Origin of the sequence: Flavobacterium aquiphilum (genome assembly GCF_027111335.1) — a bacterium.
Taxonomy (GTDB): domain Bacteria; phylum Bacteroidota; class Bacteroidia; order Flavobacteriales; family Flavobacteriaceae; genus Flavobacterium; species Flavobacterium aquiphilum.
In genome coordinates this window covers 3575219-3632889 of record NZ_CP114288.1, presented here as the reverse complement: position 1 = coordinate 3632889, position 57671 = coordinate 3575219, and the positions used below count along the sequence as shown (strand labels likewise).

Here is a 57671-nt window from a genome sequence, read left to right as displayed (position 1 = left end):
ACAGCTGGAATCTGCGCAGGTCTTTTTGGATTAATCAACCTTTTTGCAAGACCATTTGGCGGTATTGTTGCTGACAAAATTGGTAAGAGATATGGTTTTTCTGGGAAAAATTTATTGCTTGCGTTACTGCTTCTTATTGAAGGTGTAGGTGTTATTTTCTTTGGAATGACAAATCAATTGGGAGTTGCTATCTTTTTAATGTTCTTGTTTGGAATGAGTTTAAAAATGGCAAATGGTGCAACATACAGCTTGGTACCATTTGTAAATCCAAAAGCAGTAGGTAGTGTTGCCGGAATTGTAGGAGCAGGTGGAAATATCGGAGCGATGTTAATTGCTTTCTTGTTCAAAGCTAAAGCAGTTAAATTTACTAAAGACGTGATTGACGAAAGTGGAGTATCACAAACAAAGGATTTAATTGATTACACAAACGCTTTTTATGTATTGGGAATCATTATTCTATTTACAGGAGTAGTTGTTTTGGCTATAAAACTTTTAGTTAAAGATAAAGAAGAAGAGAAATTACCTGCAGGCGTGAATTTAGCGTATCAAAAAGTAAAATCTTAAATCTACAAAACAAAAAAAGTAAATGTTTTTGTTTAAAAAGAAAGGCTATCCGGATAAGGGTAGTCTTTCTTTTTTTGCATGTTCAACAGTTGTTTTTTGTGCCAAAAATAGCTTTATAGCTTGTCTTTGTGGGTACGGATAGCAAATCAGCGCGATCGGGATTTTTTATTTTGAAATATTAGTAGACTGTTTTGTAATACTTTCCGTAACAACTTTAAAATTCATTTCTTCATTGCTAACAAGCATATTTATTGTTGAATTTAATTCATACAATAAATAAAAAGTATTTTCAATGTCATAAATGATTTGTCCTTTTCCTTCACCACTTGCTTTTAATGATAAGTCAGTATTTTTTGAATTTATGGCGTACACTTGAGTTATGTCAAAATATGCTTTTTTATTTTTAATTTTTTTTAAAGTATAAGTTATTGTGTTTGTTAGGTTGAAGTTAAATTTTCCAATAGGAATGTTTGTGGGTATTTCTCTCACAAAACTTTCTCCTGATTTTATTTTTTGTTCTGGTAACGAAATTTGACTGATTACTTTTTGCATTGTAGATAAGAAATCTATTCTATAAAGAGAATCTAACTTTGGTGCATTGATTGAATCTAGTACAGGAGTTTTGTCTGTAATTACATGTCCATATATTGTTGTACCTCCAGGTATTATTGATTTATCGTCACCTTCAAATTTTATTGTTAATGGAAATTGTCCATTTTTAAAATTACCAGTTGAATTAGTACTTTCAATGTAATTTTTGCTCAACGTATATTTAGGATTTTCTAATTTTTTCTCTTCAAGTCTTTTTAATAATTCATTTGGGCCTAAATAAGTTACTGTGTTTTTGGAAGTTGATTCCATTGATTGTTTGTAAATTAAATTAGGTTTATAAGCAACTTTAAAGAGAATTTCTTGTGCGTGAATTTCATAACTAACCAAAAAAAATATTAAAATTAACAGGAGTTTTTTCATTTTGTATTTTATCTTTTTAGTCCGGATCGCGCGGATTTTTAATCCGTGTACGCTCCAATTATCAATTATCCATTTAATTTAGGATTTGAATAATTTATATTTAACGTCATTTTTTGTAATGAAAAATTAGCTTTATGGCTTGTCTTTGTGGGTACGTATTGCACCAGAGCGATAGCGAACTTACGAAGTAAATCCGCGCGATTGGGGTTTTCAGCTAATTTCATAACCATCTTTTTTTACTTTCTGTAGCATCCAGAATATCAATTTTAAAAATAGATTTGAACTTCTCCGCTACATTAAAAGCGTCTGTTTTATCTTGAGTTTTGTAAAAAGTAATATGTTTATTGCCTTTGTAAAATAGATTCAATACAATAACATCACTTTGTAATGTAGTTTCAGCCGTTACCACTCTAATGGTTTGATTTTCTTTGGTTTTAAACACAGAAACATATTCAAACTCCGGGCAAGGTTTCCATTTTCCAAAGTGTGAGCCAAATAATGATTTTATATTTCTATAGGTTTTATTATCTAAATTGATTTCAGAGCCTTCGGTCATTAATAAGTTTATGCCTAATGCAAGGAAAATAGCGCCAAATATTATATTCAGAGATAAAAATGCAAAAAGACCAAATAGAGATAAAGCAAAACCCAATATTTTTTTGAACATTGGTACATCTTTTAAGTAAGTGATTTTATTCATGAAAGTTTATTTGATTTTTATAATAGAATGCGTGATCGGGTTAATTGGCGTCATTCAATAACGTGTCATTTCTTTTTGAAAGATAATAAAATATTCTTACAAAATCTAAAAGACAAATCTTTTGGTATTCCCTAAGTTTAAGACAACTTGTTCAACTACTTGAACAGTCCGCTGCAGGTCGCAGGAGCTTGTTCAACCACTTGAATTGTCTCCCGCAGCTCGAAAGCGCTTGTTCAACCACTTGAATTGTCTCCTGCAGCTCGAATGAGCTTGTTCAATCACTTTGACAGACCACCTTTTTTTGAAAAAAAGGCATTTTTGAATATTTTGCGATAAAAATTCCGTGTTACTTTTTTATATGCTTTGTCGATCTCTCTGCGGGTACAGAGAAAATTTCTGCGCTAACTTGGGTTACATATCAAGAATGTTCGGGTAAAAAGTCGGGAGAGTTTTAAGAGATTTAGAATTTATAAGAGCATAAAAAAAATGCGCAAAGTCAGAGACATTTGCGCAGCAGTGTAGTTTTTTAAGGGAACACTTTGGAGAGCGGGTGAGCGTGGGTAGCAAGTGTTAGGTACAGACCATTTTCATTCGGATGGTCAATTTTGTAAATCTATGCCAACCAATGTTCAGTAAAAATTGTAAGTTTGTATTTTAACTATAATGTTTCAATTCTATGAAAGTAGTGTCATTTTTTGCAGGAGCTGGAGGGCTTGATTTAGGCTTTGAAAAGGCTGGTTTTGACGTCATATGGGCAAATGAATATGACAAAGAGATTTGGGCTACGTATGAAAAAAATCATAAAAAAACGATTTTAGATAGGAGAAGCATTGTTGATATTCCTTCAAGTGAAGTTCCTGATTGTGATGGTATAATTGGTGGTCCACCTTGTCAAAGCTGGTCGGAAGCAGGTTCAAAACGAGGAATTGCCGATAAACGAGGTCAGCTATTTTATGAATTTATGAGAATTTTGGCGGATAAAAAACCAAAGTTTTTCTTAGCTGAAAATGTATCAGGAATGTTATTGCCTGCGCATAAAGAGGCTTTAGCAAATATAAAGCAGATGTTTACCGATATTGGTTATGATTTGACCTTTCAATTATTGAATGTTTCTGATTATGGCGTTCCGCAAGATAGAAAACGTGTTTTTTTTATCGGATATAGAAAGGATTTAGGAATGAAATTTACTTTTCCAAGACCAACGACGCTTGAAAATAAAATCACACTTGAAAAAGCAATTGGAGATTTAAAAGATAGTGTATTACCTGCAAAAGAAGGAAACTATACTAATGGAAGTGATTGCAAAGTATTGAATCACGAATATATGATTGGTGGTTTCTCTTCAATGTTTATGTCAAGAAATAGAGTTCGTTCTTGGGACGAAGTCTCTTTTACAATTCAAGCTGGTGGTCGTCACGCTCCGATACACCCGCAAGCACCAAAGATGAATTTTATTGAACAAAATATTAGAGAATTTGTAAAAGGGAAGGAGTATTTGTACCGAAGGTTAAGCGTTCGTGAATGTGCAAGAATCCAAACTTTTCCTGATACTTTTTCTTTTGAATATAATAGTGTTGTAGCTGGTTATAAAATGATTGGAAATGCTGTTCCTGTGAGAATGGGGAAGGTTTTAGCTCAAAAAATATATTCTGATTTAGAACAGATAAAACTTATGAAAAATGCTACATCGAAAAGCATTATAACCGAAGTAAATGGAAATATTGTACTTGAGAAAATGAACGAAATAATTAAAAGTATATCTGCATAATGGCAAAAATACCAACTCAAACAATCAATGGCAAAGTATTTGAATATGCTCTGTTAAATGAATTTTTAGAACGTTTGAAAGTTTTAACTTCTGTTACAGTTATCGAAAATGAACCATTTAAAACAGCTCTTAAATGTTTTATGAGTTTTGATGAAAAAGAACAAAGTCATTATAGATTAAATGCAAGTTTTGCTGTTAATTTCCTTCTTGATATAGAGCCTCGTTTGGCAAATGGAATTAATGAAAATGATATTTTGCAACTTGAAATAGTTGCAGATAAAGCTGGTCAAACAGGAGATGTTCGTGATGTATTAGCAATTAGGGCATTGCAAAAATGGGAGATTGGAATTTCAGCAAAAAATAATCATAGAGCAGTTAAACATTCACGTTTGTCAAATGATATTGATTTTGGTCAAAAATGGTTAGGATTTCCTTGCTCTGTCGATTATTTTGAAGAAATAAAACCTGTTTTTAGTAATTTGGCTAAGTTAAGGACAGCAAGTAAAGCGACACAAAAATGGGATACTTTGGGAGATTATCATACTTCTGTTTATGTTCCTGTTTTAGATGCTTTTAAAACAGAATTATTGAGATTGGACAGAGAAAACCCCAAAACTGTTGCAGAAAGACTTGTTGAGTATTTAATTGGTAATCAAGATTTTTATAAAGTTATAAAAGGAAAAAATAAAGTAGAAATACAAGCCTACAATTTACACGGTACACTGAATTTACCTTTTGAAAATATTAAGCCAAAAGCAAAAGTTCAAAGATTAAAATTACCTAATAGATTGATTGAAGTTGTTTATCAAGATAATTCTCAAACAACACTTTTAGTAACTTTAAATGAAGGTTGGCAAATTTCTTTTCGTATTCATAATGCAAGTTCTCGAATTGAGCCATCATTAAAATTCGATATTAATTTAGTTTCTGCACCACATTCTCTTTTTTCAAATCAATTATTTATTGGTTAGATTTCGTGATGTCGTTCGGCTCGGTAGCTTGTACCTAAACTTGTCTATACTCGCTACAAACTTTTGCATATAAATCTAAATTGGTTAAATTAACGAAAGTTTATTATGTGTTTTTCTTTCCAAATATATACTTTTTCTTGCAAAATTTTAAAATTTCCTATCGAATTATTATTCCATTTAAATTGTGGGAAAGGATAGCTTAAAATAATGTTTCTGAAAAAAAAACTAATGCAGTCGTAGCCCTGATGGTAGCGGCATCCTGTGTGCCCGGGGTTCGGGCACACAGATACAGCGGACAGCAGGAATAGCTCAAAAAAAAAAACGACTGCAATAAATGGCAGTCGTTTTGTATATGATGATATAATTATGGGTTATCCCAAGAAAGCTTTCAACTCCTCGTAAGTTTTAATTTTCACACTTACTTTTTCTTTGTTCATTACGCTTTCAATTTGTTTTGGAAGCGGTAAAGTTACGTCCAAAGCAGGTTCTACTACGTCTAAGAACTTGATAGGATGTGCTGTTTCCAAGAAAACACCAATGGCGTTTGGTTTGTTTGCCAATTCTTTTTTCAATCCTAAATAGCCAACAGCTCCGTGTGGTTCTGCGATATATTTTCTATCGTCATTATAAATATGCTTCATCGCTGTTAAAGTTTCAGCATCGGTGAAAGTATAGGAAGTGAAATCTTTTTCGAATCGCGCCAAATCATTGTTGTACATTTCTTGGATACGGACAAAGTTGCTTGGATTTCCTACGTCCATAGCGTTTGAAATCGTCGCGATAGATGGTTTTGGATCGTAAATTCCGTTTACAAGGAATCTAGGAACGGTATCATTTACATTGGTAGAAGCCACAAAATGATCGATAGGTAAACCTAGTTTTTTGGCAATGATACCGGCGCAAATATTTCCGAAGTTGCCGCTTGGGCAAGAGAAAACCAATGGTTTGTTTTGACTCTTCAATGCTTTGTAAGCAAAGAAAAAGTAAAACATTTGTGGTAACCAACGCGCAATATTGATAGAATTCGCCGAAGTCAGGTTTTTATGCGCTAAAGTTTCATCAAGAAACGCTTTTTTCACCATATCCTGACAATCGTCAAAAACACCATCTACTTCAAGTGCCTTAATATTTTGTCCCAAAGTGGTCAACTGTCTTTCCTGAATGTCGCTCACTTTTCCGGAAGGGTAAAGGATTACCACATCAACGCCGTTTACGCCAAGAAAACCGCTCGCAACAGCTCCTCCTGTATCTCCGGAAGTTGCCACAAGAACCGTGTTTTTAGCATCTTTTTTGTCTTTGTTGAAATAACCCAAACAACGGGACATAAAACGCGCTCCTACGTCTTTGAAAGCCATTGTTGGCCCGTGAAATAATTCAAGGGAATAGATTCCGTTTTCAACTTCCACAACAGGGAAATCAAAGCATAAAGTTTCGGCTATGATTTGTTTTAAAGTTTCTGTCGGGATTTCGTCTCCCACGAATTGTTTAATAGCTTCAAAAGCGATTTCTTCGTGCGATAAACTCTCAATTGAATCAAAAAAACTTGGTGCTAATGGTGTAATGCTCTCAGGGAAATACAATCCTTTGTCGGCTGCTAGTCCTTGTATTACTGCTTCCTGAAAAGAAACGTTTGGGGCATTATGGTTTAAACTGTAATATTTCATTGTGATTTTTGATTGAAGATTAACGATTTTAGATTTATGATTTTTAACGTAACGGTTAAATCAAAAATCTAAAATCGTTAATCTGAATTCTTAAATAATAGAGATTCCTTCGTCATTCACTTTCGAAACGTGAATTTCATAAGGCAGATTCATTTCTTCGTAAACGGCACTCATGGCTTTGGCAATTTTATCGGCGTTTTCTTTTCCTTTGCTTAAAGCGAAAATCGAAGGACCTGAACCCGAAATTCCTGAACCCAAAGCTCCGTTTTCATAAGCGGTTTGCTTGATTAAATCAAATCCCGGAATCAGCATGCTGCGGATAGGTTCGATGATTTCGTCATGCAGGGAACGCCCGATTAATTCGTAATCCTGAGTGTAAAGACCGGCTACCAATCCGCCTACATTTCCCCATTGGGTAATGGCGCTTTTCAGCGAAACGGTTTGTTTCAATACCGAACGGGCATCAGATGTTTTCAACTCAATTTGCGGATGAACCACTGTTGCATACAATTCAGACGGGCTGTCAATTTTGATAATATCCAAAGGATTTGAACTTCGAACCAAGGTGAAACCTCCCAAAAGGGCAGGGGCAACGTTATCGGCATGGGCGTTTCCGCTGGCTAATTTCTCACCTTGCATTGCAAATTTTACCAATTCTTTTCTAGTGAAAGGTCTTCCCAACAATTCGTTGATTCCAAAAACAGCTCCCGCAGAACTCGCCGCGCTGCTTCCAATTCCGCTTCCGGCTTTGATGTGTTTGTAGATTTCGATTTCAAAACCAAATTCGGTTTCCACTTCCTCCAACATCGCCAAAGCGGCAACACCAGAAACATTGTTTTCGGTTTCCATTGGTAAATCGGCACCGACTATTTTGGTAATGCGAACTCCTTTTTCCTTAGACTTGCGAACAATCATTTCATCGCCTTGAGTGGCCAAACAAAGTCCAAGTACGTCAAAACCACACGAAAGATTCGCGATTGTGGCAGGGCAAAATATTTTTATTTCGTTCATTTGTTTTTTTGTTTGATTACGCATTGTAGGGACACACTGCAGTGTATCTCTACGGTTAATTGCGTTATATATTCCCTATTCTAATTACATCGGCAAAAATACCGGATGCAGTAACAGCCGCACCGGCACCGGCACCTTTTATCAATAATGGTTGATCAACATAACGATCAGTATAGAATAAAACGATATTGTCTTTTCCTTCCAAATTGTAAAACGGATGGTCTTTTGGGATGAATTGTAAACCCACGCTTGCTTTTCCATCTTCAAATTGAGCCACAAATTTTAGTCGGCTATCTTTTTGTTTCGCTTCCGCTAAAATAGATTCAAAGTGTTTTGAATGTTCGATTAATGAAGCGAAAAAAGCTTCGTTATTAGTCGTTTCCATACATGCTGCGGGAAGGAAAGATTCATTTTGAATTTCTTCAATTTCCATTTTGTACCCACTTTCACGAATCAAAATAAGTATCTTTCTGGCTACGTCAATACCACTCAAATCAATCTTTGGATCTGGCTCTGTAAATCCTTGAACGCCAGCTTCTTTTACTACGTCATGAAAACTGTAAGTTTCACTGAAGTTGTTGAAGATAAAGTTTAAACTACCTGACAAAACGGCTTGAATTTTGTGTACTTTATCACCGGAAGCAATTAAGTTTTTAACGGTATCAATGATTGGTAATCCGGCTCCAACGTTTGTTTCAAAAAGGAAAGGAGCGTTGAATTGACGCGATAAACTTTTTAGGTTTTTGTAATTATCGTAGGCAGATGAACAAGCAATTTTGTTACAAGTTACAACGGCAACGTTTTGTTTTAAATATTGATCATAAGTTTTAGAAACTTCGGCATTGGCAGTAATATCCACAAAAATACTGTTACGTAAGTTGAGTTCTTTTACCTTAGCGATAAATTGTTCCATATTGGCAGTTTCCCCTTTTTCCAAAAGCGATTGCCATTCTTTCAGAGACATTCCGTCTTCGTCAAAATACATTTTTCTGGAATTGGAAATACCAATAACTCTAAGATTTATTTTTAAATTCTCTTTTAAGAATTTCTTTTGTTGGTGAATTTGCTCAATGAATTTCTCTCCTACATTTCCAACTCCCATTACAAACAAGTTTAACTGTTTGATGTTTTCTTCAAAGAAGTTTTCGTGCAAAGAGTTCAGTGCTTTTTTAACGTCTCTTTCATTGATGACAACCGAAATGTTTCGCTCTGAAGCACCTTGGGCAATTGCTCTGATGTTGACATTGTTTTTTCCTAAAGTGCTAAACATTCTACCGCTTAAACCTTGATGGTTTTTCATGTTTTCACCAACCAAAGCGATGATGCAAAGACCTTGTTCAACAATACATGGATCAATTTTGTTTTGGGCAATTTCTATTTGGAAAGCTTTATTTATGGCGGCCTCAGCAGTTTCGGCATCCGAGTTTTGGATACCAATACATATAGAATGCTCCGATGAAGCTTGAGTAATAAAAATTACGTTGATACCTTCATGCGATAAAACTTCGAATAAACGCTTTGAGGATCCTGCAACTCCAATCATTCCGGAGCCTTCAAGAGTAATCAAAGTAATATTGTCAATATGGCTAATTCCTTTTACAGGATTGATATGTTTTGAAACATTATTGGAAATCAAAGTTCCTTCGGCTTGTGGTTCAAAAGTATTCTTGATTAAAATCGGAATATTTTTTCTTAAAACCGGCTGAATAGTTGGTGGATACAATACTTTGGCTCCAAAATGCGACAATTCCATTGCTTCTTGGTATGAAATTGTAGCGATTGGTTGTGCTTGTTTTACGATTTTAGGGTTGGCAGTGAACATTCCGTTTACATCTGTCCAAATTTCCAAATCAGTAGCATTCAAAGCTCCGGCAATAATTGCTGCAGTATAATCAGAACCGCCACGACCAAGAGTTGTGATAATTCCATCTTCGGAAGTTGCAATGAAACCAGGCATTACAACCACTTGATTTTCATTTGAAGCAAAAAAATCAGCAATCAATTTATTTGAAAGGTCGAAGTTTACAGCTGCTTTTCCAAAATGATTGTTGGTTTTGATCAATTCGCGGCTGTCTTTGTAACTGCTGTTTTTTAGTTTTTGTTTTAAAGCTTCGGCAATTATATAGGAGGACAATAATTCACCAAAACTTAAAATTGTATCCAAAGTTCTTGCTGAAAGTTCACCCAATAAGAAACAACCGTCAAGCAAAGTTTCTAAATGATTAATGATGCGTTTGATATGGCTCAACAAACCACTTTGCTCACTTACAGGAATAAGTTGCTTAAGTGCTTCTAAATGTTTTTTCTCTATTTCGGTAACAATATCTTTGAAGCTTTCGTCATTGGAAGCGGCTTTTGAGGCTGCCAATTGCAATAAATCGGTTACTTTGCTTAAAGCGGATACTACAACAACAAGTTTTTCGTCTTGTGCTTTATTTATAACTATATCTAAAACTAATTTTATGTTTTCTGCATTGGCCACCGAAGTTCCGCCAAACTTTAATACTTTCATGATATTTTTATATTTGTTTTAGAGTGATTTAACACCACTATTTTTGTATGATTATCAATGTTTTAAATCGTAACGATTTTGTTTTGTATTCTGTTTTTTTATAAAAATGCAAAAGGCTTCTATGCACCCATGACTTTCCTTCTTTATAAAAAAGATAGAATAAAATTGGACTATATGTAAAAAAGAATACCCCTACGGGGTAGTAGTTGTAGTAGATGTAGTTGTAACAGCAAGCGCAACCCAAATTTTGGTTGTCAAAGAAGAGTGATATGTACTGTTAAAAGCTTTCATTTTTGATTTTTCAAAAGTACAGTTTTTTATGAAAAAACAAAGCTTTATCGTTCGTTTTTGCGAATAGTTCAATAATTAAAAATCAATTTTGAGTCAAATTTAAAATTGCGTAATTTATTTCTTTGTTTTTTGAGATTATCTTTGTTTTCAATATGAATTTTAAGTTTCTTTTAATGTTGAATCTAGGTTAAAGCAATATGGTTTTTTGTTTAAAAATAGCTATTTGTGCTTTTGATCTTATAAAAGCAGAAACTTTTTAAAGAGGTTGTGAAGGGCAAAAAATAATTGGAGAATTTTATCGATCTGAAATAAAGTTTAAAACTATGCACTTTATTGCATTCGGTTTTAGTTTCTAAAAAAAACATTCATTTGCCGCAGATTCACAGATTTTAAAATCATTCTAATCTGTGAATCTGTGGCAATTTTATGAATTTTTCGAAATCCAATCTTGCAGACTTTTAGTTTGGCAAGCCAGAACTATGGACTTTTAGTCAATAGTGGTTTGTTTTTTCGAGCTAATTTTTAATTATTGTTAAAAAAAATTGGTTTTTAATGTTGATTTGTGGAATTTTGAACACTTAAAATCAGCCAAAATGGAGAATGTACATTATATAAGCACAGATTTGCTTTCTTTTGAAACTTTACAAGAGATCATTTCTTATAATAAATCGATTGCTCTTTCAGAGAATGCAAAAGCCAATATTATCAATTGCAGAAAATATTTGGATGCAAAAATGGCTTCACATCCGGAACCCATTTACGGAATCAATACAGGTTTTGGATCGTTATGTAATGTTAAGATTTCTAATGAAAATTTGTCCAAACTTCAGGAAAACCTTGTGAAATCGCATGCTTGCGGAACAGGGGAGGAAGTGCCAAGCGAAATTGTTAAATTGATGTTGTTGCTGAAAATTCAATCTTTAAGTTACGGACATTCGGGAGTGCAATTGCAAACGGTGGAGCGATTATTGGACTTTTACAATAATGATATACTGCCGGTTGTTTACACGCAAGGTTCACTTGGAGCTTCAGGAGATTTGGCTCCTTTGGCACATTTGTCATTACCGTTATTAGGAGAAGGTGAAGTTTGGTTTGAAGGTAGAAAAGTGCATTCGACAGAAGTTTTAATGTATTTTGGTTGGGAGCCAATTGTGTTACAATCCAAAGAAGGCTTGGCTTTGTTGAACGGGACTCAATTTATGAGTGCTTATGGTGCTCATATTTTAATGAAGGCAAATAAGTTTTCGTTTTTAGCCGATTTGATTGGAACAATTTCGTTGGAAGGTTTTGATGGTAGGATAGAACCTTTTAATGAGTTGATACATTATATACGACCTCATAATGGTCAGATTGCAACTGCAAAAAGAGTAAAAGGATTTTTGGGCGGAAGTGAAATTATTGAACAGTCAAAAACTCATGTACAAGACCCGTATTCGTTCCGCTGTATTCCACAAGTGCATGGAGCGTCAAAAGATGCCCTAGATTATGTGAAGAAAGTTTTTAAAACAGAGATTAATTCGGTAACCGATAATCCTAATATATTTATCGAAAGCGATCAGATTATTTCAGGCGGAAATTTTCATGGACAGCCTTTGGCTTTGGCTTTGGATTTTATGGCGATTGCTTTGGCTGAATTGGGAAGTATTTCTGAGCGCAGAACCTATCAATTGATTTCGGGATTGCGTAATCTTCCCGCTTTCTTGGTTGATAATCCGGGATTGAACTCCGGATTTATGATTCCGCAATATACCGCTGCAAGTATTGCAAGCCAAAATAAGCAATTGGCAACTCCTTCAAGCGTGGATAGCATTGTTTCTAGTAATGGCCAGGAAGATCATGTGAGCATGGGAGCCAATGGAGCAACCAAATGTTTGCATATTATGGATAATTTGGAGCGCATTTTGGCTATCGAATTGATGAACGCGTCACAAGCGATTGAATATCGAAGACCTTTACAATCAAGTGATTTTATTGAAATGTTTCTAAAATCTTACAGAGAGGAAGTTCCTTTGGTGAAAGAAGACAGAATTCTTCATTATGACATAGAAAAAACTGTGATTTTCTTAAACAGTTTTCAGGTCGATGAAGATTTGTTAACATTGGCTTAACATTAGCTTTAAATAATGCCGTAATTTTGCACTACTAAAAACAAAAACAAATGTCATTAAATAGTATTTTTCAATTTTTGGTTCCAAAGGACAAAAAATTCTTTCCACTTTTCGAAGAGGCGTCAAGTAATCTAATCGAATTGGCTTCAAATTTACACGAAGCGGTTAATCTTCCTTTGAAGGAAAGAGAAGCTTTGTTTCATAAAATAGATGAATTGGAGCAAAGAGGGGAAGACATTACACGTCAAACCAATTTGGAATTAAGCAGAAATTTTATCACTCCTTTTGATAGAGAAGATATACACTCTTTGGTTACTTCTATTGATTATGTTGCGGATTATTTGCATGGTGCTGCTTCGAGAATGCGTTTGTACCAAGTGGATAAAATCACAAAATCAATTCGTAAAATGACCGAAATCAACCTTGAAGCCTGTCAAAATATTGCTATTGCAGTGAAAGAATTGAAGGATTTGAGCAATATGAAAACCATAACCAACGCTTGTGCCAAAATTAATAAGTTGGAAAATAAATCGGATATGGTATATAATAAAGCCGTTTTCGAAATTTTCGAAAACGAAACCGATGCCAAGAATATCATTAAATATAAAGAAGTATTGTCAGTTTTAGAATCTGCAACTGATAAATGTAAGAGTGTTGCCAGTGTTTTAGAATCTATTACGGTAAAACATTCTTAATCTAACGCTATTCATTTGAAGATATTGATATGACTTTACTCATAATTATTATAGTTTTAGCATTAATTTTTGATTACATCAATGGTTTTCATGATGCGGCCAATGCTATTGCTACAGTTGTTGCTACCAAGGTGTTATCACCATTTCAGGCGGTAATTTGGGCAGCTTTTTTCAACTTCCTGGCGTATTGGGTTTTTGGTTTGGGTGTTGCCAATACCGTTGCCAAAACCGCCGATACAAGCGAAATTACCCTAGTCGTGATTCTTGCGGGAGTTATAGCGGCAATAATTTGGAATTTATTTACTTGGTGGCAGGGAATTCCTTCCAGTTCTTCACATACTTTGATCGGAGGATTTGCAGGTGCTGCTATTGCTCACGCGATTGCTTTACACGGATTTTCGGATTATGCAGTAGTTCAGGACGGAGCGCAGGTTACTAAACATTGGTACGAGGTAGTGTCTTGGTATAAGGCAGGAAAGGATGGAGGAATGCCTTCCGGGGTAGTAATAATAATTGCCTTTATTGTGCTTGCCCCTTTATTGGGAGCTTTGATTTCGTATTTCATTTCCATTTGGTTGCTGTACTCTTCTAAGAAAAGTATATATCCTAAGTTGTTCTCTATTGCATTAATGATAGCGTCAATTTGGTTTATTTATGGTGAAATGGTACCGTTTGATAAAATCGAAAAACCACGTTTTGAATCGCATTTTTGGAGTATTGTATTTGAATCGCATAATATAAAATGGTTTTTGGTGGCATTTATTATACTGTCTATCTCAACTTTTACACTAGTATTCAGTAGTTTAAATTTGAATAGGGCTGATGCTGTTTTAAGAAGAATGCAATTACTTTCATCAGCTGCATTTAGTTTGGGTCATGGAGGTAATGATTCACAAAAAGTAATGGGAATTATTGCAGCGGCAGTTGCTGTTTATATAAAGACTAGCGGTATCGATATTATTAGTTTGCCAGAATGGCTGCAGGTAGTGTTGCCAGACGATGACAAAGGAATAAAAGGAGTAATGCCAGAATGGATTCCATTAGGATGTTATACCGTAATTGCTTTGGGAACATTGAGTGGCGGTTGGAAAATTGTAAAAACAATGGGTTCCAAAATTACCAAAGTTACCTCTTTTGAAGGTGTTGCGGCTGAGACTGCAGGTGCTTTGACACTTTATTTTACAGAGCATTTTAAAGTTCCTGTAAGTACGACACACACTATTACGGGATCCATTATCGGAGTTGGATTAACTAAAAGGGTTTCTGCCGTTCGATGGGGAGTAACTATCAGTTTACTTTGGGCATGGGTGTTAACTATTCCTGTTTCGGCTTTATTGGCTGCGATAGTGTACTATTTCCTGAGAGTATTTATTTAATCAAAATATATTTATTCATAAAAAAACCATTCAATTCGAATGGTTTTTTTGTGCTTTAAAGCGAAGTGATATGTTTTTTTAGGAGCAGAAATTTTGTGCTAGTAACAACAGTAGTCCCGCTTTCCATTTTAATCTCTTGTTCCTCTCGTCTTTTGGGACGAGACGGAACAAGAGGATTTCCATTACAATCGGGGCTAGTTTACGGGTTTAGTGCTTTTATGGGCTTTCACATAGAGAGTGAATAAAAATAAACCGCTGTGGACTGAAACTCTATAGTTTTGGCTTGGCTGACTAAAAGTCTGCAAGGTTGCATTCCGAAAAATTTATGAAAATGCCACAGATTCACAGATTTTAAAATCATTTTAATCTGTGAATCTGTGGCAAAAGAATATTTTTAGAAACTAAAAGCGAATACTCTAACGTGGGTAGTTTTAAACTTAATTCGAAACCAACAAAGCGAAGGTTTTTGATTCGTTTAGCTTTTTAAAAGATCTCATAGGACTTAATATGGTTTGAAAAAATTGCGTATTTGCGGTAATAAGTACTAAATTCCCTGAGTTAGATTCTTGCGGTTTTTTCTTCTTTTGTAATGGGTTTGTTTTAAATTGCTTTCGCCTGAGATGATGCTTATGTTTCCGTCAATTTCCAGCATGGCGAGTTTTACATCCTTAAAATATTCAACGCCATGTTCTCTCATCGCTTCTTTCAATTCATCCGAAGTGATGTCTAATTTGCTTAGGTTTTTGAAATCTAAATTTCCGTTATGAATTAGGATTTCGGGCTTTTCAAGCATGAAATCGCTGAATTTTTTATAGCGATATGTTAATTTCTTTAGAATAAAATTAATTGCAAAAAGTATAGTCGCTGCCGCTAAACCTCCCCAAAGTGTTGTGTCGTTACCTACCATCGCATTTTGAACGGAGTTGCTTATCAGTAAAATCAAAATGACATCGGCAGTGTTAAGTTGCGATAGTTCTTTTTTTCCAAAAATACGCAATGCAACCACCATGAATAAATACACAGCGGTACTACGGATAATGATGTCTAAGTAGGGATTCATTTATTTTAGGTTTTTTAGACTTTTGGATTTTGTAATTTGCCCTTTGCCTTTTGTTCTTTGCCTTTTGTATTTTATTTTATCTTAAAGTTCTTTTCAATGGCTTTGATCATTTCTCTAGCGATGTCTTTATTCGTAGCACCTTCGATTCCTTCAAGCCCGGGCGATGAATTTACTTCAAGCAATAAAGGCCCTTTTGCGGAGCGAATAATATCCACACCGGCAACTTTTAAATCCATTGCTTTTGCAGCTTTTATGGCAATTTTTTTTTCCTCTGCTGTAACTTTAATCACTGAAGCTGTTCCTCCCAAATGTATATTGGCTCTAAATTCACCCGGCATGGCTTCTCTTTGAATAGCGGCGACCACTTTGCCATCAATCACAAAACAACGAATATCTTTTCCGTTGGCTTCTTTGATGAATTCTTGAACCAAAATATTAGCATTTAGGCTTTTGAAAGCGTTGATAACACTTTCTGCGGCTTTTTTGGTTTCGGCCAATACAACTCCTTTTCCTTGGGTTCCTTCCAATAATTTTACGATAAGTGGTGGTCCGCCAACCATTTTTATCAGATCATCGGTATCTAAAGGGGAGTTGGCAAATCCTGTCGTTGGAATGTCAACACCATGATTAAGTAGTAATTGTAAAGAAAATAGTTTGTCTCTCGATTGTGTGATTGCAGTCGAAGAGTTTAGACAAAATACTTTTAAAGCTTCAAATTGACGAGTTAGGGCACAGCCGTAAAAGGTGATGCTTGGCCTGATTCTAGGGATAATGGCGTCAAACTGATTTAATATTTTTCCGCCGCGATAATGAATTTCAGGCTTTTTGGCGTCAAGTTTCATGTAGCATTCCTTGATGTTCAAAAAGTGCATTTCATGGCCTCGCATTTCTCCGGCTTCCATGATTCTTTTGTTGCTGTATAATTCAGGATTGCTAGCCAAAAGCCCAATTCTTAAACCAGATGTTGCTTTTTCCGAGTTTTTATATAATTCGGTTAGACTTTCAGCACTTGGTTGTCCTAAAAGGTATTTTTGTGACGGATCAACCAAAATTCTTCCGCTCATGGCTTCGCGTCCCAAAAGCATTCTGAAACCCATAGAGTCACGATTGGTCAAGGTCATTTCAATAGGCCATTTGGCATCGCCAATTGCAATTAAGGTTTGGATTACATAGCGATGTTCCCTAAATCCGCTAGAGCTTTTCACGATTCTTTTATCAACCATTGGAGCTTCACAATGAATGACTGTTTTGATATTGTTTTGAATAGGATTGATGTCAAACTTTACCCAATTGGTGTCATTCTTAATAAATGGCGCAATATTGATGGCGTGCAAAGCTGATGTTTTTGCACCGGAATCGACACGGGCTTTAATTGTGGGAATTCCTAATTCAGGGAAAGAGCACCATTCTTCACTCCCGAGTATGAGTTTGTTTTGAAGCATAATTAATTTTGTATAAGTACCAAAAGTAGATATTTGTTTTTAAAAAATACAATAATATCCTATAAAGAATAAACCCGTTATGTTATTAAAACGTAACGGGTTTGTTAAGTGAACTTTTTATTTTAAATTATTGATTTGTAGGTTCTTCTGTTTGGTTTCTCGGTTCTTCCGCTTTATGGATGCTTACGGTCAATTCTTGAGCACCGTCTTCTATGTCCATAAAGATTTCGTCACCGGATGCAATTTTTGAAGTAATGATTTCTTCAGCCAAGGCATCTTCTACATATTTCTGAATTGCTCTTTTTAATGGTCTTGCGCCAAATTGCTTATCGAAACCTTTATCGGCGATAAATGCTTTGGCTTTATCAGAAAGTTTTAACTGATAGCCAAGTTCACTAATGCGCTCGTATAGTTTTTTCAACTCGATTTCGATAATTAAATTGATATCGTCTTTTTCCAAAGTATTGAATACAATCACATCATCAATTCGGTTCAAAAATTCAGGAGCAAAAGTTTTTTTCAAAGCATTTTCAATAATGCTCTTAGAATTATCGTCGGCTTGTGCTATTTTAGCGGCAGTGCCAAATCCAACTCCTTGTCCGAAATCTTTCAACTGACGAGCTCCAACATTCGAAGTCATAATGATAATCGTGTTTTTAAAATCGATTCTGCGTCCTAAACTGTCAGTCAGGAATCCATCATCAAGCACTTGAAGCATCATGTTGAAAACATCGGGGTGTGCTTTTTCGATTTCGTCAAGCAACACGACACAATATGGTTTTCTGCGAACTTTTTCAGTTAATTGACCACCTTCTTCGTAACCAACGTATCCCGGAGGCGCTCCAACCAATCTTGAAATTGCAAATTTCTCCATGTATTCGCTCATGTCGATTCGAACCAATGCATCCTCAGAATCAAATAATTCTTTGGCTAGAACTTTGGCTAATTGTGTTTTACCAACACCTGTTTGACCTAAGAAAATAAACGAACCAATTGGTTTGTTCGGATCTTTCAATCCGGCACGGTTTCTTTGGATGGAACGGGCGATTTTTAAAACCGCTTCGTTTTGTCCAATTACTTTGTTTTGGATAAGCTCAGGTAATTTGGCAAGTTTGTTGCTTTCTGTTTGGGCAATACGATTTACCGGAATTCCGGTCATCATAGATACAACATCCGCAACATTTTCTTCGGTAACCAAAATTCTGTTGGTTTTAGAATCTTCTTCCCATTGCTCTTGAGCTATGGCCAAATCTTTTTCTATCTTTTTCTCGTCATCTCGAAGTTTGGCTGCTTCTTCATATTTTTGTTTCTTAACAACCAAATTTTTCAACTCACGCACTTCTTCCAATTGTCTTTCCAAATCCAATATTTGTTTTGGAACATCAATATTGGTAATGTGAACACGTGATCCGGCTTCGTCCAACGCATCGATGGCTTTGTCCGGTAAAAATCTTTCGGACATGTATCGGTTCGTTAATTTAACACAGGCTTCAATAGCTTCCGGCGTGTAAATTACATTGTGATGGTCTTCATATTTGTTTTTGATATTGTTCAAAATTGCAATTGTTTCTTCAACAGAAGTTGGTTCAACAATCACTTTTTGAAAACGTCTTTCAAGTGCACCGTCTTTTTCAATGTATTGACGGTACTCATCTAATGTTGTAGCACCGATACATTGAATTTCTCCTCTTGACAATGCAGGTTTAAACATATTGGAAGCGTCAAGCGAGCCAGTTGCTCCGCCAGCGCCTACAATTGTGTGGATCTCGTCGATGAAGAGAATGATGTCGTCATTTTTTTCCAATTCATTCATTACGGCTTTCATTCTTTCTTCGAATTGCCCTCTGTATTTCGTGCCGGCGACAAGGCTTGCTAAATCAAGGGTTACAACGCGTTTGTTGAATAAGATACGGGAAACTTTCTTTTGAATGATTCGCAAAGCAAGACCTTCGGCAATAGCAGATTTACCTACACCAGGTTCTCCTATTAATAAAGGATTGTTTTTTTTGCGACGGCTCAAAATTTGAGAAACACGTTCTATTTCTTTTTCACGTCCCACTACAGGGTCTAATTTTCCTTCTTCGGCCATTTCGGTCAAATCTCGACCAAAATTGTCCAAAACAGGGGTTTTAGATTTTTTATTTGATTTGTTGGCAGGATTATTGAAATTGCTTTCTTTTAAACTGTCATCTTGTCCTGAATCGTCATTGTATGATTCGTTTTTTGGCAAGTTTTCCATGAAATCTTCTTCGTTTGGAGTCATATTGATGTATTGTTCTTTAGCTATATCATAATCGATTTTCATCTTATTTAATAGCTTGGTTGTAGGATCATTTTCGTTTCTCAAGATACACAACAGTAAGTGTGCAGTGCTGATTGAAGAACTTTGGAAAACTTTGGCTTCTAAAAAAGTTGTCTTTAAAGCTCGTTCTGCTTGGCGCGTCAGATGTAAATTTTTCTTTTCTACACTGACATCAACGCTAGGACTGGCGGGGCTTAGGATTTCAACTTTCCGTCTCAGATGGTCAAGATCTATAGACAGGTTGTTAAGGATGTGAATCGCTTTACCATTTCCATCCCTTAGAATGCCAAGCATCAAATGTTCAGTACCTATAAAGTCATGTCCAAGGCGCAGCGCCTCTTCCTTGCTATAAGTAATAACGTCTTTTACTCTAGGTGAAAAATTATCATCCATGATAGTTAGGTGTTGTTATTGTAAATTTAGTGAATATGATAATCAAAAGCAAAAATCATACCTTTTAAAAGTGTTAGTGCTAATTGACAAAAAAAAAGGCGAATTTAGAGTTAAAGTCTCTTTAATTTATTAACCAATTGACAATAAAAATTTGTTAATAAATCGAGAAAAAATCTGTTGGTTTATGAGTGAAAACATATTGAGAAAACTTATATTAGCGGGATTTTTTAAAACAAAATAATTTTAATTGAAATAATATGTCTGAAGGAGAAAAGTTGATTCCTATTAACATTGAAGATGAAATGAAATCTGCTTACATCGACTATTCGATGTCTGTAATTGTTTCGAGAGCGCTTCCTGATGTGAGAGATGGTTTGAAACCTGTGCATCGAAGAGTCCTTTATGGGATGAATGAATTAGGAGTTTTTTCAAATAAAGCCCATAAAAAATCGGCGAGAATTGTTGGGGAAGTATTAGGAAAGTATCACCCGCACGGTGATACCTCTGTTTATGACGCGATGGTTCGTATGGCCCAAGAGTGGAGTATGCGTTATTTGTTGATTGACGGACAGGGTAACTTTGGTTCTGTTGATGGTGATAGCCCAGCGGCAATGCGTTATACTGAGGCAAGAATGCAAAAGATTTCGGAAGAAATCATGTCAGACATAGAAAAAGAAACAGTTGATTTTCAATTGAACTTTGACGATACTTTGTATGAGCCAAAAGTAATGCCTACAAGAGTTCCTACTTTGTTAGTTAACGGAGCAACAGGAATTGCGGTTGGTATGGCGACTAATATGCCTCCACATAATTTGACTGAAGTTATCAATGGGACATTGGCTTATATTGAAAATAATGACATTGAAGTTGATGAATTAATGCATCATATAAAAGCACCGGATTTTCCAACTGGGGGTGTAATATATGGTTATGAAGGGGTTCGTGAAGCTTTTAAAACGGGTAGAGGGCGAATTGTAATGCGTGCCAAAGTTGGTTTTGAAGAAGTGGATGGAAGAGAATCTATCATTGTTACTGAAATACCATATCAAGTGAATAAAGCGGATATGATTAAACGTACCGCTGATTTGGTTAACGAAAAGAAAATAGAGGGTATTGCTAACATTCGTGACGAATCGGATCGTAATGGTATGCGTATCGTTTATATTTTGAAAAGGGATGCAACGCCAAATGTAGTTTTGAATACTTTGTATAAATATACTCAGTTGCAATCTTCTTTCAGTGTGAATAATATTGCATTGGTGAATGGGCGTCCGCAAATGTTGAATCTGAAAGATTTGATTCATTATTTTGTTGAACACCGTCACGATGTTGTAGTTCGTAGAACGAAATTTGAATTGCGTAAGGCAGAAGAAAGAGCGCATATTTTAGAAGGTTTGATTATAGCTTCGGATAATATAGATGAAGTAATTGCATTAATCAGAGGATCCAAAAATACAGATGAGGCTAGAGAAAAATTAATTGCAAGATTTAATTTATCAGAAATTCAAGCGCGTGCTATTGTCGAAATGCGTTTGCGTCAGTTAACTGGTCTTGAACAAGATAAATTAAGAGCTGAGTTCGAGGAATTGATGAAATTAATCGAGCACTTGAAAGCATTATTGGCAGATGTTAATTTGAGAACTGCATTGATAAAAGAGGAATTAGAAGAAATTCGTGAAAAGTATGGTGATGCCCGTCGTTCCCAGATTGAATATTCCGGAGGAGATGTTAGTATCGAAGATTTGATTGCTGATGAGAATGTGGTTATCACAATTTCTCATGCTGGTTATATCAAACGTACAAACCTATCAGAATACAAAACACAAAATAGAGGAGGAGTTGGTCAAAAAAGTGCAGGTACAAGAGATCAGGATTTCTTGGAGCACATGTATGTGGCGACTAATCATCAATATATGATGTTCTTTACCCAAAAAGGAAAATGTTTCTGGATGCGTGTTTATGAAATTCCGGAAGGAAGTAAAACAGCGAAAGGTAGAGCAATTCAAAACTTGATTAATATTGAAAGTGACGATAAAGTAAAAGCATTTATCTGTACACAGGATTTGAAAGATAAAGAATATATCGAAACCCATAATCTTGTGATGGTGACCAAACAAGGTCAGGTTAAGAAAACTTCTTTGGAGAAATATTCTAAACCTAGAGTTAATGGAGTTGCTGCAATTACAATCAAAGAAGGTGATGAGTTGTTGGAAGCTCAATTGACTAACGGTGAGAGTCAAATTATTTTGGCTGTTAAATCAGGTAAATTAGTTCGTTTTGAAGAAACCAAGACACGTCCGATGGGAAGAACGGCTTCGGGTGTTCGTGGAATCACTTTAAAAGATGATACTGATGAAGTTATCGGAATGGTAACTGTTGATAAAAATGATATTAACGATTCTCAAATTTTGGTTGTAACTGAAAATGGATACGGTAAACGTACCAAATTAGTTGATGACGACGGTGTAGATGTTTACAGAATTACAAATCGTGGAGGAAAAGGAGTTAAGACTCTTAATATCACTGAGAAAACTGGTAAGCTGATTTCGATAAACGCAGTGACAGATTCAGATGATTTGATGATTATCAATAAATCTGGATTAACTATCAGGATGGCTATCGAGGATTTACGTGTAATGGGGCGTGCCACACAAGGTGTCAGATTGATTAATTTGAAAGGAAAAGATTCTATCGCGGCCGTTACAAAGGTAATGAAAGATGAGGCTGAAGAAGTTGTGGTTGATGAAGATGGAAATGTTATCGAATCTGCCGGAATTGAGAGGGTGAAGCCTGTCATGGAAGTCCTTGAGGATGAAGTAGGAACTGAAGATGATGATGAGGATGAAGATGAAGAGCCAGATGATGACGATTCGGATGAAAATAGCGATGAGGATTCAGATGATGAGAAATAGTATTGAATAATTTAAAAACGTATATTCTTTATGACAATAATCATAAATGATATACGTTTTTCTTATTATTTTTGAAGTATAAAAAATTAAAACCAAAATTATGAAAAGTAGATATGTAGTAATGGCGTCAGCCTTATTTTTATCAGTAGCAGGTTTTGCTCAAAAAAATGAAATAAAGGCAGCTGAGAAAGCACTAAAATCGGGAAGTGCAGCTGAAGCTATAACAATTTTAACAGGAGCAGAGTCTTTGTCTGCAAGTGCTCCAGATGCTGAGAGAGCACAATTTTTATTCGTAAAAGGGAATGCTTATTTGGATTTGGCAAATAAAAATGTAGAAGCTGATAAGAATTTAAGTCTTGCTGCTCAAGCTTATCAACAATTATTAGAGGTTGAAAAAACTTCTGGAAAACAAAAATATTCAGTTCAGGCGGCAACTTCTATCACTGACATAAAAAATAAATTGATCAATGCTGCAATTGAGGATACAAAAAAAGAGAAAAATGCTGAAGGAGCTAAAAAGTTGTATGAGGCATATATGTTAGAGAAAAAAGATACTATCAATCTTTATTATGCAGCATCAACTTATGTAAATGCTAAAGATTATGATACAGCCCTTAAGCTTTACGAAGAATTAAAAAAACTGAACTATTCAGGAAAAGCTACTTATTACTATGCTATTAATAAAGTAAGTGGTCAAAATGATTTTTTCAATAATGTAGCAGACAGAGATCGTTTGGTTAAAATGGGTACTCATGAAAAACCAACAATGGAAAAAGTGCCATCTAAAAGAGGAGAGATTTACAAAAATATTGCTTTGATTTATGTTCAACAAGGAAAATCGGATGAGGCAAAAAAAGCCGTTTCTGATGCAAGAAAAGCAAATCCAGATGATACTTCGTTAATATTGTCAGAAGCAAATTTATATCTTGAATCAAAAGATATGGAAACTTACAAAAAGTTGATTGCTGAAGCATTAGAAAAAAATCCAAACGATGTTGATTTGATTTTTAACTTAGGTGTGGTTAGTGCAAATGCTAAAAACTATGCTGAAGCTGAGAAGTTCTATAAAAGAGTTATGGAGTTAGATCCAAAATATATTAATGCTTATATTAATTTCGCTGCAATGAAGTTGGAAGATGAAAAAGTTATCATTGATGAAATGAATAAGCTTGGTACTTCTACTTCAGATATGAAAAAGTATGATGTTTTGAAAAAGAAACGTGAAGATCTATTTAAAAGTATAATTCCTTATTTGCAAAAAGCTGTTGAATTAGATCCTAAAAATACTGACGTGACAAAAACATTATTAAATGTTTATAGTGCACTTGAAATGACTGCTGAATATAAAGCTTTGAAAGCGAAAATGTAGTTAGAATAAATAAAAATGATTTGAAAGCCTGCTCGATTTTTGAGCAGGCTTTTTTTATTGCAATGCGCGAAGGAGTTTATAAGTTGTATTATTGAATTAAAATTATAATTGTATATTATTTAGAATTGTAAAAAAATATAGTTATTGAGTTGAATGAATCATAAAAATACATAAAACAAAATAAGGTTTATGCTTTTATGAAATTGTTATCTTTTTATTAAATTTTTTCAATATTTTATTTGTGCAATAAAAAAATAATTCTATTTTTAGGAAAAAATAAGAGCTATGAAATCGATGTAGTTAATATAAAGCTGTTGTAAGTTAAGTAATGTTAATTATGTTTTGAATTCAATTTGTAGTTTTTAAAGATCTAATTAATGAGATAAATGTTTAACCTAATAAAAAAGATAAATATGCCAAAAAACTACTTCTTCTAAATGTTTTTTAAGAAATAATTTTTAGAGTAAATTTAGTTTTGTGTCTCTGAAAATTAATTTTTTAAATTACTTTTTTTTCCTAATATTTTTATTTTCTTTTTGTTTTTGAATTGTTTGTTGGTTTTCTAGATTTTGGAATACCGAAAATGATTTTTGAACTAAATTTTATATAAAAAAAATTACCCCTAAATACTAACCACTAAATTTAACCGAATGAAAAGAAAATTTGTAATGCTATCAATAGTGTTATTGATAAATGCTGGTGTGTTTGCACAAAAGGACCAGATAAAAGGCGCCCAATCACTTTATGATAGCGGAAAATCTCAAGATGCTTTGGGTATTTTGAAAAAAATTGAATATCTGATTTATAATTCAACTGACGACGAGAAGTCTGACTTCTACTTTTTGAAAGGTAATGTTTTGAAAGATTTGGCATCAAAAAAAGTTGATGTTGATGCTAACCTTTCTGCAGCATTAGAGGCTTATCAGGAATTGATTAAGGCCGAAAACGAGGTTGGAAAATTTAAATACACTTTGCAGGCTAATGTAGCATTGAGAGATTTGAAATCAAAGTTAATCAATGGAGCAATCGACGATTTTAAAGCTGGTAAATTTAAGGAAAGTGCTGAAAAAAGTAGTAAAGCTTATGTATTCGATAAAAAGGATACTGTTAATCTGTTTAATGCAGCTTCTTCATCGTTGATGGCAAAAGATTATGATGCAGCTATTAAATATTATGAAGAGTTAAAGAAAATTAATTATTCAGGTAAAGGCATTACTTATTATGCTGTAAATAAAAAGACAAAAGCAGAGGAAAGCTTTGCATCTCCAAGTGTTAGGGAAGCAAGTATTACTGCTGGACTTCATGAAAAGCCAAGAGATGAGTTTATGCCTTCTAAAAAGTTAGAAATTAATAAAAACCTGGCTTATCTTTATCTTGAGAAAAATGATTTAGTAAAAGCTGAAATTTGTTATAATAAAGTTTTGGAAATGGATCCAAATTACATTGATGGCTATATTAATTTATCATACATCAAAATGCAATCGAAAAAAGCTTTGATGGATCAAATGGCCGCTTTGGGTACTACTCCAAAAGAAATGGAGCTTTACGATAAGCTGAAAGTAAAAAAAGATGATTTGATAAAAAGTGCTATACCTTATCTTAAAAAAGCATTAGTTATTGATCCAAAAAACCAAGAGGTTATGAAATCGCTTTTGGGAGTTTATAGATCTTTGGATATGACGAATGAATATAACACTTTGAAAGCAAGTATGTAATAAATGTATTTTTTATAATAATTTTAAACCCAGATTTTTAATGAAAATCTGGGTTTAGTTTTTTATATTGTTTAGTATAAGTTTAAAAGGTTCCCTCTGAACCTCCACCGCTAAATCCACCACCACCAAACTCCATTGGGGATTCTTCAACTTTGACCTCGGGTTTAAGTCCAAATTGGGAAGCGGCCACGAGTACCTGTAAATTGGCAAAAGCGTTTGGATTGTTAAAACGGTCGGGTTTGAATGTGATTCCTGTTTCGTTGTGTTTTGTCTTTTTTATGGCAAAATAAGTAAAGGCAAACAGCACAAGCCCTCCAATGGTCAAACCCATTTCTGGTGGCAGAATGTGATGATAGGCCTTATAGGTAAATACAGAAAAGCATAGAGCAAGGAAACCAATCCAGAGCATAATTCTGTCTTTGTTTTTCAAAGAAAAAAACAGGTAGAGCGCGGGAACCGAAATTGTAAAAGCCCAAAAGAAAAGGACAAAAGGAATCTCGGGACTTACGCCATTATAAAAATAACTTTCAGACAGACTGAAATTTAATTCCCTTACCACATAATAGTTACCCGAAAGATAAAACAGAATTAGACAGAAACCTTTGGTTAGTTTCAGTCCGTTGTAATAATAGGGAGCCGATAAATTTTGTAATTTATTCTTGGAAATAAAATAGCAAATACAGGAAAACAACAACATAACAAAAGGCAATATGGCTTTGCCAATGATAAGATATTCAAAAGTCAGATAAGCTATAGTTCCCGTTATCCCGATACAAGCCAGCAGTGCCAATGAAAGATTCAGATAACGCAAATAAGCTGCACTTGATGCAATTGCGATTACAATAATAGCAGCAAGATAATTTGGATCGTAGTTTATGTCAAATGTGAGGGAGACTGCAATGGACAGAGAAAGGATTGCTCCCAAAATAAAAGCATCATCTAGGCCAAAACCAAAATATTTCATTTCTCGGGACATAAATTCTTTGGTTCCAAAACCTATTATCGCAAAAAAATAGATATATTCATTACCATTGGTAGCAAGCAATAGCAATGACACAAATCCGCAGATTGATGAATACAGCAAGCATCCTAGAATAAAGAAAGCAATCCGGATAAAAAGATTATTTTGGCTTTTTAGTTTTAATAATTGCCTGCTGAATGATTTGTATTGTTCCTCGCTAATAAACCCCGATTGTTTTAAGCGATGGGCTTCTTCATCCAAATAAACATTATCCAAAAGTGTGTTATCGTATGCTATCATCGTTAGTTTTTTTGTTAAAATGCTTTATCAGTTTTATAAATCCAATTATGGAGCCAATGAAATAAAACGGTGTCGTAAAAATGAATATTTCAAAAAAGTCATCAAAGCGAATGGAATCCAAAAGCCTTACGAAAAAGATATTCATTCCAATAAAACCATACAAAACCGTGAAAATAAAAAGTGAAATTGACCTGATCTGAAAACTTAGATTATAAAAATAATAAACCGCTATTCCCAAAACCAAACCAAAGGGAAACCAATAATCTTCACATAGATTGACGATACAGGCAATACCTATTAAGTGCTGCGAAAAAGTGAGATAGACCAAATTGAAGTGCTTTTTCAAATTGATTTTGGTCACATACAAAACCCAAAGTAGCAGCGTCAACCCAAAGGCGAGCCCAACATAACTTAAACGTGTATTGTCAATCATTTCATTGTTAAAGATGTGTTTTGGGTCTGCCGAAATTCCCAGATAAGCGGCCATTCCGGTGATTGCGATGGAAAGGACACTTTTGTTATCAAAATAGTAGGCGCAAAAAAAGCTGATAACTGTTGGGACCAAAGTTGCCAATCCATAGTGTGTTCCAAAAGGTTTGTATTGAAATTGCAAATAACCTACAAACGTACAGGTCAAAATAACGGCTGTAAGAGCCAAATAATCATAAAGCGGATTAGGAAACAGTACTTCTTCTTTTTTGAAGCCGGGATGAGTTTTAAAGCAGAAATAGTAACTGATTAGCGTTACCAAAAGCAACAGGCCTAAAATTGCGGAATGACCTATGGTGTCTATGTTTTGGTAAATTAAAATACCGATGCCGGATGTAAACATTAACATAGAAATGTAAAGCAGGAGCTTTAATTCGTTATGTACAGAAAAAAGTTTCAACTGACGATATCCTTTAATGCTTTCGAATTGCTCCGCGGTAATGTGATTTTTGGCAAGCAGCGCTTGGGTTGCTTGCTCTTCAAATTTAGCCATGCTATATACTTAAGATTTTTCTCAAATATATGAAAGTTTTAATATTCTTTAGAGGCGATGAAGTAGAATGTTTTATTGATTTTTGAAACAGAAAGATTAAGTACTAATGGTGATAGAATTCGGGTTGTAAAACTGAAAAGAGGCTGTCCGAAAAATTGCTTTTCAGACAGCCTCTTTGAATTTGAATATATTTGAGATGTTTTTTTAAAAAGCTTTTTTCATCTTTTCCTTAATTTCATTCAAGCAAAGATTGTTGATACTACCTTCGTGTGTGTGTTTGGTTTCTTTAGGGGATTGGTAATTTCCCGCTTCCAATTGTTCGGCAACGGCTTTATAAGCATCTCTAAATGGCATTCCGGCAACAACCATTTCGTTTAAAGTATCTACAGTGAATAAATAGTCGTATTTTTTATCAGCAAGAATATTATCTTTTACCTTAATGTCTTTGATAGAGAAAATGGCAATATCCAAACAGGCCTTCAGGTTTTGGATTGCAGGAAACAATCCTTCTTTCAACAGTTGAAAATCCCTGTGGTAACCGCTAGGAAGATTATTGGTAATCAAAGTGATTTCATAAGGCAATGATTGAATTTTGTTGCATTTCCCACGGATCAATTCAAAAACGTCAGGGTTTTTTTTGTGCGGCATGATGCTAGAACCTGTGGTAAGGTGCGAAGGCAAACCGATGAAATCAAAATTTTGGCTCATGTACAGGCACACATCCATTGAGAATTTTGCCAATGTTGCAGCAACACTGCTCATGGCGAAAGCGACCGTTTTCTCCGATTTACCGCGGCTCATTTGGGCGGCAACCGAATTGTATTTCAACGTTTCAAAACCCAATTCCTTGGTTGTGAAAGTTCTGTTGATAGGGAAGGAACTTCCGTAGCCCGCAGCAGAACCCAATGGATTTTGGTCAACAACTTTCAAAGCAGCATTAAGCATCGTGATGTCGTCAATCAAGGTTTCGGCGTAAGCTGAAAACCACATTCCGAAGGAGGATGGCATCGCAATTTGAAGGTGAGTGTAACCCGGCAATAAAACATTTTGGTGTTTCTCTGCCGATTCCATCATCAGGTCAAAAAGTGTTTTTACCTGTTCTTTTAATTCTTTTACGACATCTTTTAGATAAAGGTTTACATCGACTAAAACCTGATCGTTGCGTGAACGTGCGGTGTGGATTTTTTTTCCGGCATCGCCAAGTTTTACGGTTAGTAAATATTCAATTTTGGAGTGAACATCTTCAAAACTGTCTTCGATTTCGAAATTCCCGTTCGCAATGTCTTTTATGATTTCGTTCAAAGCCAAAACTAAGGACTCGGTTTCATCAGTGGTTAAAAGCCCGATTTGCTCTAGCATTTTGGCATGGGCAATTGATCCCAAAGCGTCATATTTGGCCAAAACCAAATCGAGTTCCCTGTCATTTCCTACCGTAAAATGTTCAATTTGTTTGTCGGTTGGTATTCCTTTTTCCCAAAGTTTCATATCATTTTTTTTATTTCGTAGGGACAAGTCGCAACTTGTCTGTACTTTTTTAATTCAATTTTCTCGTTTCCGTAATGTCCTAGCCCCGATAGTAGTGGAAATCCTTTTTATTTTTCCTTTAAAAATAAAAAGATTGCAACGGATAGCGGGATTAGCTCCTAAAAAATATTTTAATTCTTTAAAAAGTCTCCAAGTATTTTGATGTACAGTTGAATTCCTTCTTCTATTTCGTTTACAAATATAAATTCGTCTGCCGAGTGCGAGCGCAACGATTCACCTGGGCCCAGTTTCAAGGATTGACAACTCAAAACCGATTGATCCGAAAGGGTAGGCGAGCCATAAGTTGTTCTTCCCAATGCGATTCCTGCCTGCACCAAACCGTGCGTAACAGGAATAGAGGAGGCGTTTAAGTGCATTGAACGAGGCGTTACTTCGGCATTAACGTTTGTTCTTACGGTTTCTAGAATTTCGGTGTTGTTGTAACAGTCATTCACACGAATATCGACGACCAAATGGCATTCGGCAGGAACTACATTATGTTGTTTTCCTGCATTGATTTGGGTTACGGTCATTTTTACGGGGCCTAAAACCTCGGATATTTTTTCGAATTGATAGGTTTTAAACCAATCAATTACGGGCATCGCATTGTAAATTGGGTTGTCAGGGTTTTGATGTGCTGCGTGACTAGCGGTTCCTTTGACTACAACATCGAGTACCAACAGTCCTTTTTCGGCTATGGCCAATTGCATTAAAGTTGGTTCACCCACGATGGCACAATTCAGTTCCGGTAAGTGCTGTAAAACGCTGTTAAGACCTTTTTTTCCGCTGCTTTCTTCTTCGGCAGAAGCCACCATCACAATATTATGGGACAGGTTTTCTTTGTCGTAAAAATAAACAAAGGAAGCCATGAGTGAAACCAAGCATCCTCCCGCATCGTTGCTTCCTAATCCGTATAATTTGCCGTCTTTTTCGATGGCTTTGAACGGGTCATTTGTGTAACCTTGATTTGGTTTTACCGTGTCGTGGTGAGAGTTGAGCAATAATGTTGGTTTGGATTTGTCAAAATGTTGATTGAAAGCCCATATATTATTGTTTTCCCTCTCGAACGCAATATTATTTTGTTGGAACCAATTTTCTATTAAAAGCGCCGTCCGCTCCTCTTCACTTGAAAAAGAAGGCGTTTCGATCAGCGACTTTAATAACGAAATGGCTTCTTGAGTTAGGGTTTGTATATTTTTCATATATTTTTCCGAAGATCTTGCAAGTGTTTTTTAAACAAGTTAGGTCTGTTAGTTTTTTATAATTGAATGCTTGTATGAACTGCATCAGTATTTTGTAACATTCTGTGGTGTCCAATTTTTATTTTCTGAACACCTTTGGATAGGCTGTTAAAACAGTTGTCCAATTTAGGAATCATTCCCGAATGTATCGCTTTTTCTTCTTTTAATTTAACGTATAATTCATGGTTGATTTGTTCGATTACCGAACTGTCGTCATCAGCATCATATAAAACGCCCGGTTTTTCGAAACAATAAGTTAGGGTAACATTAAATACTTGCGACAAAGCGATAGCCAATTCACTTGCAATCGTATCGGCGTTGGTGTTCAATAATTGTCCTTGTCCATCATGGGTAATGGCGCAAAATACGGGAGTTATACCGTTTGTGATCAATGTTTGGAGTAACGGAGTGTTTACTTTTTGCACATCGCCAACAAAACCGTAATCAATTGTTGGATGATTTCTTTTTTTGGACAGAATTAAATTACCATCAGCACCAGAGAATCCAACGGCATTTGTATTATTTGCTTGCAATTGTGCAACCACATTTTTATTGATTTCACCGGCATAAATCATCACCACCACATCTAGCATCGGCGCATCGGTAATGCGGCGGCCGTCAATCATTTGAGGTGCCAATCCAATACTTTGGGCCATTTTGCTAGCCGATTTTCCACCACCGTGAACAAGTACTTTGTACCCTTCAATTTTGGCAAAATCGTTTAGGAATTGTTTTAATTCTGCCGGGTTGTCGATAATGTTACCGCCAATTTTTATAATAGATAGTTTATTCATTTCGAGTTAAAGTTTCCAAGTTAGTTACTTTAGACTTTTTAATATTTTTTGTAAAACCAATTGCGCCGAATACACTCTGTTATTGGCCTCTTGAATTACGATTGAATTTTCGCTGTCGATTACTTCGTCTGTCACAATTACGTTACGTCTTACCGGTAAACAGTGCATGAATTTGGCATTATTTGTCAATTTCATTTTGTCGGCAGTGATAGTCCAATTCGGATCGGTATTTGTAATTTTACCGTATTCTTTATAATTACTCCAGTTTTTGGCATAAATGAAATCAGCGTTTTCAAAAGCTTTGTCTTGATCGTATTCGATTTTGGAATCTTTAGTGATTTCAGGATTTAATTCGTAGCCTTCCGGATGCGTAATGACAAAATCCATTTCAGTCTGCAATTGCATCATTTCCACGAAAGAATTCGGTACAGCCTGTGGTAAAGCTCTTGGGTGCGGTGCCCATGACAGGACCACTTTTGGTCTGTGTTTTGTCTTGTTTTCCTCCATTGTGATGGCGTCAGCAAGGGATTGAAGTGGGTGTCCCGTAGCACTTTCCATGTTGACGATAGGCACGGTGGCGTGTTTTACGAAACCGTTCATTACGGTTTCGGCATTGTCTTTTTCTTTGTCCACCAATCCTGCAAATGCTCTGATGGCAATAATATCGGCATATTGAGAAACTACTTGAGCTGCTTCTTTGATATGCTCCGAAGCGCCTTGGTTCATGATCGTTCCGTCTTCGAATTCAAGCGTCCATCCTTCGCTACCAAAGTTCATCACCATTACGTTCATGCCCAAGTTTATCGCTGCTTTTTGGGTGCTTAAACGGGTTCTTAAACTCGAATTAAAAAACAACATTACCAAGGTTTTGTTTTTCCCAAGTTTCTTATTTTTAAGCGGATTTTTTTTGATTTTTATGGCTTGCTTCACCCATTTTTGGAGTGAGTCTATTTCTTTTATGGAAGTATAGTTCATAGCTTAATTTTTTTTTTAATTTATTCCTTAGTTGTTTAATTGATTAAATCAATTAAGTGAACTTTTTATATAATCTTAGTAAAATCAATATCGTTACCCAAAGCCTTCAGCATAAAGTTGTCTTCAAGTCCGTTCACAATCCAGGTTTCGATGTTTGCTGCTTTCGCAATGGCTGCTGAATCAATTTTGGACTGCATCCCACCAGTTCCGTGTGACGATTTTTTATCTCCAATTTCCTTTTGCAAAAGCGATAAATCGGTTACCATTTTTATAGTTTCCGGCACTTCATTGTTGATTGATGCTTTGGTGTAAATTCCATTTGTATTGGTAGCAATAATCAGAATGTCAACATTTAATAGAACGGCTGTTAAAGCAGCTAATTTATCATTATCACCGAATTTGATTTCATCCGTTGCTACCGTGTCATTTTCGTTGATAATTGGGATGTATTGATTTTTAACCAATACATTGATGGTGTTTACAATATTCTTTTTTGTTTGCTCATTTTCAAAATCAGAATAAGAAAGCAGGCATTGCGAAATATTTAATCCTAAGTCTTTAAAGTTTTCATTGTAAATCCGCATTAAGTGAGGCTGCCCAATAGAAGCCAAAGCTTGTTTTACAAAAACATCTTTATCGTGATTATCCAGTTTTACAAATTGTTTGGCAGCAGCAATTGCTCCTGAACTCACAATAATAAACTCATATTCATCCTGCAAAGCGGCAATTTGCATTCCAATATCCTCAATCTTTCCTCTCGAAATATGATTCGTTTCTTTGGTTAGCGTGTTGCTGCCTAACTTTAATAGTATTCTTTTTTTTGACATTCCTATTGTTTTTTTACCGCAAAGGGCTCAAAGTTTTTTATCTGTAAAAATGCAAAGTTCGCAAAGCTTTGTCTGTATTCTTTGTTCTTTACTCTTTGTTCTAAAATCAATAATCTAAAATTTTATCGAACTTGCCCGTCACCGTAAACATACCATTTATTGGTTACCAAATGCTGTAAGCCAATTGGTCCGCGTTGGTGCAGTTTGTCGGTGCTGATTGCCAATTCTCCTCCTAAACCAAACTGACCGCCATCGGTAAATCGGGTAGAGGCGTTTTGATACACTGCCGCTGTATCCACATTTTCCATGAATTCTTGGGCTGCAGCATCATTTTGGGTGATAATCGTTGCCGAGTGTCCTCCGCAATATTTGTTTATTTTTTCAATTGCTTCTTCATCAGAATTAACGACTCCGATAACAATTTTATAATTTAAAAATTCTTCATACCAAATTTCCTCGTTTTCAATTGTTGGCACCTGAGTGGCATTTGCGAAAGCGTCATCACCTAAAATTTCAACATTATATTTCTTTAATTCTGCCACCAATTCGGTTGCAAAAATCTGCCAATTCGGTAATTTAGTGTCAATCAAAACTTTGTCTAAGGCATTGCAGACACCAATGTTAGTTGTCTTTCCGTTGATGATGATGTCAAGCGCTTTTTTCAAATCGGCTTCTTTATTTATGTAAAGAAAGTTATTTCCGCGACCGCTTACAATTACAGGACAAGTTGCGTGTTTTTTGGTAAATTCGATTAGTTGTTCTCCTCCTCGAGGGACAATTAAATCGACTTTTTGTGTTGGGTTTTCTAAAAAAGACTGAGTTTCAGCACGGTTGTAATTCAGGTATTCTACCCAATTCGTGTCAATTTCATTTTCTTCTAAGGCTTGGTGCCAAAGCGAAACAATTTTCAAATTGGACAGCAAAGATTCTTTCCCGCCTTTCAATAAGATTTTATTCCCTGATTTAAATGCAATTCCTCCCGCTTCGACAGTTACGTCAGGACGAGATTCGTAAATAATCATAACCGTTCCGAAAGCTGCGGTTTTGTTGGTTACTTTCATGCCGTTTTCATGCGTGAAAGTAAAACGAATCTGACCTACAGGATCTTCTTGGCTTGCCAATTGCTGCATGGATAAAATCATTCCGTCAATTTTGGCATCATCAACTAATAAACGTTTTTCCATAGCCAGATCCTCTCCAGAATAATTATTTAAATCCTGCTGATTAATCGCTTTAATGTTGGCTCTTTCTTGTTCTAAAAGCACAGCCATGCGATTCAGAACTGCATTTCTTTTTTGTATGGGTAATAAAAGGCTCATTGGTTGTTTTAGTTAAAAGGATAAAATATTATTTAAACATATAAGTCATATAAGTTTTTTATAATTTTTTAGAATCAAAACTTAAATGACTTATATGTTTTTAAAATTAAGCTTCAACAGCTTTCAATTCAGCTAAGCTTTCTTTCAGCGCCACTACGAATGCATCAATTGCTTCTTTTTTGATCGTCAAAGGAGGAAGGATTCTCAATAAATTTTTATTGTTGGCACTTCCTGTGAAAATCAATTTTTCGACAATCAGTTTTTTGCGTAGCGGACCAACTTCAAAATCAAATTCTACTCCAAGCATCAATCCTTTTCCTTTTACCTTAACGATTTCAGGAACTTGTTTGATGGCCTCAAGGAAGTAAGCGTAAACTTCATTTACATTGTCAATCAATTTTTGTTTTTCGATTACATCCAATACTGCAATTCCGGCAGCACAAGCAAGGTGACTTCCTCCAAAAGTAGTTCCAAGCAATCCGTGGCTCGCTTTGAATATTGGCGAAATTAAAATTCCGCCAATTGGGAAACCGTTCCCCATTCCTTTGGCAAGTGTAATAATGTCCGGTTTGATATTATGGTGTTGGAAAGCGAAAAATTTTCCGCTTCTTCCGTAACCTGATTGTACTTCGTCCAAAATCAAAACCGCTTCGTATTGTTTACAAAGTTTTTCCAATCCTTGGAAAAATTCGGTTGTTCCTTCGTCCAATCCACCAACACCTTGAATTCCTTCAATGATAACAGCAGTAACATCACCTTTTTTTAATTCGGCTTCAACAGCTTCAAGGTTGTTCAAAGACAGGAAAGTAACGACTTGCTGAGCGTTGATTGGGGCAACGATTTTTTTGTTGTCGGTTACAGCAACCGCAGCGGAAGTTCTTCCGTGGAAAGAGTTGTCAAAAGCAATCACTCTCGATTTTCCGTTGTGGAAAGAAGCTAGTTTTAATGCATTTTCATTGGCTTCGGCTCCGGAACTGCACAAGAATAAGCTGTATTCCTCGCATCCTGAAAGTTTGCCAAGTTTTTCGGCCAATTCCACTTGTAATGGATTTTGAATCGCATTTGAATAAAATCCCAGATTGTCCAACTGATTTTTCAATTTGGCTACATAATCCGGTTGTGTGTGTCCAATAGAGATTACTCCGTGGCCACTGTATAAGTCTAAATATTCTACTCCGTTTTTGTCAGTAATTGTGCAATCTAGCGCTTTTACAGGAGTAATGTTGTATAATGGGTAAACGTCAAATAAGTTCATGTTTTCCTCCCCCTAACCCCCTCCGAAGGAGGGGAAAACTTTGACAACGAGGGTGATTGCTTTTATATGTTAAATATTTTTTAGTAATAGCTCCCTACCCTTCGGGGAGGGTTGGGGAGGGGATTAGAATCCGCTTGGTTTCAAATGCAATCCTGTGGTTTCATCCAGTCCGAACATTAAATTCATGTTTTGGATGGCTTGCCCAGAGGCGCCTTTGACTAAATTATCGATCACCGAGGTGATCAAAATCCGGTTCCCTTTTTTTACTAAACTAATAATACATTTATTTGTTTGTACCACCTGCTTCATGTTGATACCAGTTGTGGTAACAGTTACGAAAGGTTGGTTTTTATAAAATGCTTCATATTTGGCTACAATATCTTCCAAACTTTCGTTGCAAGTTGTGTATAAAGTAGCAAAAATTCCTCTTGGGAAATCCCCTCTGTTCGGAATGAAAAGCAATTCGTTTTTATAATCTGCATTTAATTGGTGTAAACTTTCTGAAATTTCACCCAAATGTTGGTGTTCGAAAGCTTTATAATGCGACATATTGTTGTTTCTCCAGCTAAAATGCGAGGTTTCCGAAAGGCTTACTCCGGCACCAGTGCTTCCAGTTGTAGCGTTGATGTGAACATCGTCGTTCAATAATTTGGCATCCGCCAAAGGCAATAAAGCCAATTGGATTGCTGTAGCAAAACAACCAGGATTAGCTATAAATTGAGCATTTTTGATTGTAGTTTTGTTCAATTCCGGTAAGCCGTAAATGAATTTTTTACCGTCAAAAACTTCGTCTTTGTTCAATCTGAAATCATTTCCTAAATCGATGATTTTGGTATGGCTTGCAAATTGGTTCTCAGTTAAAAATGTTTTTGATTTTCCATGTCCCAAACACAAGAAAACCACATTTACATCAGGGTTTACTTTGTCGGTAAAGTTCATTTCGATATCGCCCAACAAATCGTGGTGCGCCACCGAAAGTGGTTTGCCTGCATTGGTCGTGCTGTACACAAAATCGAGTTTTGCATTTGGGTGAAACATCAGTATTCTGATGAGTTCTCCGGCCGTATAACCGGAACCGCCTATGATTCCAACATTAATCATAATTTTTTTGTTTTAAAACATTTTTATTTACCATTAAGAAATTGAAGCACATTAAGCTTAATGAAACTTAATTTCTTAATGGTTTAAAAATCATGTAAAGACTGTAAAAAACTTTATGTTTTATTACAATGAAAATTATTCGTAAGATTCATTGTTTACAGATGAATATATTTTTTGGGCATTACCCATAATTTTGATAAATCCTTTGGCATCGTCTGATGTCCAAGCGTTGTTCATTTCTCCGTATTGACCAAAACCTGTGTTCATCAAGTCATTTTTGGATTCAATTCCGTCCAATGAAAAGTGATATGGTTTAAGCGAAACAGTTACAGTTCCGTTTACGGTAGTTTGAGTATCTTCTAGGAAAGTTTCGATGTTACGCATTACCGGATCCAAAAACTGACCTTCGTGGAATAACATTCCGTACCAGTTTCCTAACTGCTCTTTCCAGTATTGTTGCCATTTTCCAAGCGTATGTTTTTCTAGCAAATGGTGCGCTTTGATGATGATTAAAGGAGCAGCAGCTTCAAAACCAACTCTCCCTTTGATTCCGATAATCGTGTCGCCAACGTGGATATCTCTTCCAATTGCGTAAGCATTAGCTAATTTTTCTAAAGTAACAATGTTGTTTGAAGGCTTGTCTTTTTTACCGTTTACGGCAACCAATTCTCCTTTTTCAAATTCCAAAGTAACTTTCTCTTCACCATTTTTTTGCAATTGTGAAGGATAAGCTTCGCTTGGTAATGGTTGTCCTGAAGTTAAAGTTTCTTTTCCTCCAACACTAGTTCCCCACAATCCTTTGTTGATAGAATATTGTGCTTTTTCCCAAGAGTATTCAACACCGTTTGCCTGTAAATAAGCAACTTCTTCCTGTCTTGAAAGTTTTAAGTCTCTGATAGGAGTGATGATTTCAATTTCAGGAGCGATGGTTTGGAAAATCAAATCAAAACGAATTTGGTCATTTCCTGCACCTGTACTTCCGTGCGCAATCGCTTCAGCGCCAACAGATTTTGCATAGTTGATAGCTTCGATAGCTTGGAAAACGCGTTCAGCACTTACAGAAAGCGGGTAAGTATTGTTTTTCAATACGTTTCCATAAATCAAATACTTAATTGCTTTATCATAATATTTATCAAGAATAGTCAGATTGGCGTGTTTCGCACTTCCAAGCTCATAAGCTCTGTCTTCGATAGCTTTTAGTTCGGCATCGTCAAAACCTCCGGTGTTAACTAAAACGGTATGAACTTCGTACCCTTTTTCATTTTTTAAATATTTAAGACAATATGAAGTGTCTAATCCTCCGCTGTATGCTAAAACTACTTTTTTCATTTTGTTATATTTTTTCTTCCCTTGCTCATTTCCAAAGTGAGACTTTTAGGAAGTTGATTGTGATGTTATTACTTTTTACTTATTTTATTTTTTTGTCAAGCTTAGATCTTTTTCTCTGTCTTTTTTGGTAAAAAAAGTGCTTGTTTTATTTCTTTCAAACGATTCCAAATCCTTACATTATAAGGGTGTTTTGGCGGATCTTTTGGTTTTTCTTTTGGGTCATAAAGCATTCCGGTACACAAACACATTTTAAAGTCTTTACTTTTTAAAATTTCATAATTGGTACAGGTTTGACATCCTTTCCAAAAACTAGGATCGTTGGTCAATTCAGAAAAAGGAACCGGTTTGTATCCTAATTCGGAATTGATTTTCATCACCGCAAGACCTGTAGTAATCCCAAATACTTTGGCGTCCGGATATTTTTTTAATGAATAATCAAATACAAATGATTTTATTTTTTTTGCCAGCCCCAAATTTCTATAGTCCGGATGAACAATCAAACCAGAGTGTGCCACAAACTGGCCGTGTTGCCAACTTTCAATATAGCAAAAACCAGCAAAAATTCCGTTGTTGAGCGCAATGACAGCATCACCTTTTTCCATCTTTTTTATGATGTATTCCGGTGTTCTTTTAGCAATTCCAGTACCTCTCAATAGGGCAGACGACTCTATGGTATCGCAAATTTCCTGCGCATACTTATAATGTTCTTCCTGAGTTACTACAATAGAAATGTTCATTTCGAGATTCATAATTTAGGTTAAAAAAGTGTATTCTAATATAGTTTGGTTTGCTGTTTTTTTGTAAAGCCAAATATAGGGCAAATACAAGAAATAACAATCCAAATAATTGAATTACAGGTGAATGAAAATTGTTGGGTAAAGTTTTTAGGATATATTAATCCAAATAAAAATGGAAATAATTTCAAAACGATAAAAATAAAAATGAATAATATAATACGATTACACTACGGAGGCTATAACTATAGCATCCGTACTTCGGGAGAAGTCCTAAGTGTCATTATCCTAGAGATAACTGTTTTATATGTTTTTATTTTTTTCATCGGTGCAAAAGTACAATTATTTTTAATTAATAGGTGCTAAAAAAAATATAAAAGTCAATTTTTTAACAAAACGAACTCTTTTTGTAATAAAAAATAAAAATTGAATTTAAAAGGTTGAAATTTAGAGTGTTTTTTCTTTTTTTAAACGCTAAAGTAGGTGTGCTGTAATTATTCAAAAAAATCTTTAATTTAGTTGAAAATTAACTTACGAAATTGGTTTAAAAGGAAGTTGAATTAATCAGGATAAAAATATGAGAAAGTTACAAATTTTACTCTTTATGTTTGTCAATTTTGCCTTTGGGCAAGTGGCAAAAAACTCCGAATTGTTTTTGGCTTTACAGAAACATGATAGTATTTTTTTTGAGCGGGGTTTTAATCAATGCGATATTGATTATCTGACAAAAATGACGCACAAAGATCTTGTTTTTTACCATGATAGAAGCGGAGTTCAGGATAAACAGAAGTTTTTGGAAAACACAAAAAAATATCTTTGTTCGGATAGTAACCATAAACCAATTCGTAAAGTTCGAAGAGAATCCTTAGAAGTTTATCCTTTATATGATAACGGTGTGCTTTATGGTGTGGTTCAAATAGGAATTCATGATTTTTATATCAGAGAGCCAAACAAGGAAGACAAATACACGGGAACAGCAAAATTTACTCATGTTTACTTGCTTGAAAATAAAGAATGGATACTTAAAGAAGTTTTAAGTTTTGATCATAAATAATATGGAAGAAAAAAAAACAGATAAAAAACTGCTTGTTCGAAAAATAATCAACATAGTTGTTGTTATTGCTTTGGCTAGTGTGGGACAATACTATTATTCTAAATATAAATCGGTTGGGAGCGAATTGACAGCATTGGTAAACAATTATAACAAAGCTTGCCCGATGATGATTAGCAATGATATCCGTATGGAAAGTGTAAATACATTGCCACATAATACAGTACAATATGATTTTACTTTGGTTCGTGTCCAAAAAGAAAAAATTGATCTTAAAGCTTTGAAAAAGTCGGTGGAAACTGAAATATTGTCTGATTCCAAGACGAATCCTAGTCTTGAAGCTTTTAGGGATAATAGTTCTACCGTGATTTATAACTACAAAGACGGTAGCGAAAAAGAGCTATTCAAAATAACATTGACTCCAGATATGTATTAATTCATATTTTGGGAATCTCTTTTCTTTAAAACAAATTAATCTAAGAACTATTTATCAACTATATCGTTTGATAATTTCAACCAAATCTTTTAATCATCCAAATATGATAAAAGTCAATATTTGAGGTTTTTCATGGGTTTAATTTTGCCGCATCATTGACAAAAATGGGTTTGTCAGGCAATTTATGACATGCTTGTGTTTGTCGCAAAAAGCAAAAACCATGATTAGAAAAGGATTACTCTTTCTTTTGTTTATAAGCGTATTATCTGCTTATAGCCAAACAAAAAACAACAATTTAACACCACTTCAAAAGTTGGAAGCAGGAAATAAACGTTTTGCTTCTGGAAAACCAATGCATCCTGATGAAACTTTGGAAAGATTAAGGGAGCTTAAGAAAGGGCAGCATCCATTTGCTGTTGTTGTGAGCTGCTCGGATTCCAGAGTGCCGGCCGAGCTTGTTTTTGATCAAGGTCTCGGCGATATATTTTCAATTAGAACGGCCGGAAATGTAATTGGCGATTATGAATTGGGAAGTATTGAATATGCGGTTGAGCATTTGGATTGTAAGTTGGTCATTGTCATGGGACACAAAAGCTGTGGTGCCGTTAAAGCATTTATTGATTCAAAAGGAAATTATAATCATGAGGATCATATTAAAAAAATAGTGGAATACATCGAAAGTGAGAAAGAAGAAAACGATCTTGCCAAAGAAGATAAATTGACAGTTGATAATGCAGTAAATGCGAATGTTTTGCATAGTGTGAATTTTTTGAAAACAGCGGAGCCAATTTTAAAAGAATATTGTGATCAAAAGAAAATTACAATTATCGGAGCTGTGTACGATATTGAAAGCGGGAAAGTAATTTTTGATACAGAAAATAAGGTATAGACTGATCTGTCTTGAAATTAATTGAATTACAAATAGTTTAAATACCTTATAATGAAAAATTTTTTCAAATGCTTTTGCATTTTAGTTTTGTTACCTGTTTTTTCTTTTGCCCAAAATACAATCCAAAAAGAAAATGTTACTAATCAACCAATAATATCTACTTCCAAATTGTCTTTATTGAAAGACGTTGATGTTATTTTTAATTCCCGTTTAGCTTTTGATAATTATTTTGTGGATGGTGAGCACACAAACTCTCAATTTTCGGTCAATCAATTCCGATTTGAAGTAAAAGGGAAAATTCATGATAGAGTGTTTTTTAGATTCCGAAACCGATATACCAAAATTGCTGATCCTAACACGGTTGACAATATAAGTCGCACAGTTGATATGGCTTATTTAACGGTTGATTTGGATTCGCAAACAAAATTGTCTTTCGGAAAAATGATAGGCGATTGGGGAGGTTATGAGCTTATTACAAATCCAATCGAGATTTTGTCTTATAATAGTATTAATAATTACGGTGAAAATTTTATGGTGGGAGCTGGACTTTCATATGCGCTGGCTGATCATAAAAATAAATTTAATTTTCAGGTGTTGAATGCAAGAACAAAGACTTTTCAGGATCAGTTAGGGACTACGATTCCTCCAGGTATTAAAGCTGCGGAAACGCCTTTAGCTGCAGTTGGGAACTGGAAAGGTAGTTTGTTTAACGGAAAACTGGAAACTACTTATAGTTATGGTTATTTTATGGATGCTGAGAATGCCGGACGAAGTTTAGTTTCTCTTGGGAATAAATTTAAAAGTAATAAACTGCTACTGTATTATGATTTTCAATATAGCAAAGAGGATTTGGACCAAAAATGTGTGGTTACGAATATCATCAAAAGCAAATATCCTTATGCAGCACAGGATGTTTCTTATGTCGAAAATTGGATTAGAGCGGAATATCAGATTCGTCCAAAGGTGAATTTATTGCTTACGTTAATGAATGACAATGCGTATTGGAACGGCAATCCAGATCTTAATAAGGATAGTCATTTATTGACTTCTTACGGTATTATCCCAACGGTTGAATATTCCCCTTTTGCAGATATTAACCTGAAGTTTTATGCGGGCTATATTGCTAAGAAAAATAATTATTCTTCCTATGCTCAAAATAATTTTGGTGCAGTAGATGGTAAAACCGGGCAATTTAGTATTGGTATAATTGCTCCGTTGTTGGTTTTGTGATTTGAAAAAATATTTATTCTTGATAAATTTCAAGAATGTGAAGGAGTTCACAATGTTAGCTGAGCCTTGTGGTTTTTTTAGGATTAAGTTTTAAATATATCAGCAAAAAAAAGCAACTCGATTGAGTTGCTTTTTGTGTTTTATAAATTTATTGTTTCCTAAACTGGTTTCGTGTAATAATCGAATTGATTTTTGCTTTTAAATCTTCGCCCGTATCGTAAACCATTTGCTCGCTGGTTGGGAAAGGAACCACTTTTTTGTCAAAATAGGCATAGTAATTAGTATCTGCTGCGCGACGGTCCCCTTTGTATGTGGAATAGATATTTTCAAAAACAAAGTCACTTGTTATTGGAAAAGAATCCAAAGATTGGTTGGTTTTATTGTCAACGTAATCAACTTTGGCAGTGATTTGACATGATTTAAATTGTCGCACTTCATAAATTTTTACTGTTGCATTTACAAGGTTATCTATCATAATAGGTTTTCCTTGTCTGTCCAAAACAACATTTCCATTGGCGTCAACTTGTTTTTTTTGACCATCAACTACTTGACGTTCTTTTATAAATTCTCTTTCTTTTATTTGCTCTGGCGAAACCAAAATAGAGATGAAATTGATTAGCATTCCATAATCATAGTTGATGTCTTTTTGTTTTGCGCTATGAAAAACAGTCCATTTGTCATTTAATTTGTAACTCTTGAAATCCAATAGATCGTTTTGAAGCTGCGCAGGAATAATCATGTTACTTGCATTTTTGGTATAAACAATCACGAAATCAGTTCCTTTAAACTGTGCTTCATCCATCATTTTGCCAACGTCTTTATAATTTGGATTGATTTTATCCAAATATGCCAAATCATCATAAACTCTTCGATAATTCATTTTATTTTTGGTCAGCATCAAAGATTTTGCATTGGTGTACAAATAAGCAGATAAAGCATTTTTGCTGCTTATTATTTGATCATTGTAATTATCAAAAGGAAAAATCGCATTTCTTCCTTCATTCAGTAGTTTTAGAGGTAGTAATGGTTTAATTTTTTCCTGACGATCATTCAATGCCATATAAGTATTGAATATTTTTTCCAAATTACTCGGATTGTTTTCTTTGGTCAGAAAGGTGATGGTATTTAAATCTCTTTCTTTGGCTTTGGCGAAAGCCTCTTCAAGTAAATAGACATAGTCTTGGTTTCCTTTTTTGTCTTTATTGGAACGTAAATTGGAAATAGCAATGTCTATAGTGGCGTCATAATTTCCAGATGTTAAATTGTTCTTTGCTTGTTTTACTCCGCAAGAAGTAATAAGTGTAAAAAAAGCAATTAGAAAAGTAATTTTTTTCATTTTGGGGACTAATGAATTAGGTTAAGAGTTAGGTTAAAATGTTTTTGCAAATTTATACCATTTGTACATATAAAATTGCCTAAAGATGCGAAGTTGTTTTTTTTCAAGACAAGGATAAAAATCATTGCATTCCCAATAGCTATCGGGATAGCTACGGAATTATTTTTTGAAGAAGACTCGAGCGTAGCGAACAGGCGAAGCAATTGGAGAAAAAGAACGAGCAGATTGGACTATTTTATATGTATAAATGGTATTATTATTCCTTCAGTGGATTTTGTTTAAAATGTTTCAAAAAAAAACCGACAATTATAATTTGTCGGTTTAAATATTAAGAGTTTGTTTATTGTCTTACAAAAGGAGGAAGCAGCTTGCTGGAGCATTCTCCAAAACCAATTCGAACCTGTCCGTTTTGGCTGTATCCATGAATGGTTACGGTATCTCCGTCATTTATGAATTTACGATCCGTACCGTCGCTTAATTGAATTGGATTTTTGCCGCCCCAAGTCAATTCCAGCATTGAACCATAGCTGTCTGAAGTAGGTCCGGAAATGGTTCCTGAGCCCATCATATCTCCAGAATTAACTCGGCATCCATTGGATGTGTGGTGAGCCAATTGCTGGTTCATTGTCCAATATAAATATTTGAAATTGGTTCTTGAAACAATCGTTGGTTCTGCATTTTCAGGAGCAATAGAAACTTCTAGATTGATGTCAAAAGAGTGCTTTCCTTTTTGTTGCAAATAAGGGAAAGGGGTAGGCTCTTGTTTAGGGCCTTTGGTTCTGAATGGTTCCAAAGCATCCATAGTGATAATCCATGGAGAAATAGAAGTAGCAAAATTTTTGGCTAAGAAAGGACCAAGCGGAACATATTCCCATTTCTGAATATCTCGCGCACTCCAATCGTTCAATAAAACCATTCCGAAAATATAATCTTCGACTTCACTGATAGGGACAGTTTCTCCCATTATATTACAATCGGTAGTGATAAATGCAGTTTCCAATTCGAAATCAACCGAACGGGAAGGGCCAAAAACGGGTGTCGTTTCACCATTAGGCAGTGTTTGTCCCATAGGTCTGTGTACGGGAATTCCAGAAGGGATAATAGAAGAACTTCTTCCGTGATACCCTATCGGGATGTGCAGCCAGTTAGGTAGTAATGCGTTTTCCGGATCACGGTACATTTTTCCAACATTGGTTGCGTGTTCTTTACTGGAATAAAAATCGGTATAATCACCTATTAGTACGGGAAGTTGCATTTCAACATCTTCCATTCTAAAGATTACTATGTCTCTATGTTTTTGGTTGTCTCTTAATTCTGGGTTACTTTCGTCAAAAATTTCGGCAATTCTGTTTCGTACCAATCGCCATGTTTTTTGACCGTCAGAAATGAAATCGTTCAGCGTGTCCTGCATGAACATATCGTCTGTCAATTCGATTCCTTCGAAGTAATTCAATTGTTGTAAAGCTCCCAAATCGATAGCAAAATCACCAATTCTTGAACCTACCGTCACGATATTTTCTTTGGTAAGAAAAACTCCAAAAGGAATGTTTTGGATAGGGAAATCACTGTCTGGCAGGACCTCTAACCATGATCGTCTTGTAGTGTCGTTAGCTGTTATTGGCATGATGGTGTTAGTTGTTTGTTGAAAATTACTTGTCAAATATATTATAATCTAACAGTTAAACAAACGTTTTTTTGTATTTTTGCGGGAAATTAACGAAAATCAAAGAAATGCAACGAGACGAACAAATTTTTGACCTTATTCTTGAAGAACAAGACAGACAGATACACGGATTAGAACTTATTGCCTCAGAAAACTTTGTAAGTGACGAAGTTATGGAAGCTGCTGGATCTGTTTTAACTAATAAATATGCCGAGGGATATCCAGGTAAAAGATACTATGGTGGATGTGAAGTAGTAGATGTTGTTGAGCAAATTGCTATTGACAGAGCTAAAGAATTATTTGGTGCTGAATATGCAAACGTGCAGCCTCACTCAGGTTCTCAGGCAAATGCTTCTGTTTTTCACGCTTGTTTGAAACCAGGGGATACCATTTTAGGTTTTGACTTATCTCACGGAGGACACTTGACTCACGGATCACCTGTAAACTTTTCAGGGCGTTTATACAATCCTGTTTTCTACGGAGTAGATAAAGAAACTGGACGTTTGGATTATGACAAGATCCAAGAAATTGCTACTAAAGAACAACCAAAATTGATTATCGCTGGAGCTTCGGCTTATTCTCGTGATATGGATTTTGAGCGTTTCAGAAAAATCGCTGACAGCGTTGGTGCAATTTTGATGGCTGATATTTCACACCCAGCAGGTCTTATCGCTAAAGGATTATTAAATGACCCAATTCCTCACTGTCATATTGTTACAACAACAACTCACAAAACATTGCGTGGACCACGTGGAGGTTTGATCATGATGGGTAAAGATTTCCCAAATCCATGGGGATTGACTACTCCAAAAGGAGAAATCAGAATGATGTCTGCTTTATTGGATCTAGCTGTTTTCCCTGGAAACCAAGGAGGACCTTTAATGCATATTATCGCTGCTAAAGCTGTAGCTTTCGGTGAAGCATTACAAGATGAATTCTTTACTTATGCTATGCAATTGCAAAAGAATGCAAAAGCAATGGCTGATGCTTTCGTAAAAAGAGGATACAACATTATTTCTGGAGGAACTGATAACCATATGATGTTGATTGACCTTAGAAATAAAGGAATTTCTGGAAAAGATGCTGAGAATGCATTGGTAAAAGCAGAAATCACTGTAAATAAAAACATGGTTCCATTTGATGACAAATCACCATTCGTTACTTCAGGTATCCGTGTGGGAACTGCTGCAGTTACAACTCGTGGTCTTGTTGAAGCTGATATGGAAACTATCGTTGATATGATCGACAGAGTTTTGACTGATCATACTAACGAAGATGTTATTGAAGAAGTAGCAAGCGAAGTAAACGAAATGATGAGCGAAAGAGCAATCTTTGTGTTCTAATAAAGTTTAATCGTTTAAAGGTTTAAAAGTTTAAGGTTTAAAACTCTTTGTGTGTACTGTAAGTCTTCACAAAGAATTTAAACTTTAAACTTTTTATTTTTTAACAACAAACTTTTAGCAATTAAGTGATTTAAACCTTTAAACAAAAAGAAAGAGAAATGGGAGTATTACGATTACAATTGCCAACCGATCCAAGATGGGTAAATATTGTCGAGAAAAATATCGAAGAGATTCTGACGGATCATGCTTGGTGCGAACAAAAAGCGGCAACCAATGCAATGACCATAATTGTCAATAATTCGGAGTACCAGGATTTGGTAAAGGATTTATTGACTTTAGCCAAAGAAGAAATCGACCATTTTGAGCAAGTACACAATATTATTATCAAGCGTGGATTGAAGCTGGGGCGTGAGCGTAAAGATGATTATGTAAACGAACTGTATTTGTACATGAAAAGAAGCAGTGACGGAAGTCGGGTTTCAGGATTGGTGGAGCGTTTACTGTTTTCGGCCATGATTGAAGCCAGAAGTTGTGAACGTTTTAAAGTACTTTCTGAGAATATCAAAGATGAAGAACTAGCCGTTTTCTATAGAGAATTAATGGAAAGTGAGGCGGGACATTACACTACCTTTATCACTTATGCCCGAAAATATGGTGAGGGAATCGATGTTGAAAAGCGCTGGAGAGAATGGTTGGAATTTGAGGAATCGATTATAACCAATTATGGTAAAAACGAGACTATTCACGGGTAGTTTTAGTACTTAATGATTTTAGTTTAAAGTAGTTGTCTTTAGTTTATTTTCTTTCATCTATATTCTTTTTTTTTAAATGATAAAAATAATTCCTGCAACCATAGACGATTTTAAAACAATTCAAGAAATTGCTCATCAAACCTGGCCGATTGCCTATGGCGAAATCCTTTCGAAAGCGCAATTAGATTATATGTTGGACGCTTTTTATAATGAAGAGTCCTTAAAAGATAGTATTGCCAACAAAGGGCATTATTTTGTTTTGGCAAAAGAAGGAGAAGAAGTTCTTGGTTTTGCTTCCTATGAGCATTTTTATAACCAAAAGAACCAAACCAAAATCCATAAAATTTATATTTTGCCACAAACCCAAGGCAAAGGAATAGGAAAGAAGCTGATTGATTTTGTCGAAAAGGTTGTGAAGTTTCCCTAAATGTAAACCGATTCAACAAAGCACTGCATTTCTACCAAAAAATGGGATTCCAAATCACTGAAGAAGTTAATATCGAAATCGGAAAAGGTTATCTGATGGAGGATTATGTGATGGAGAAACCGATTTAATTAGTTCTTTTTGTTTGATTCAAGACCAATCTCACCAAATTCAAGAACCGTAGATTTCTTAGCAATAGTGCATTTACATTTGCTTTATAAAAATGTATTATTCACTAAAAAATCATAACCATGAAAAAAATCTTTTACTTATTAGTGTTTGTTTCTTCACTGTGTACTGCTCAGCCAAATGAGATAATTGCCAAACCTGCACGTAATTGTTATTTTGTTTTAGATAAAACAGTAATACGATTTGAAAATAATTTCATCTCAAATAAATTTATCTTGCAATATAATAGAGATCATGGAATTCATAATGATTTAAAACATACAGAGCACTATTTTAATGTATTGGGAGAAAACATTAATCTGAAAATATTAGATCTAAAGGAATACAAGAATCTAGTCATGATTGGAGACATATACGTGGATACTCTAAATGCAAATAAAGATTTATATAGAATTGAAAATCTTGAAGTTCAGGTTTTAAAAAATAATAAAATCGTAAAAAAATGGACTTCAGTCCAACAATCAATAAGTTATAGTGAAACTAATGTTCTTGATGGGAAAAAATATTTTGAAAACGGTTATATTCCTTACACAGATTCATTAGTTAACGGTGATAAACTTGTAATTTTATTTAGAAAAAAAGGAAAAGAAAGCTTTTTGAAGCTGCATTTTGAGAAGAAAGAAGGTGCTAGAAAACCTTTTATTATAATGTCAAATTCCAATGATTTAAATAAAACTGTAAGCTTTGAAAATTTTATTCAGGAATCAATAGACAGATTGCATAAATACAGTTTAGATAAATCAAATTTTTTTGAGTCCTGGCCTGAAGATTTTGCTCCAACACTTATAGGAAATAGAAACCGACATTTTAAAGGCGAAAAATATTGTTTGGTTTTTAGAAAGCCAAATGGTAAAAAAAGAGTTTATAATAGTTTTGAATACCGCACTAGCATAAATTCAAAACTTATGAATGGACAAATTCGAATGGAATCATTTTTCTGGATTTGAATGAATCTGGAGCCGATTACAAGCTTGAAGTCCGTTACAAAGATAACCCGCAATATGTCGCCGTTTATAAATTCAATACAGAACCGGATTGGTATCAAGCGCTGTGGTTTAAGGTTATTGTTGGAATATTTTTTCTGTTGATTTTTTCACTCGTTTATATCTTTTGGATGAAAAAAGTGTCCAAAAGAAAGCAATTGGAGCAAAAATCAAAAATTAAAATGCTGTATGCGCAGCTTAACCCGCATTTTGTATTCAATGCTTTGGGCTCTATTCAGGGCCTGCTTAATGATAATCAGATAGAAAAGGCAAATCAATATTTGGTTGGTTTTGGTTCATTGCTTAGAAATACACTTACTTCCAGTGAAAATGAAACCCAGAACCTTGAAATTGAGATAAAAAGTATCAAAAATTATATTGAGTTGGAGCAGCTACGAAATGCTTTCTCGTTTAGTTTAGTTATAGATGAAAAAATTAATGTTTATGAAACGCAAATACTTCCTCTTTTGATGCAGCCTTTGATAGAGAATGCCATAAAACACGGAATATCCAATAAAGAAAATGCTGAAATAGCGCTTAACATTTCAAAAAAAGAATATGATTTAATTTTTGAATTAGTCGATAACGGAAAAGGATTTAATACATTAGCAGTACAGAAAGGATTTGGTTTAAAACTTGTTAAAGACAGAATTACGTTATTTAATCAATCTTCGAAAAAAATGAAAATTGATATGAAAATCCAAAGTGATTTATCAGGCACACAAATTACTGTTTGTTATAAAAACTGGCTTAAAAATGATTAAAGGAATCATAATCGATGACGAACAACACAATATTATCAATCTTCAACGATTGCTGGAAAAGTATTGTCCTGAAGTAATTATTGTTGGTTCGTCGACAGATGCTAGTGAGGGAATAGCACTAATTAAAAGTAGTCAGCCTGATTTGGTTTTTTTGGATATCCAAATGCCAAATAAGGATGGGTTTCAGGTTTTACAAGAACTTAATTCTTATGATTTTGAAGTAATATTTGTGACCGCTTTCAGCCAATATGGGATCCAGGCTATTAAATTTTCTGCTATTGATTATCTTTTGAAACCAATAGATATTGAAGAGCTAAAAAAAGCAGTTGCAAAAACAAGTAGCAGATTAAAACATAAAAATCAAAATCTGCAACTGCAAAATTTACTTCATCATTTAAAAGAAAATAATAATGGTTCCGATCATCGAATAGCTATTTCATCGCTCAAAGAAACCCGTTTTGTTTATGTTAAAAATATAATCCGTTGCGAAAGTGAAAATAGTTATACATTATTTTTTACTGATGAAGGTGAGACAATAATTTCGACTGTTCCACTTTATGAATATGATGAAATGTTAAGTGGTTATGTATTCATTCGTTGTCACCAATCACATTTGGTAAATAAAAAACACGTAAAAAGCCTACTTAAAGAAGATAATTATGCTTTATTGCTTTATGACCAATTTCGAATTCCAGTTTCGCGTAATAAGAAGGATTTGGTCAAAAAAGCATTGCTTTGATTTATAAGTAGTAGAGATATAAGCTTAAACCGAAACGTTATCGTCTTCGGTTTTTTTATGCAATTTAATCTGTATAATACTTCGTGTCAAATGTTTAATCTAGGTTAAATTTTTATTTGTAACAATTTGATATATAATAAAATGAGTAAATTTAAAGTTCTTTTTTATTGATAGATAATAACTAAAAACTTAAAAATTGAACTCATGAAAACATCACACATTTATCCCGGAGCATACACATTGAATGCCTACATCACAATCAATGGATGCAGTGACGCTATAGAATTTTACAAAAAAGCTTTTGGTGCAATAGAAAAAGGTCGGTTATTGATGCCTGACGGCAAAATTGGACATGCCGAAATTGAAATCGAAGGTTCGATGCTGATGATGACCGACGAAAATATTGATTGGGGAAACAAAGGGCCCTTGGCCATTGGCGGAAATCCCATGTCTTTCGGATTGTATGTTAAAGATGCCGATGCTGTAATCCAAAGAGCTATTGATGCAGGTGCGACTCCAGTTGTGCCGGTTGATGATATGTTTTATGGAGACCGCGTAGGACATGTAATGGATCCTTTTGGTTACAAGTGGATGATTGCAACACATAAAGAAGATATGAGCTACGAGGAAATGCAAAGTAGATTTGATAAAATGCTGACTGCTCAATAATGTTTTATTTAATTTAATATCTGGGTTAACGGGTAATTATGTGATAATCATCATTCTTTTGCATTTTTTTTAGTCGTACATTTATATCAGTTTTGTTTGTAAATGAGCGTCTAAAAAATAAAAGATGGATTTCAGATCAATACTATTTTATGGTTTTACTTTTTTTTTGATGGCAGCGTGTTCTAATAAAGAGGACAGTGCGATCAAACCTACTTTGGGTGACGTGACCGAAAGTGTTTATGCATCAGGAGTGATAAAAGCAGAAGGGCAGTATGTTGTTTATGCCGCAGTAAACGGGAATCTACGAAAAATTGATGTAACAGTTGGTCAAACAATATCCATAGGTCAAAAGTTATTTGAATTGGATGAAGACAGGGCTAATTTGAATACTCAGAACGCAGAATTAGCCTATAAATTAAGTCAGCAAAGTAGTCAATATACAAAAGATAGAATTGCTGAAATTGAAATTAAAATTCAATCCGCAAAAAACAAAATGCTCTTGGACGAATCTATTTTGAAAAGGAATAAAAATGCAAAAGAGTTAGGAAATATTTCGGATGTAGATTATGAACGATTAGAATTATCCTATAAAAGTTCAAAGCTTGAATACGAAGCAGGGATTAAGCAATTGGCAGAGCTTAAAGCACAATTGCAAAATGAGGAAATTAGAAATAGTAATGTATTGAAAATCAACAGAAAGAATCAAAACGATTTTACTGTTAGAAGTGCTTTTTCGGGACAATTATTTGATATATTGGTTCGGGAAGGAGCATATATTACACCTCAAATACCGCTTGCAACCATCGGAAAATCCAATTCGTTTTTATTAGAGTTACAGGTGGATGAAAACGATATGGCCCGGATAGTTCTTGGTCAAAAAGGTTTTATAACTATGGACAGTTATAAAGGGGAGGTCTTTGAGGCAATAATTGATAAGATTTATCCAATTATGGTTGAACAATCCCGTACATTCAAAATTGAAGCTCACTTTGTAAAACCACCTCCAAAACTTTATCCAAACTTGACTGCTGAAGCGAACATTGTTATTAAAACCAAAAAGAATGTTATTACAATTCCAACAAATTATTTGATTCAAAATGAATACGTTTTAGTGAATAAAAATGAAAAACGAAAAGTAAAAACAGGCTTAAAGAATTATCAGAAAGTCGAGATCTTGGAAGGATTAAAACCAAGTGAATCTATTTATAAACCGGATAATGAACTTTAAACTTATAGTAAATATTGCGTTGCATTTGCTTCAGGCTAGGCTCAAGCAAACGATAGTTGCTGCGATAGGCGTGACTTTCAGTATTGCTATGTTTATTGCATTGGTCAGTTTTATGAATGGACTTAATAAACTGCTGGATGGATTGATGCTCAACAGAACACCACATGTGCGATTGTATAATGACATAAAGCCATCCGAGCATCAGCCGATAACTTTGGCGGAAGCCTATAAAAAAAGTACTAATTTTATTCGTTCTATCAAGCCAAAAGATATTGGAAAATCAATCTACAACAGTAAAGCCATTATTGCTAATTTAAAAAATGACCCACGCATTATTGATGTGGCGCCTAAAATCACGAGTCCGGTTTTTTTTAACTCTGGAACCATTGAGATTTCTGGAGTTATCAACGGAATAGATGTTTTGTCCGAAGAAAAAATATTTAAAATTAGTGAATACATTATCGAAGGGAAAGTGACCAGTTTACTTCAAAATAATAGCATCATTTTGGGAAAAGGACTTGCCAATAAAATGTTGCTTGTTGTTGGGGATATTATCAAAGTTACTTCTCCCAATGGTCATTTGACTTCTCTTAAAATAGTTGGTATTTCTCAAATGGGGATTTCTGATGTAGATGATGTAATGAGTTATACTTCATTAGGAACTGCCCAAAAAATATTGGGCGAACCTACCAACTATATTACCGATATTCAAATTCAATTATACGACAAAACAATAGCGCTTGAACTTGCAAAAGAGTTTAGGCGTAAATTCAATTTGGATGCAATTGACTATCAAACGGTCAATGCACAATTTGAGACCGGAAGTAAAATTCGAAATATTATATCCTATGCCGTGGGGATTGTTTTATTGATCGTGGCGGGTTTTGGGATTTATAATATTTTAAACATGATGATTTATGAAAAAATGGACAGCATCGCAATTCTAAAAGCGACTGGGTTTTCCGGGAATGATGTGAAATGGATTTTTATCTCACTTTCATTGGTTATAGGACTTGTGGGAGGAATATTTGGACTGTTATTTGGATTTGTTTTTTCCTCGATTATAGATGTGATTCCATTCAGGACAACTTCTTTGCCCACTATTACTACTTATCCTATTTATTACGATAGTATTTTTTATGTTATAGGGATTGTTTTTGCCTTATTTACGACTACAATCGCGGGTTATTTTCCTGCTTCAAAAGCCAGCAAGGTTGATCCGGTAGAAATCATTAGAGGGAAATAGTTATGGAGAATAATAAAGTATTGGAAACCATAGGGCTAACGAAGTATTTCTACGATCCGGTAAAATTTAAAGTGCTAACCTCAATTGATTTGAGTATTGATCATGGAGAATTTGTTTCGATTGTGGGAAAATCAGGTTGCGGAAAATCGACCCTGTTATATTTGCTTTCTACCATGGATACCGATTATGAAGGGCAAATATTAATTCACAATGAGCTTGTGACTGGAAAATCGGATAAGGTATTGGCGCAAATTCGGAATGAAAATATTGGTTTTGTGTTTCAATTCCACTATTTATTGATAGAATACAATGTTTTAAAAAACGTGATGTTGCCCGGAATGAAATTGGTCAAATTTACAGAGCAGGAGTTAGAGCATCGTGCATTAGAACATTTAAAAGTTTTAGGTATGGAAGATCATGCGCTAAAAATGCCGAATCAATTAAGTGGTGGGGAAAAACAAAGGGTAGCTATTGCCAGGGCATTAATAAACGACCCACTAATTATTATGGGAGATGAGCCAACAGGAAATTTAGATAAGCGAAATAGCGATATGGTTTTTGATATTTTTAGGGAGCTGACAATAGAAAAAAAACAAACCCTGCTTATTGTTACTCATGATAACGATTTTGCCAATAAAACCAATAGAATCATCACTATGGAAGACGGTAGGATTATTTCCTGATTCAATTGGTTTAAAGAGGTGTTGGTTGCGAATTAAACGGTAAATAAATTAAATAATTATCGAACCGATAAGTGTTTTGGAAGCTATCTTTTTTGTTTTTCAAAGGATGTTTTTTTATTAATTTAATGGTTAAATAACTGTTTATAAAGAGTTTAAATTCGTAACTTTACTAGGAATAGTATGATATTGTACTGTTGTCATAACTTTAAAAAATTTAATATTATGGAATCACAAATTGCAATTTACGACACCCATGAAAAAGCGGTGAATGCTATCAAGCAATTGAGCCACCAAGATTTTCCCATGGATAATGTTTCGCTATTGGGTCAGGCTGAAGTGATTGAAGATCATATTCATATCAAATCACTTGATACCGTAAAAAAAGCCCCGGCTGTAATTGGAATGGGAGCAGGTACACTTATCGGGTTACTTTCCGGAGTAGGTGTCTTTGCAATTCCCGGTTTTGGTTTTCTGTATGGAGCTGGTGCGCTTGTTGGACTCATTGCCGGACTTGATTTGGGTTTAATTGCGGGTGGTTTTATATCGCTTTTGACTTATACGGGCATTAAAGAAGAAGAGGTGGTCAAATGTCAAGAACACCTTAAAGAAGGCAAGTTTATGGTTATTGTAAAAGGTGCCAAAGAAGAAATTGAAAAAGCAAAACGCATTTTGCATGCCGATGGAAGCCATCTTGAAATGATCGGTTAAGATTTTTTATAGACGAGCTTTATTTTATATGCAGAAAAGGTATTAGTTCCTTTAGCAGCCCAAAGTTGGTTGTTGGAGGAACTTTTTGTTTCAAAAATCAATTTACTATTATTTCGTGTTTGTAGAGCAACCCTTTTAGGCCTTCTAATGCAAAAACAGCTTTCTTCAATTTGGTTGTTTTGGGGTCAATGGTGTAATTGCGACTGGTTTTAAAATTGGCTTTATTGGCAGTGGCTTTGGCAAATTCGGAGCGGTACAAATCACAATTTTCAAACAATGTTTCGGTCAAATCGGCAGCCATGAAATCCACTGCAATCATGCTGCAATTGATAAAAGGCGTTCCTTTTATTTTCAGGGCGTAAAATTTGGAAAAATCCAAAACACAATTGTTAAAACGAACTTCAAAAATCAGCTTGCTGCACATCGCAAAATTAACATCTTTGATTTCGCAACGATTAAAAGTCACCGTTCTCAACGCCACATGATTGATTTTTCCCTGGCTAAAAATACAATCATTAAAAACACAATCGATAAAAGTAACATCCATGAAGTTACAGGCCGAAAAAGTGCAGTTATTGAATGTACAGCACTCAAATTCCTTAAAACTCATTTCATCTACGCCATAAATATGGTTATTGTATTCGATATCTAGAAAATATTCAGGCATTTCAGCATTTTAGTTTTTGGCAAAGAAACAAATTTACATTTTCAGGGAAGAAGCAACAGCAATTAAAATTTTTATTTTTTTTGGAGCAGAACTTTTTTGCAAATAACAATAGTGGTCCCGCTGTCATTCCAATTCCCGTTTTAGAAAACTACGGCAAAAAAAGCCTTGTTTTCTAAAACGGGCGATTTTCCCTTCCATCGGGGCTAGGCAAGAAGTGTAGTAGTGTAATCAGTTTTTGAAAGGATTAAATTCAAAATTTATTTAATTTTTTTGTTTACCCCAATGGCAATTTTCTGAATCCCTCGAATTGCCAAGTAGCGGATTTTTTCTTTATAGATAACCCAACCTCCTATAGCTCCCAGAATACTTCCAATTGAAATTTCTATGAATCGCAAATGAATTAACATATTAGGATTCTGTGCCAATGGGTTTGCAGCTTCGGTTAATAATATAGTCATTGGCGTAATAAAAATAACAGCAATTGCATATTGCCTTACGACCAGTATTTCGACAATAAATTGAAGAATAATTATAGCAAAGCATATTGCAAAGGGTACATCGATAGTTTTTAGCAATATCCAGGAAAATCCTAAGCCAATGAAAGTCCCCAAAATACGATGAAACGATCTTTGCCAAATATGATACAACGATGAACCCTGCATCACAGCAGCGCAGGAAATAGGAATCCAATACGGATTTTTGAATTGGAGTAAATGACCTATAAGCATTGTCAAAAACATAAATACACCTACTATAATTGCCTCCATAAAGTCGGCATACTTGTTCTTTTTAATTATCGATTTATCTTGCTTTGCAGTTGGAGATTTTTCTTTAATCGATAAGAGTACAGTATAGCCTACAGCGAGTAAACAAGAGAGTATGGTTCCCAATGCAAAAAGCCCTGTCTTTAAAGGAATTTCAGATAGATTGTATGGAAAACAGCTTGCGACAGAGGCAACCAATATAAAAAAGAAATTGCCCGGTGGAGGCGTTTTATAATAAAGATGAATCCAATGAATCGTACAGGCAAATAGCCCAAAAGCAATACACGAAACATAAGGATTAAAACTGAAGAGTAAACCGAAAACAAAAGAAGTCATAAGTCCCAAAGAACAAATTAATATGGTCATCATGTTTTTGGTAAAGTTGCCAAAACTTGGTAGGTAAAGGATAACCATACTTCCCTGTGAAGCCAAGAGACCATATTTTATGTTTCCAAAATACAATCCTATCAATAACGGAATTCCAATGCAAATGGATGCCAACAATGCCAAATGCCATTTTCTACCGGATTGTTTGAGGAAAAACAAATTGTTAAGTTCTTTACAAATTGTGTTTTTTACGTCCATGAACATTCTTTTCAAATTGTTTTTTACAAATTTATGACGAATGTTTTTTAAAACTGATATTTTGCATTTAATTGTATTTTTTAAGAGTTATTTTTGTAGTAATTGTCTTTAATTTAATTTATTTTGTAGTTTTTTTATTATTAATACAGTGAGAA

At 34.8% G+C, this 57671-nt stretch carries 49 protein-coding genes (1 of these 49 cut by a window edge); 24 read left to right on the top strand and 25 right to left on the bottom strand.

Annotated features, from left to right (window positions below; all coding sequences use genetic code 11):
- Nucleotides 1-564: the 3' end of an MFS transporter gene (locus OZP12_RS14715; RefSeq protein WP_281225787.1), read on the top strand. It extends 819 nt beyond the left edge of the window; the window shows 564 of its 1383 coding nt (coding positions 820-1383); its start codon lies beyond the left edge, outside the window; its stop codon occupies nucleotides 562-564.
- Between the two features lie 165 nt (nucleotides 565-729).
- Here the strand turns inward: OZP12_RS14715 and OZP12_RS14710 are convergent, their stop codons facing one another.
- From OZP12_RS14710 to OZP12_RS14700, 3 genes are all read right to left on the bottom strand, one after another.
- Nucleotides 730-1536 (bottom strand): hypothetical protein, encoded by an 807-nt coding sequence (locus tag OZP12_RS14710; RefSeq protein WP_281225786.1) that lies wholly within the window; start codon nucleotides 1534-1536, stop codon nucleotides 730-732.
- A gap of 65 nt (nucleotides 1537-1601) precedes the next feature.
- The gene (locus OZP12_RS14705; protein ID WP_281225785.1) at nucleotides 1602-1760 is read right to left on the bottom strand and encodes a hypothetical protein; all 159 of its coding nucleotides are present in this window, start codon (nucleotides 1758-1760) and stop codon (nucleotides 1602-1604) included.
- Entirely contained in the window at nucleotides 1757-2236 is a 480-nt protein-coding gene (locus tag OZP12_RS14700) for a hypothetical protein (RefSeq protein ID WP_281225784.1), read from the bottom strand. The genes OZP12_RS14705 and OZP12_RS14700 overlap by 4 nt, the downstream gene beginning before the upstream one ends.
- A 676-nt stretch (nucleotides 2237-2912) precedes the next feature.
- On the opposite strand from OZP12_RS14700, the gene OZP12_RS14695 reads away from it, so the two are divergent.
- Both OZP12_RS14695 and OZP12_RS14690 read left to right on the top strand, forming a co-directional pair.
- Nucleotides 2913-4004: a DNA cytosine methyltransferase gene (locus OZP12_RS14695; protein WP_281225783.1), complete on the top strand. Its 1092-nt coding sequence runs from the start codon at nucleotides 2913-2915 to the stop codon at nucleotides 4002-4004.
- Nucleotides 4004-4975, top strand: coding sequence for a HaeIII family restriction endonuclease (locus tag OZP12_RS14690; RefSeq protein WP_281225782.1), 972 nt, complete (start codon nucleotides 4004-4006; stop codon nucleotides 4973-4975). Before OZP12_RS14695 ends, OZP12_RS14690 begins: the two co-directional genes overlap by 1 nt.
- Before the next feature lie 371 nt (nucleotides 4976-5346).
- Here OZP12_RS14690 and thrC read toward each other — a convergent pair whose 3' ends face one another.
- The 3 genes from thrC to thrA all read right to left on the bottom strand — a co-directional run bounded on the left by thrC (nucleotide 5347) and on the right by thrA (nucleotide 10162).
- A complete protein-coding gene (gene thrC / locus OZP12_RS14685) occupies nucleotides 5347-6639 on the bottom strand; it encodes a threonine synthase (protein ID WP_281225781.1) in 1293 nt (430 codons plus the stop codon).
- Between the two features lie 90 nt (nucleotides 6640-6729).
- On the bottom strand, nucleotides 6730-7650 hold the full coding sequence (locus OZP12_RS14680; protein ID WP_281225780.1) for a homoserine kinase: 921 nt from the start codon (nucleotides 7648-7650) through the stop codon (nucleotides 6730-6732).
- A 64-nt stretch (nucleotides 7651-7714) separates the two neighbouring features.
- Nucleotides 7715-10162, bottom strand: coding sequence for a bifunctional aspartate kinase/homoserine dehydrogenase I (gene thrA / locus OZP12_RS14675; RefSeq protein WP_281225779.1), 2448 nt, complete (start codon nucleotides 10160-10162; stop codon nucleotides 7715-7717).
- Between the two features lie 884 nt (nucleotides 10163-11046).
- On the opposite strand from thrA, the gene hutH reads away from it, so the two are divergent.
- The 3 genes from hutH to OZP12_RS14660 are packed head-to-tail and all read left to right on the top strand — an operon-like array spanning nucleotide 11047 to nucleotide 14632.
- Nucleotides 11047-12561, top strand: a complete 1515-nt coding sequence (gene hutH, locus OZP12_RS14670) for a histidine ammonia-lyase (RefSeq protein ID WP_281225778.1) — start codon at nucleotides 11047-11049, stop codon at nucleotides 12559-12561.
- 50 nt (nucleotides 12562-12611) lie between these two features.
- A complete protein-coding gene (locus OZP12_RS14665) occupies nucleotides 12612-13256 on the top strand; it encodes a DUF47 domain-containing protein (RefSeq protein ID WP_281225777.1) in 645 nt (214 codons plus the stop codon).
- A 29-nt stretch (nucleotides 13257-13285) separates the two neighbouring features.
- A complete protein-coding gene (locus OZP12_RS14660) occupies nucleotides 13286-14632 on the top strand; it encodes an inorganic phosphate transporter (RefSeq protein ID WP_281225776.1) in 1347 nt (448 codons plus the stop codon).
- 544 nt (nucleotides 14633-15176) lie between these two features.
- Here OZP12_RS14660 and OZP12_RS14655 read toward each other — a convergent pair.
- From OZP12_RS14655 to OZP12_RS14645, 3 genes are all read right to left on the bottom strand, one after another.
- Nucleotides 15177-15692 (bottom strand): DUF421 domain-containing protein, encoded by a 516-nt coding sequence (locus OZP12_RS14655; RefSeq protein WP_281225775.1) that lies wholly within the window; start codon nucleotides 15690-15692, stop codon nucleotides 15177-15179.
- A gap of 71 nt (nucleotides 15693-15763) precedes the next feature.
- Nucleotides 15764-17134: a 30S ribosomal protein S6--L-glutamate ligase gene (gene rimK, locus OZP12_RS14650; protein ID WP_281225774.1), complete on the bottom strand. Its 1371-nt coding sequence runs from the start codon at nucleotides 17132-17134 to the stop codon at nucleotides 15764-15766.
- Nucleotides 17135-17261: 127 nt separating this feature from the next.
- Complete coding sequence (locus OZP12_RS14645; protein WP_281225773.1) at nucleotides 17262-19829, bottom strand: ATP-dependent Clp protease ATP-binding subunit; 2568 nt, start codon at nucleotides 19827-19829, stop codon at nucleotides 17262-17264.
- A gap of 257 nt (nucleotides 19830-20086) precedes the next feature.
- Between OZP12_RS14645 and gyrA the strand changes: the two genes are divergently transcribed.
- The 3 genes from gyrA (at nucleotide 20087) to OZP12_RS14630 (ending at nucleotide 25825) form a co-directional block, all read left to right on the top strand.
- Complete coding sequence (gene gyrA, locus OZP12_RS14640) at nucleotides 20087-22741, top strand: DNA gyrase subunit A (protein ID WP_281225772.1); 2655 nt, start codon at nucleotides 20087-20089, stop codon at nucleotides 22739-22741.
- Between the two features lie 100 nt (nucleotides 22742-22841).
- A complete protein-coding gene (locus tag OZP12_RS14635; protein ID WP_281225771.1) occupies nucleotides 22842-24110 on the top strand; it encodes a tetratricopeptide repeat protein in 1269 nt (422 codons plus the stop codon).
- Nucleotides 24111-24760: 650 nt separating this feature from the next.
- Complete coding sequence (locus OZP12_RS14630; protein ID WP_281225770.1) at nucleotides 24761-25825, top strand: tetratricopeptide repeat protein; 1065 nt, start codon at nucleotides 24761-24763, stop codon at nucleotides 25823-25825.
- Nucleotides 25826-25907: 82 nt separating this feature from the next.
- Here OZP12_RS14630 and OZP12_RS14625 read toward each other — a convergent pair whose 3' ends face one another.
- From OZP12_RS14625 to OZP12_RS14570, 12 genes are all read right to left on the bottom strand, one after another.
- The gene (locus OZP12_RS14625) at nucleotides 25908-27086 is read right to left on the bottom strand and encodes a hypothetical protein (RefSeq protein WP_281225769.1); all 1179 of its coding nucleotides are present in this window, start codon (nucleotides 27084-27086) and stop codon (nucleotides 25908-25910) included.
- Entirely contained in the window at nucleotides 27070-28068 is a 999-nt protein-coding gene (locus OZP12_RS14620; protein ID WP_281225768.1) for a DUF2157 domain-containing protein, read from the bottom strand. The genes OZP12_RS14625 and OZP12_RS14620 overlap by 17 nt, the downstream gene beginning before the upstream one ends.
- 204 nt (nucleotides 28069-28272) lie before the next feature.
- Nucleotides 28273-29553, bottom strand: coding sequence for an argininosuccinate lyase (gene argH, locus OZP12_RS14615; RefSeq protein WP_281225767.1), 1281 nt, complete (start codon nucleotides 29551-29553; stop codon nucleotides 28273-28275).
- 170 nt (nucleotides 29554-29723) lie between these two features.
- On the bottom strand, nucleotides 29724-30794 hold the full coding sequence (locus tag OZP12_RS14610) for a M20 family metallo-hydrolase (RefSeq protein WP_281225766.1): 1071 nt from the start codon (nucleotides 30792-30794) through the stop codon (nucleotides 29724-29726).
- A gap of 56 nt (nucleotides 30795-30850) precedes the next feature.
- Nucleotides 30851-31627 carry an acetylglutamate kinase gene (gene argB / locus OZP12_RS14605; protein ID WP_281225765.1) on the bottom strand — a complete coding sequence of 259 codons (777 nt, stop codon included), beginning with the start codon at nucleotides 31625-31627 and terminating at the stop codon, nucleotides 30851-30853.
- A 24-nt stretch (nucleotides 31628-31651) separates the two neighbouring features.
- Complete coding sequence (locus OZP12_RS14600) at nucleotides 31652-32602, bottom strand: N-acetylornithine carbamoyltransferase (RefSeq protein WP_281225764.1); 951 nt, start codon at nucleotides 32600-32602, stop codon at nucleotides 31652-31654.
- A 65-nt stretch (nucleotides 32603-32667) separates the two neighbouring features.
- Complete coding sequence (gene proB / locus OZP12_RS14595; RefSeq protein WP_281225763.1) at nucleotides 32668-33429, bottom strand: glutamate 5-kinase; 762 nt, start codon at nucleotides 33427-33429, stop codon at nucleotides 32668-32670.
- A 122-nt stretch (nucleotides 33430-33551) separates the two neighbouring features.
- Nucleotides 33552-34748 (bottom strand): glutamate-5-semialdehyde dehydrogenase, encoded by a 1197-nt coding sequence (locus OZP12_RS14590; protein ID WP_281225762.1) that lies wholly within the window; start codon nucleotides 34746-34748, stop codon nucleotides 33552-33554.
- 106 nt (nucleotides 34749-34854) lie between these two features.
- Nucleotides 34855-36003: an aspartate aminotransferase family protein gene (locus tag OZP12_RS14585; protein WP_281225761.1), complete on the bottom strand. Its 1149-nt coding sequence runs from the start codon at nucleotides 36001-36003 to the stop codon at nucleotides 34855-34857.
- 123 nt (nucleotides 36004-36126) lie between these two features.
- Nucleotides 36127-37104, bottom strand: coding sequence for an N-acetyl-gamma-glutamyl-phosphate reductase (gene argC / locus OZP12_RS14580; protein ID WP_281225760.1), 978 nt, complete (start codon nucleotides 37102-37104; stop codon nucleotides 36127-36129).
- A 135-nt stretch (nucleotides 37105-37239) separates the two neighbouring features.
- Nucleotides 37240-38433 carry an argininosuccinate synthase gene (locus OZP12_RS14575; RefSeq protein WP_281225759.1) on the bottom strand — a complete coding sequence of 398 codons (1194 nt, stop codon included), beginning with the start codon at nucleotides 38431-38433 and terminating at the stop codon, nucleotides 37240-37242.
- A gap of 101 nt (nucleotides 38434-38534) precedes the next feature.
- Nucleotides 38535-39170, bottom strand: a complete 636-nt coding sequence (locus OZP12_RS14570) for a GNAT family N-acetyltransferase (protein WP_281225758.1) — start codon at nucleotides 39168-39170, stop codon at nucleotides 38535-38537.
- Nucleotides 39171-39744: 574 nt separating this feature from the next.
- Between OZP12_RS14570 and OZP12_RS14565 the strand changes: the two genes are divergently transcribed.
- From OZP12_RS14565 to OZP12_RS14550, 4 genes are all read left to right on the top strand, one after another.
- The gene (locus OZP12_RS14565) at nucleotides 39745-40221 is read left to right on the top strand and encodes a nuclear transport factor 2 family protein (RefSeq protein WP_281225757.1); all 477 of its coding nucleotides are present in this window, start codon (nucleotides 39745-39747) and stop codon (nucleotides 40219-40221) included.
- Between the two features lies 1 nt (nucleotide 40222).
- Nucleotides 40223-40654, top strand: coding sequence for a DUF8479 domain-containing protein (locus OZP12_RS14560; protein ID WP_281225756.1), 432 nt, complete (start codon nucleotides 40223-40225; stop codon nucleotides 40652-40654).
- 220 nt (nucleotides 40655-40874) lie between these two features.
- On the top strand, nucleotides 40875-41543 hold the full coding sequence (locus OZP12_RS14555; RefSeq protein WP_281225755.1) for a carbonic anhydrase: 669 nt from the start codon (nucleotides 40875-40877) through the stop codon (nucleotides 41541-41543).
- 51 nt (nucleotides 41544-41594) lie between these two features.
- Entirely contained in the window at nucleotides 41595-42773 is a 1179-nt protein-coding gene (locus OZP12_RS14550) for a porin (RefSeq protein WP_281225754.1), read from the top strand.
- Between the two features lie 148 nt (nucleotides 42774-42921).
- Here OZP12_RS14550 and OZP12_RS14545 read toward each other — a convergent pair whose 3' ends face one another.
- Both OZP12_RS14545 and fahA read right to left on the bottom strand, forming a co-directional pair.
- On the bottom strand, nucleotides 42922-44109 hold the full coding sequence (locus OZP12_RS14545; RefSeq protein WP_281225753.1) for a hypothetical protein: 1188 nt from the start codon (nucleotides 44107-44109) through the stop codon (nucleotides 42922-42924).
- 340 nt (nucleotides 44110-44449) lie between these two features.
- A complete protein-coding gene (gene fahA / locus OZP12_RS14540; protein WP_281225752.1) occupies nucleotides 44450-45733 on the bottom strand; it encodes a fumarylacetoacetase in 1284 nt (427 codons plus the stop codon).
- 107 nt (nucleotides 45734-45840) lie between these two features.
- On the opposite strand from fahA, the gene glyA reads away from it, so the two are divergent.
- The 11 genes from glyA (at nucleotide 45841) to OZP12_RS14485 (ending at nucleotide 55500) form a co-directional block, all read left to right on the top strand.
- The gene (gene glyA / locus OZP12_RS14535; protein ID WP_281225751.1) at nucleotides 45841-47115 is read left to right on the top strand and encodes a serine hydroxymethyltransferase; all 1275 of its coding nucleotides are present in this window, start codon (nucleotides 45841-45843) and stop codon (nucleotides 47113-47115) included.
- Nucleotides 47116-47273: 158 nt separating this feature from the next.
- Nucleotides 47274-47867, top strand: coding sequence for a MiaE family protein (locus OZP12_RS14530; RefSeq protein ID WP_281225750.1), 594 nt, complete (start codon nucleotides 47274-47276; stop codon nucleotides 47865-47867).
- 76 nt (nucleotides 47868-47943) lie between these two features.
- Nucleotides 47944-48294 (top strand): GNAT family N-acetyltransferase, encoded by a 351-nt coding sequence (locus OZP12_RS14525; RefSeq protein ID WP_349293549.1) that lies wholly within the window; start codon nucleotides 47944-47946, stop codon nucleotides 48292-48294.
- Nucleotides 48295-48542: 248 nt separating this feature from the next.
- Nucleotides 48543-49427 (top strand): hypothetical protein, encoded by an 885-nt coding sequence (locus OZP12_RS14520; RefSeq protein ID WP_281225749.1) that lies wholly within the window; start codon nucleotides 48543-48545, stop codon nucleotides 49425-49427.
- Nucleotides 49424-50227 carry a sensor histidine kinase gene (locus tag OZP12_RS14515; RefSeq protein ID WP_281225748.1) on the top strand — a complete coding sequence of 268 codons (804 nt, stop codon included), beginning with the start codon at nucleotides 49424-49426 and terminating at the stop codon, nucleotides 50225-50227. The genes OZP12_RS14520 and OZP12_RS14515 overlap by 4 nt, the downstream gene beginning before the upstream one ends.
- Nucleotides 50220-50966 (top strand): LytR/AlgR family response regulator transcription factor, encoded by a 747-nt coding sequence (locus OZP12_RS14510; RefSeq protein WP_281225747.1) that lies wholly within the window; start codon nucleotides 50220-50222, stop codon nucleotides 50964-50966. The genes OZP12_RS14515 and OZP12_RS14510 overlap by 8 nt, the downstream gene beginning before the upstream one ends.
- 204 nt (nucleotides 50967-51170) lie before the next feature.
- Entirely contained in the window at nucleotides 51171-51635 is a 465-nt protein-coding gene (locus OZP12_RS14505) for a VOC family protein (protein ID WP_281225746.1), read from the top strand.
- Nucleotides 51636-51759: 124 nt separating this feature from the next.
- Entirely contained in the window at nucleotides 51760-52863 is a 1104-nt protein-coding gene (locus tag OZP12_RS14500) for an efflux RND transporter periplasmic adaptor subunit (protein WP_281225745.1), read from the top strand.
- On the top strand, nucleotides 52853-54109 hold the full coding sequence (locus OZP12_RS14495; RefSeq protein WP_281225744.1) for an ABC transporter permease: 1257 nt from the start codon (nucleotides 52853-52855) through the stop codon (nucleotides 54107-54109). Before OZP12_RS14500 ends, OZP12_RS14495 begins: the two co-directional genes overlap by 11 nt.
- A 2-nt stretch (nucleotides 54110-54111) precedes the next feature.
- Nucleotides 54112-54792 (top strand): ABC transporter ATP-binding protein, encoded by a 681-nt coding sequence (locus OZP12_RS14490; protein ID WP_281225743.1) that lies wholly within the window; start codon nucleotides 54112-54114, stop codon nucleotides 54790-54792.
- A 222-nt stretch (nucleotides 54793-55014) separates the two neighbouring features.
- Nucleotides 55015-55500, top strand: coding sequence for a hypothetical protein (locus OZP12_RS14485; RefSeq protein ID WP_281225742.1), 486 nt, complete (start codon nucleotides 55015-55017; stop codon nucleotides 55498-55500).
- A 97-nt stretch (nucleotides 55501-55597) separates the two neighbouring features.
- On the opposite strand, the gene OZP12_RS14480 is transcribed toward OZP12_RS14485, so the two are convergent.
- On the bottom strand, nucleotides 55598-56167 hold the full coding sequence (locus OZP12_RS14480) for a pentapeptide repeat-containing protein (RefSeq protein ID WP_281225741.1): 570 nt from the start codon (nucleotides 56165-56167) through the stop codon (nucleotides 55598-55600).
- A 257-nt stretch (nucleotides 56168-56424) separates the two neighbouring features.
- Complete coding sequence (locus OZP12_RS14475; RefSeq protein WP_281225740.1) at nucleotides 56425-57516, bottom strand: FUSC family protein; 1092 nt, start codon at nucleotides 57514-57516, stop codon at nucleotides 56425-56427.
- Between the last annotated feature and the right edge of the window lie 155 nt (nucleotides 57517-57671).

Coding starts and splice junctions, on each gene's coding strand:
- OZP12_RS14565 (WP_281225757.1), top strand. CDS start 39,745: ATGAGAAAGTTACAAATTTTACTCTTTATGTTTGTCAATTTTGCCTTT.
- OZP12_RS14645 (WP_281225773.1), bottom strand. CDS start 19,829: ATGGATGATAATTTTTCACCTAGAGTAAAAGACGTTATTACTTATAGC.
- fahA (WP_281225752.1), bottom strand. CDS start 45,733: ATGCCAATAACAGCTAACGACACTACAAGACGATCATGGTTAGAGGTC.
- OZP12_RS14560 (WP_281225756.1), top strand. CDS start 40,223: ATGGAAGAAAAAAAAACAGATAAAAAACTGCTTGTTCGAAAAATAATC.
- OZP12_RS14500 (WP_281225745.1), top strand. CDS start 51,760: ATGGATTTCAGATCAATACTATTTTATGGTTTTACTTTTTTTTTGATG.
- OZP12_RS14610 (WP_281225766.1), bottom strand. CDS start 30,794: ATGAAAAATATACAAACCCTAACTCAAGAAGCCATTTCGTTATTAAAG.
- hutH (WP_281225778.1), top strand. CDS start 11,047: ATGGAGAATGTACATTATATAAGCACAGATTTGCTTTCTTTTGAAACT.
- OZP12_RS14590 (WP_281225762.1), bottom strand. CDS start 34,748: ATGAGCCTTTTATTACCCATACAAAAAAGAAATGCAGTTCTGAATCGC.
- OZP12_RS14505 (WP_281225746.1), top strand. CDS start 51,171: ATGAAAACATCACACATTTATCCCGGAGCATACACATTGAATGCCTAC.
- OZP12_RS14545 (WP_281225753.1), bottom strand. CDS start 44,109: ATGAAAAAAATTACTTTTCTAATTGCTTTTTTTACACTTATTACTTCT.
- OZP12_RS14705 (WP_281225785.1), bottom strand. CDS start 1,760: ATGAAATTAGCTGAAAACCCCAATCGCGCGGATTTACTTCGTAAGTTC.
- OZP12_RS14555 (WP_281225755.1), top strand. CDS start 40,875: ATGATTAGAAAAGGATTACTCTTTCTTTTGTTTATAAGCGTATTATCT.
- OZP12_RS14625 (WP_281225769.1), bottom strand. CDS start 27,086: ATGATAGCATACGATAACACACTTTTGGATAATGTTTATTTGGATGAA.
- OZP12_RS14550 (WP_281225754.1), top strand. CDS start 41,595: ATGAAAAATTTTTTCAAATGCTTTTGCATTTTAGTTTTGTTACCTGTT.
- OZP12_RS14695 (WP_281225783.1), top strand. CDS start 2,913: ATGAAAGTAGTGTCATTTTTTGCAGGAGCTGGAGGGCTTGATTTAGGC.
- OZP12_RS14485 (WP_281225742.1), top strand. CDS start 55,015: ATGGAATCACAAATTGCAATTTACGACACCCATGAAAAAGCGGTGAAT.
- OZP12_RS14620 (WP_281225768.1), bottom strand. CDS start 28,068: ATGGCTAAATTTGAAGAGCAAGCAACCCAAGCGCTGCTTGCCAAAAAT.
- proB (WP_281225763.1), bottom strand. CDS start 33,429: ATGTCAAAAAAAAGAATACTATTAAAGTTAGGCAGCAACACGCTAACC.
- OZP12_RS14635 (WP_281225771.1), top strand. CDS start 22,842: ATGAAAAGTAGATATGTAGTAATGGCGTCAGCCTTATTTTTATCAGTA.
- OZP12_RS14690 (WP_281225782.1), top strand. CDS start 4,004: ATGGCAAAAATACCAACTCAAACAATCAATGGCAAAGTATTTGAATAT.
- OZP12_RS14630 (WP_281225770.1), top strand. CDS start 24,761: ATGAAAAGAAAATTTGTAATGCTATCAATAGTGTTATTGATAAATGCT.
- OZP12_RS14570 (WP_281225758.1), bottom strand. CDS start 39,170: ATGAACATTTCTATTGTAGTAACTCAGGAAGAACATTATAAGTATGCG.
- OZP12_RS14575 (WP_281225759.1), bottom strand. CDS start 38,433: ATGAAAAAAGTAGTTTTAGCATACAGCGGAGGATTAGACACTTCATAT.
- OZP12_RS14525 (WP_349293549.1), top strand. CDS start 47,944: ATGATAAAAATAATTCCTGCAACCATAGACGATTTTAAAACAATTCAA.
- OZP12_RS14710 (WP_281225786.1), bottom strand. CDS start 1,536: ATGAAAAAACTCCTGTTAATTTTAATATTTTTTTTGGTTAGTTATGAA.
- OZP12_RS14585 (WP_281225761.1), bottom strand. CDS start 36,003: ATGAACTTATTTGACGTTTACCCATTATACAACATTACTCCTGTAAAA.
- OZP12_RS14680 (WP_281225780.1), bottom strand. CDS start 7,650: ATGAACGAAATAAAAATATTTTGCCCTGCCACAATCGCGAATCTTTCG.
- OZP12_RS14600 (WP_281225764.1), bottom strand. CDS start 32,602: ATGAACTATACTTCCATAAAAGAAATAGACTCACTCCAAAAATGGGTG.
- rimK (WP_281225774.1), bottom strand. CDS start 17,134: ATGCTTCAAAACAAACTCATACTCGGGAGTGAAGAATGGTGCTCTTTC.
- argB (WP_281225765.1), bottom strand. CDS start 31,627: ATGAATAAACTATCTATTATAAAAATTGGCGGTAACATTATCGACAAC.
- gyrA (WP_281225772.1), top strand. CDS start 20,087: ATGTCTGAAGGAGAAAAGTTGATTCCTATTAACATTGAAGATGAAATG.
- thrA (WP_281225779.1), bottom strand. CDS start 10,162: ATGAAAGTATTAAAGTTTGGCGGAACTTCGGTGGCCAATGCAGAAAAC.
- OZP12_RS14510 (WP_281225747.1), top strand. CDS start 50,220: ATGATTAAAGGAATCATAATCGATGACGAACAACACAATATTATCAAT.
- OZP12_RS14520 (WP_281225749.1), top strand. CDS start 48,543: ATGAAAAAAATCTTTTACTTATTAGTGTTTGTTTCTTCACTGTGTACT.
- argH (WP_281225767.1), bottom strand. CDS start 29,553: ATGAAACTTTGGGAAAAAGGAATACCAACCGACAAACAAATTGAACAT.
- OZP12_RS14700 (WP_281225784.1), bottom strand. CDS start 2,236: ATGAATAAAATCACTTACTTAAAAGATGTACCAATGTTCAAAAAAATA.
- glyA (WP_281225751.1), top strand. CDS start 45,841: ATGCAACGAGACGAACAAATTTTTGACCTTATTCTTGAAGAACAAGAC.
- OZP12_RS14490 (WP_281225743.1), top strand. CDS start 54,112: ATGGAGAATAATAAAGTATTGGAAACCATAGGGCTAACGAAGTATTTC.
- OZP12_RS14655 (WP_281225775.1), bottom strand. CDS start 15,692: ATGAATCCCTACTTAGACATCATTATCCGTAGTACCGCTGTGTATTTA.
- OZP12_RS14530 (WP_281225750.1), top strand. CDS start 47,274: ATGGGAGTATTACGATTACAATTGCCAACCGATCCAAGATGGGTAAAT.
- argC (WP_281225760.1), bottom strand. CDS start 37,104: ATGATTAATGTTGGAATCATAGGCGGTTCCGGTTATACGGCCGGAGAA.
- OZP12_RS14660 (WP_281225776.1), top strand. CDS start 13,286: ATGACTTTACTCATAATTATTATAGTTTTAGCATTAATTTTTGATTAC.
- OZP12_RS14475 (WP_281225740.1), bottom strand. CDS start 57,516: ATGGACGTAAAAAACACAATTTGTAAAGAACTTAACAATTTGTTTTTC.
- thrC (WP_281225781.1), bottom strand. CDS start 6,639: ATGAAATATTACAGTTTAAACCATAATGCCCCAAACGTTTCTTTTCAG.
- OZP12_RS14480 (WP_281225741.1), bottom strand. CDS start 56,167: ATGCCTGAATATTTTCTAGATATCGAATACAATAACCATATTTATGGC.
- OZP12_RS14495 (WP_281225744.1), top strand. CDS start 52,853: ATGAACTTTAAACTTATAGTAAATATTGCGTTGCATTTGCTTCAGGCT.
- OZP12_RS14665 (WP_281225777.1), top strand. CDS start 12,612: ATGTCATTAAATAGTATTTTTCAATTTTTGGTTCCAAAGGACAAAAAA.